The following is a 54,851-nucleotide window of genomic DNA, read 5'->3' as shown; positions in this document are numbered from 1 at the left end:
ATTGGGCTCCAGCCTTCTTAAGACCTCTGCGAAACTCCTTCGTCATCCCGGACCCTTCGACTTCGCTCAGGAGAGCCCTTTTTCCGGGATCCATTGTTCGGCAAGAGCATAAGCCGTCGATTTTGCAGCGCCGTGGACCCCGGAACAAGTCCGGGGTTGTCTGTTATCGCCAGTTTAGAAGTCGCTCGTTCCGCGCATAAGCGGGATGCCCGGGTCGGGTGGCCACCCGACCCGGGCGCGGATAGCTGGACCGTTCCGGGGTTGGGCTCGCGCCCGTCGTCATCTTGGTCGGCTATCCGCTTCGCCTTGACGCTTGGTGAGTTGCCTGGGCCACTGGTGAAAACCACGCCCGCAGACGATCACAAGCCACTGGAGGATAATGTCCGATGCATGATTCTGCTACCATTCCCGACAGCTTTATCGGCTGCGATGTCGGCAAGGCCGAGATCGTCGTGTTCGACAGCCGAAGCGGACGCACGACCAGGATCGCCAACGATCCCCAGGCGCTGGCCGACTTCGCGGGCACGCTCGAGCCGACGGGCCTGGTCGTCTGCGAAGCCACCGGCGGCTACGAGGCCGGCCTGCTGAACGCGCTGGTCGCCGCCGGCCGCCCGGTGCACCGTGCCGATGCCCGCAAGGTGAAGGCCTTCATCCGCTCGTTCGGGATCCTCGGCAAGACCGACGGCATCGACGCCCGCGCGCTCGCCGCCTACGGGCGCGAACGGCACGGCGCGCTGGCGCGCTGGCAGCCCCGCGACGAGCAGCGCGACCAGCTCGCCCTGCTGGTCTCGACCCGGCGCGAGTGCGTTCGCCAGCGCGTCGCCTGCCGCAACCGGCTACAGGCGCCCGGCACGGCACCGGTCGCGCCCCGCCTGCAGCGCATCCTCGCCACGCTCGATGCCGAGATCGCCGGCATCGACGCCGACATCGCGACCCTGATCGACGCCTGCGAACCACTGAACCGGGCCGCCACGACCCTGCGCGCCATCCCCGGCATCGGCCCCGCCACCGCCGCCCAGCTCGTCGCCCTCATGCCCGAGCTCGGCACCCTCGGACGCCGCCAGGCCGCCGCGCTCGCCGGCCTCGCGCCACATCCGAGACAGAGCGGCAGCCACGACGCCTACCGCAGGACCCGCGGTGGCAGGCCCGAGGTCAAGCAGGCCCTCTTCATGGCAGGCCTCGCCGCGGCCAGACACAACCCCACCCTCAAAAGCTTCTACAAACGACTGATCGCAAACGGCAAGAAACCGATCGTCGCCCTCGTCGCCGTCATGCGAAAACTCCTCGTCATCGCCAACGCACGCATCCGCGACACCATGGCGATGAACTGAGTTGATGACGGAGTGATTTGGTGAAGTTGGAGACTTTTGCAGAGGTCTCGCCTTCGCGGGGCCTCTGCAAAGCCCACTCGGTCACCCCGCACTTGCTCCGCGATCCACTGTTTCGTGCAGGGATAAGCCATTGATCTTGCGAGAGGGTGGACCCCGGAACAAGGCTCTCCTGAGCACAGTCGAAGGGTCCGGGGTGATGAGCGGATTTGGCGAATTCGACGACTTTCGTAGAGGTCTCGCCTGCGCGGGAGCACGACTGACAGGGCGCAGCCTTGCCATGATCGAAGGGCTCTCACCTCCTCGGGTTGCACCGTGTAGGTGCCGGCAACGCGATAAGGATCGAGGCAGCCCTGCCAACGAGGGCACGCGAACGCCGTGTGGGCGAACGCTGATCTCAGCTCTTCACGACAAGCTCCGCGTGTCGACCGTCCGCGCAGGCACCTCACCCCGGCGCGATCACCTTCGCTGCGCTTCGCCCATGCCCGAGATGCTGCCCGGACGGTAAGCGCTCGTGAGCAGCGCCCTGGCGTCGCCGGGGGAGCGGGCGTGGCCGCGGCCGTCTCGGCTGGCGTCGATGACGCGGTCGAGTAGTTCCTGGCCTTCGTGCCAGGCGCCCAGTCCCGAGGCGGCGTTGATGTGGCCGCGGGCGCTGATGTCGACATGGTGGCTGCCCCATTCGGCGGCCATGCTGTGCGCCCGTTCGGGGGTGACCCACGGATCGTCGGTCGAGGACACCACCAGCGACGGGAAGGGCAGCGGGGTTCGGGGTACGGGGGCGAAGCCGGCGAGTTCGCGCGGGGCGTCTGCGCGGTCGACGTCGGCGGGCGCGACTAGCAGCGCGCCGGCGACCGGCCAGCCATAGGGCTGCGGCGACAGGGCCGCCCACCACGCGACCGCGATGCAGCCGAGGCTGTGTGCGGCGAGGATCACCGGCGCCTGCGCCTGGCGGATCGCCTCGTCGAGCTTGGTAACCCAGGAATTGCGGTGCGGCGTGTCCCACATGCCGAGTTCGACCCGGACGGTGTCTAGACGCGATCGCTCCCATAAGGTCTGCCAGTGCGATGCACCCGACCCGCCCAGCCCGGGCACGGTGAGGATCGTCGGGGAAACGGCGTCGTGCGGCGCGAAACTACCCATGGTCACCTCCTGTCGGACGCGAGAAGCGGTTGCTTATTCGCGAGGAAGGGGCGTGTCGGACCTGCGCTCTAGGGCACGCCGATCCGGCACGCCCCCCCGTTACGGGGATATACCCACCTATCCGGGGGACAATGGCCCTGCGACGAGCGGATCACCGCTTGCGGCGGGCCGAAGCGGCAGCGATAGCAAGGCATGGCGAAGCAGCGCGCGGACCAGATTCTTGTCGATCGCGGGCTCGCCGAATCGCGGACCCGCGCGCAGGCGCTGATCATGGCGGGACTCGTATTCGCCGGCACGCGCAAGGTCGAGAAGCCGGGGCAGACGCTGGCCGAAGACGTCGAGCTCGACGTCAGGGGCCGGGACCATCCCTGGGTGTCGCGCGGCGGGATCAAGCTCGCGCATGGGTTGGCGGCGTTCGGCTGGGACGTCGCCGATGCGGTCGCGATCGACGTCGGATCATCGACCGGCGGCTTTACCGACGTGCTGATCACCGGCGGGTCGCGGCGGGTCTATGCGGTCGACAGCGGCACCAACCAGCTGGCGTGGAAGCTGCGACAGGACGAACGCGTGGTGGTGCTCGAACAGACCAGCGCGCGGATCCTGACCGCCGCGCACATCCCCGAGCCGGTCGACCTGATCGTCTGCGACGCGAGCTTCATCGGGCTGGCCAAGGTGCTGGAGCGGCCGATGACGTTCGCGCGCGACGGGGCGCGGCTGCTGGCGCTGATCAAGCCGCAATTCGAAGCGGGGCGCGAGGAGGTCGGCAAGGGCGGCGTGGTGCGCGACCCGCTGGTGCACCGGCGGGTGTGCGACGCGGTGGTGACGTGGCTGGAGGCGCAGGGCTGGCGGGTGCTGGGGGTGGTGGAAAGCCCGATCACCGGTCCCGAGGGCAATGTGGAGTTCCTGGTGGCGGGGGTATTGAGCGGGTAGGTGCCGGTCGAGGGCTCCCGAGCCTACCTCCCCCTCCGACACGCCTTCGGCGCACCACCTCCCCCTGGCGGGGGAGGAATTTGGATCCTCCATCGCTTTAGCGAGGGAGGGAGACCGCCCGCGCCAGCGGGTGGTGGAGGGGGCCTCTCCGCTGGGCACGGTCCAGGATAGTACACACCACGGTCCTTTACCTCGCCGTCGCCGCGCGCCAAGACGGGGCTTGCAACGATATCGGGGGGTGCCGTGGGAGAAATCGCGTCGAAGGGGCAGTTGCGGATGTCGTTCGCGCGCTGGGCGATGGTGACGGTGCCGTCGATCCTGCTGCTTGGCTTCCTTGCCGGGCGGGTGGTGCCGGTCGGCAACGAGAGCGACTGGTATCGGGCGCTCGCCAAGCCCGCGGCGACGCCGCCGGGCTGGGTGTTCCCGGTGGTGTGGTCGTCGCTGTACGTGATGATGGGGCTGGCACTGGCGATGATCCTGAATGCGCGCGGCGCAGGTGCGCGGGGACTGGGGATCACGCTGTTCGTCGTGCAGTTCGCGCTCAACCTGGCGTGGACCCCGCTGTTCTTCGGCGCACATCGGATCACGCTGGCGCTGCTGGTGATCGTCGCGATGACCGTGCTGACGATCGCGACAACCGTCGCATTCGCGCGGGTGCGCAAGGCGGCGGCGTGGCTGCTGGTGCCGTACATGGTGTGGATCAGCTTCGCGAGCGTGCTGACGTGGCGGATCGGGCAGCTCAATCCGCACGCCGAAACTCTTGTACCGGCTCCGCAAACAACCCAGATGTTGTGAAAGGAACCAAGATGCAGACCGAAAACCGTATGTTCGACGACATCGTGAAGATGTTCAACGGCGCTGCCGGCACCATCGCCGGCGTCGCGCGCGAGACCGATGCGTCGGCGCGCAGCCGCGCGCGCGAATGGATCGGCGGGCTCGATTTCGTCTCGCGCGACGAGTTCGAGGTGGTGAAGGCGATGGCAGTGGCCGCGCGCGAGCAGAACGATGTGCTCGAGGCGCGGATCGCGGCGCTCGAGGCCAAGCTGCCCTGACCTTTTCCACAGTTTTGTCGGGCCGATCGTGCGCCGCGCTTGCCGGCGCGGTTTTGCCTCGGCAGCGTCTTTCGTGCGATAGCGCTGCCAGGACATGACGATGCTCGACCAAGCCGACCACGACAGCGACCCCGCCGCGCCGATCGACATGCTCGAAGCCTATTATGGCGCGCATGGCTGGGATCACGAGCGTCACGACGACGAGATCGTCACCAACGTGAAGGGCAGCTGGGCAACCTACGAACTCCGCGCGCTGTGGCGCGAGGAGGATAGCGTGCTGCAATTCCTCGCCTTTCCGGACATCAAGGTGACCGACGACCGTCGCGCGCAGGTCTATGAAACGATCGGGCTGGTCAACGAGCAGCTGTGGATCGGGCATTTCGAACTGTGGTCGTCGAGCGGCGTGCTGCTGTTCCGGCATGCCGCGATGGTCGACGGCGGCGAATCGGGAACGATGTCGCTGGAGGCGACCGAGTTGCTGGTCGAATCCGCGATCGAGGAGTGCGAGCGCTTCTATCCGGTGTTCCAGTTCGTGCTGTGGGGCGGGAAGAGCCCCAAGGAGGCGCTCGCCGCGGCGTTGATCGAGACGCAGGGCGAGGCGTGAGCGCGCTCGCCGACGCGCCGATCTGGCTGGTCGGCTGCGGCAATATGGGCGGAGCGATGCTGCGGCGGTGGATCGCGGCGGGGATGGACCCAGCCCGGGTGACGGTGATCACGCGCGGGGCGGCGGATCTGCCGGCGGGCGTGCGCCACGTGCACGCGGTGCCGGAGGGCGCGCGACCGGGCATCGTCGTGCTGGCGGTCAAGCCGCAGCAGCTCGACATCGTGGCGCCTTTGCTGGCGGGCGTGGGGCCGGCGTTGCTGGTATCGATCCTGGCCGGGGTGGAGGTTGCCGCCCTGCGCGCCCGCATTCCTGCTGCAACGATCGTGCGGGCGATGCCGAACCTTCCGGTCGCGATCGGCAAGGGGGTGACGGCGCTGTTCGCCGACGCGATCGAGACGGAGGCGCGTGCGGTGGTCGAGGCGCTGACGGTGCCGCTCGGGCTGGTCGAGTGGATCGATGACGAGGCGCAGTTCGACGCGGTGACCGCGCTGGCGGGGTGCGGGCCGGGGTTCGTGTTCCGCTTCGCCGATGCGCTGGCGCAGGCGGGGGCGGCGCTGGGCCTGCCTGCCGACCAGGCGGCGCGGCTGGCGATCGCCACGCTCGAAGGGTCCGCGATCATGGCAAGCGGGTCCCCGGAGGCACCCGCGGTGCTGGCGGATCGGGTGGCGAGCCCGGGCGGATCGACGCGCGAGGGGCTGAACGTGCTCGATCGTGACGAGGCGCTGGTGAGGCTGCTGACCGAGACGCTGGCGGCATCGGCGCGGCGGAATGCCGAGATGGCGGCGGCGGCTCGGTAACGTCCGGTAGGGCAGGTCGCTCCGGCACACCGACTTGCCCGCATGGGCGTTTTGCGCTATGGCCGTCCTCACGTTTCTTGCGAGACGCAGATGACACGCGCTTGCGGGCGCACGCTGGCCGGCGAGGTTTCGCCCGCCGGCGCTTTTGCGTTTGGCGGTTTTTGGTCTGGGGAAGCATCATGTTCGACAGCCTGAGCGACCGTCTTGGCGGCGTGTTCGACCGCCTCCGCGGTCGTGGCGCGCTGACCGAGGCCGATGTTCGCGGCGCGATGCGCGAGGTGCGGGTCGCGTTGCTGGAGGCGGACGTCGCGCTGCCGGTGGCGCGCGATGTGGTCGACCGGATTACCGAACAGGCGGTCGGTCAGAACGTGCTGCGGTCGGTCACGCCGGGGCAGCAGGTCGTCAAGATCGTCAACGATGCGCTCGTCGAGATGCTCGGATCGGAAGCCGTCGAGCTCGACCTGAACGTCGCGCCGCCGGCGATCATCATGATGGTCGGCCTGCAGGGATCGGGCAAGACCACGACGACAGCCAAGATCGCCAAGCGGCTGTCGGGCGGGCAGGGCGGACGCGAGCGCAAGAAGGTGCTGATGGCGTCGCTCGACGTCAATCGCCCGAACGCGCAGGAGCAGCTGGCGACGCTCGGCACCCAGATCGAGGTTGCAACGCTGCCGATCGTCGCCGGTCAGCAGCCGGTCGATATCGCGCGTCGGGCGATGCAGGCGGCGAAGCTCCAGGGCTTCGACGTGCTGATGCTCGATACCGCGGGCCGGCTGCACGTCGATCAAGCGCTGATGGACGAGATGCGCTCGGTCGCCGACGTGGCGCAGCCCGCCGAGATCCTGCTCGTCGTCGATTCGCTGACCGGGCAGGACGCGGTCAACGTCGCGCAGAACTTCTCCGATCAGGTGCCGCTGACCGGCGTCGTGCTGACCCGGATGGACGGCGATGCGCGCGGCGGTGCGGCGCTGTCGATGCGCGCGGTCACGGGCAAACCGATCAAGTTCGCAGGGACCGGCGAGAAGCTGGATGCGCTCGAGGCATTTCATCCGGGCCGGGTTGCCGGGCGTATCCTCGGCATGGGCGACGTCGTCAGCCTGGTCGAGCGCGCCGCGGAATCGATCCAGCAGGAAGACGCCGAGCGGATGGCCAGTCGGATGGCCAAGGGCCAGTTCGACATGAACGACCTGCGCGCGCAGCTGGGTCAGATGGCGCGTATGGGCGGGCTCGGTGCGCTCGCGGGGATGATCCCGGGCATGAAGAAGGCGCAGGCGGCGATGGCCTCGGCGCCCGGCAGCGACAAGATGCTCGTCCACATGGACGCGATGATCGGATCGATGACGCTGAAGGAGCGCGCCAAGCCCGAGCTGATCAACGCCAAGCGCAAGATCCGCATTGCCAAGGGATCCGGCACTACGGTGCAGGAGGTCAACAAGCTGCTGAAGATGCACCTCGAAATGTCGACCGCCATGAAGAAGATCAAGAAGATGGGCGGGCTGAAGGGCATGATGGCGATGCTGGGCAAGGGCGGCATGGGCGGCGGCATGGCCGGGCTCGGCAACGCGCTCGGCGGCCAGCAGCTCGGCGACATGATGGGCAAGGCGGGCGGTGGCCTGCCGGGATTGCCCGGCCTTGGCGGCGGCGATGCGGGCGGGATGCCCAAGCTGCCGCCCGGCTTCGACAAGTTTCTCACCAAGAAATAACGACCAACTCGAAAACGAAGGAAGATACCAATGGCAATCAGCATTCGCCTGTCGCGTGGCGGCTCCAAGAAGCGTCCTTATTACCGCATCGTCGTCGCCGACGCGCGCAGCCCGCGCGACGGCCGCTTCATCGAGAAGATCGGCAACTACAATCCGCTGCTCGCCAAGGACAACGAGCAGCGCGTGGTGCTGGACGCGGATCGCGCCAAGCATTGGCTGAGCGTCGGCGCGCAGCCGACCGATCGCGTCGCTCGCTTCCTGGATGCGGCGGGCGTCCGTGAGCGCGCCGCGCGCGAGAACCCCAACAAGGGCAAGCCCGGCGAGAAGGCGACCGAGCGCGCAGAAGAGCGTGCCGAGAAGCTGAAGGCGCAGCAGGAGGCCGAGGCCGCTGCCGCTGCGGCGCCTGCTCCCGAGCCGGTGGCCGAGGAAGCTCCTGCCGCCGAGGAAGCCCCTGCCGCCGAGGAAGCTGCGGCGACCGAGGAAGCGGCGCCGGCCGCCGACGAGGCGACGACCACCGAAGAAACCGCTGCCTGATCACGCAGCGTAACTGGGCTATGGTGCGTTCCTCTGCCCAAGGAGAACCGCATCATGGCCTACGATCCCGATCCGAGAACCGCACCCGATGACGACGCCACCAACCAGGGTGTCTCGACCCAGGAACCCGCCGAAGGCGGCGACGACACCCCCGGCCGCAACGAAGGTTCGCCCGAGGGGTGATGCCACGGTCACGATGGCGGTGGTGATCGGGGCGCACGGCATCGCGGGCGAGGTTCGGCTGAAGGTCTATGCGACCGACATCGCGCCGTTCGCCCGCTTCAACGACGGCGCGCTGACGGTGAAGTCGCTCCGCGCCGGCAGCAACGGCACGATCGCGCGATTCGTCGAAGTCGCCGATCGCACTGCGGCCGAGGCGCTGCGCGGGACCGAACTGACGGTGCCCCGCAGCGCGCTGCCGCCGCTGGGGGAAGGCGAGTATTATCATGCCGACTTGCTCGGCCTAGCGGTTCGATCGTCGACCGGCGAGGCGCTGGGTAAGGTCGTCGCGATCGACGATTTCGGTGCCGGCGATGTCATCGAGGTCGAGCGGCCCGACGGCAAGCGCTTCATGGTGCCGATGCGGATCGAGGCGGTGCCCGAATGGGACGACGAGCGGCTGATCGTTTCCGCCGATTTCGTAGAGTAGGGGGTAGCTGCGTCGCGTTCAGCGGAGAGGCCCCCTCCACCACGGCCGTCGGCCGCCGACCCCCTCCCCGCCAATGCGAGGGAGGGATTCTACTCCTCCCCCGCCAAGGCAGGTCTATCGCATATGAATTGTGGCCTTGTTACACTGCTCCGTCACCCCGGACTTGTTCCGGGGTCCACCCTTCGCACGTTCATAGGCCGCTGATTTGCGGTACCGTAGACCCCGGAACAAGTCCGGGGTGACGAAGAATTTGGGGTTGCGACCGCGAAATGCTGTCCGGCTGGGCGACCATTTTCCATATGCGATCGCCCTGCCCGGCAGGGGGAGGTGGCAGCGGTGACGGAGGGGGAGGTAACTCCCGGGAGCCCTCGATCAGACCACGTTCAACCCAACATCCACGTTGTTGCGCGTGGCGTTCGAATACGGGCAAACTTCGTGCGCCGCGGCGACGAGGCGCTCGGCATCGGCCTTGTCGACGCCCGGCATGTCGATCGTCAGGTCGGCGGTGATCCCGTAGCCGCCCTCGGCGCGGGGGCCGAAGCCGATCGCCGCGGTTACCGTCGCGTCCTTGGGGACCGAAACGCCGACCTTGCCCGACACCGCCTTCATCGCGCCGAGGAAGCAGGCCGAATAGCCTGCCGCAAACAGCTTTTCGGGATTGGCGCCAACCCCGCCCGGGCCGCCCATCTCCTTCGGCACGACCAGCTTGACGTCGACCGAGCCGTCGTCGGAGCGGGCGGCGCCGTCGCGGCCCCCGGTGGCGGTGGCGCTGGTCTTGTAGATGACGGTAACGGACATGGACGATCTCCTTCGCGGGCTATGTGCGGGCGAGGGTGCGCGAGGACAACCCCCCGGTCACCGCCGCAACGGGCGGCGCTCGGCGAGCAGGTTGCGGATCGTCGTCGCCGCGACCCCGGCCTCGCCCATCGCGTGGCTGATCTGGTCGAGGCCCTTCACCACGTCGCCCGCGGCAAACAGGCCGGGGATGGTGGTGCGCTGGTGATCGTCGACCTCGAGGCAGCCATCGTCGGTCGCGCGCGCGCCGGCCGCGACCGCGAGCTCGGACCGGATCACCGAGCCGAGCGCGGGATAGACGCTGTCGAAGGTCATACGCCCAGATGCGGTATCGACGACGAAACGGTCGTGCTCGATCGTATAGCGGCCGCAGGGCCCGTCGACCCGCGCGATGCCCGCATCGTCTAGCGCCGCGGCACAGGCTGGCTCGAGCTCGTGGCGCGCGGTGGGAGCGATCAGGGTCACGTCGCGGGTGTAGCCACGCAGGAAGATTGCCTCGCGCATGCCGTGATCGCCGGTGCCGATCACCCCGACCCGCTTGTCGGTGACCTCGTAGCCGTCGCAGATCGGACAGTAGCGGAGCAGCCCGCGCTCCAGCGCCTCGTCGTGTAGCTCACGCGGCATCTCCGGGCGGTTGTTGACCACGCCGGTGGCGAGAAGCACGGTGCGCGCAGGGTGGCGGCCCGTAGCGGTCACCACCTCGAAATCGTCGCCGTCGCGGTCGATCGATTCGACCGCGGTGCGTTCGCGGACCGCGCCATAGGATTCGGCCTGGGCGAGCATGCGCGCGAGCAGGTCGGTGCCGCGGATCCCCTCGGGATAGCCGGCATGGTTGTGGGTGCACGGGATCAGCGCGGCGCGGCTGGCGCCGCTGTCGAACAGCCGGATCCTGAGATGGAACCGCGCCAGGTAGATCGCCGCGGTCAGCCCCGCAGGACCGGCGCCGATGATGATGCAGTCGTCCCCCCGATCGGCCCCCGTCTTGTCCATCGCGTTCGTTCCCCTTGTCAGCGCCGCTCCATGCGAGGATGAGCGCGCGATGTCCTTCGCCGCCACGATCCTGACGCTCTACCCCGAGATGTTCCCGGGGCCGCTCGGCATATCGCTGGCTGGCCGTGCACTCAACGAGGGGCGGTGGCGTTGCGATCCCGTGCAGATCCGCGATTATGCGACCGACAGGCATCGATCGGTCGACGACACACCGGCGGGCGGTGGCGCCGGAATGGTGCTGCGCGCGGACGTCGTCGCAGCGGCGATCGACGCGGTGGCCGTCCGATCGGGCGGGGAAGCACGCCCGCTGCTGGCGATGACCCCGCGGGGACGGCCGCTGACCCAGCAGCGCGTCCGGGCACTGGCCCAGGGGCCGGGGGTGGTGATCCTGTGCGGCCGTTTCGAAGGCTTCGACGAACGCCTATTCGAGGGCCGCGCGATCGAGGAGGTGTCGATCGGCGACTATGTGCTGTCGGGCGGCGAGATGGGCGCGCTCGTCCTGCTCGACGCTTGCATCCGGCTGCTTCCCGGGGTAATGGGCGCGCCTTCCAGCGGTGACGAGGAGAGCTTCGAAAGCGGTCTCCTCGAATATCCGCATTATACCCGACCTGCTGAATGGGAAGGGCGCACGATCCCCGAAGTGCTGCGATCGGGGGATCATGCGAGGATCGCCGCGTGGCGTAAAGCCAGGGCGGAGACCGATACACGGCTAAGGCGGCCGGACCTTTGGGAGCGCCATGAGGGCGCTCGGGTCGGGTCGCCCTCTGGCGCGCAGCGAATGAAGGACGAATGAGATGAACCTCATCCAGACGCTCGAAGCAGAGCAGATTGCCAAGTTCCACGAAACCAAGTCGATCCCCGATTTCCGCCCCGGTGATACGCTGAAGGTCGGCGTTAAGGTGGTCGAAGGCGACCGTACCCGCGTCCAGAACTACGAAGGCGTGTGCATCGCCCGCGCCAATCGCGGGATGGGCAGCAGCTTCACCGTCCGCAAGATGAGCTTCGGCGAGGGCGTCGAGCGCGTTTTCCCGCTCTATTCGCCCAACGTCGATTCGATCGAAGTCGTCCGCAAGGGCGCGGTGCGGCGCGCGAAGCTCTATTACCTGCGCGGCCGGACCGGCAAGTCGGCCCGTATCGCCGAGCGCCGTGACACCCGCCCCGCAAAGGGCACCGCCGCCGCGGAGTGATCCTGCGGGGCCTGCTCTAGGGAAGGGCGTCGCGGCTTTGGCTGCGGCGCCCTTTTTTGTCTCGGAGGGCGCGCGTGCAACTTGTGTCCCGGCGAAGGCGGGAACCCAGTACTGGGCTCCCGCCTTCGCGGGAGCACGATGGGGCTGGAGGTGATCGCCTCGATATCGCGCGAAATCGTACCCCGGCGAAGGCCGGGGCCCAGATACGCAAGTGGTAGTGATCGATCACCACCGCTGCGCGACTGGGCCCCGGCCTTCGCCGGGGTAGAAGAATACCGATCAGCGATCGTCGGTAGCGACGCTCCCGCGCGTCTTATTGGTCCAGGAAGCTCCGCATTTTGCGGCTGCGGCTCGGGTGCTTCAGCTTGCGGAGCGCCTTCGCTTCGATCTGGCGGATGCGTTCGCGGGTCACCGAGAATTGCTGGCCGACTTCCTCCAGCGTGTGATCGGTGTTCATGCCGATCCCGAACCGCATCCGCAGCACGCGTTCTTCGCGCGGGGTGAGCGAAGCCAGGACGCGGGTCACCGTTTCCTTCAGGTTGGCCTGGATCGCGGCATCGACCGGGATCACCGCGTTCTTGTCCTCGATGAAATCGCCGAGATGCGAATCCTCCTCGTCGCCGATCGGCGTTTCGAGGCTGATCGGCTCCTTGGCGATCTTCATCACCTTGCGCACCTTCTCGAGCGGCATGCTCAAGCGTTCCGCCATCTCCTCGGGCGTCGGCTCGCGGCCCTGCTCGTGGAGGAACTGGCGGCTGGTGCGGACCAGCTTGTTGATCGTTTCGATCATGTGGACCGGGATGCGGATGGTCCGCGCCTGGTCCGCAATCGAGCGGGTAATGGCCTGACGGATCCACCAGGTCGCATAGGTGCTGAACTTGTAACCGCGGCGATATTCGAACTTGTCGACCGCCTTCATCAGCCCGATATTGCCTTCCTGGATCAGATCCAGGAACTGCAGCCCGCGGTTGGTGTATTTCTTCGCGATCGAGATCACGAGGCGCAGATTGGCCTCGACCATCTCCTTCTTGGCGATGCGCGCCTCACGCTCCGCCTTCTGGACCATGTTGACGATGCGGCGGAACTCGCCGAGCGCCATGCCGGTCTGCTGCGAGATCTCGGCGATCTCGGTGCGGATGCGGTCGACCGCGTCGCCTTCGTTGGTGACGAAGGCGGTCCATTTCTTGTCGAGCTTGCCGACCGTCGCGAGGAAATTCTCGTCGAGCTCGTGCCCGACATAGCGGTCGAGGAAGTCCTTGCGGCTGACCTTGTGGCGCTCGGCCAGGCGCAGCATCTGCCCGCCCAGCGCGGTGAGGCGCCGGTTGAAGGCATAGAGCTGGTCGACGAGATACTCGATCTTCGCCTGATGGAACTGGACGCTCTCGACCTCGGCGGTGAGTTCCTCGCGCAGCTTCTGATATTTGCGCTCGTCGGCCGCCGACAGCTCGCCGCCCGCGCTCATCGCCTCGAGGCGGGCGATCTGGACCTTCGAGAACTTCTTGTAGAGCGCGGTGATGCTCGCGAAGCGCTCGAGCGCCATCGGCTTCAGCTGCTCCTCCATCTGCGCAAGGCTGAGGGTGTTGTCCTCCTCCTCGTCGTCGGACGGGCGCGGCGTGCGGCGCTCGGTCAGCTCGTCGTCCTCGTCCTCGGCCACGGGGGCTTCCTCGGGCTCGGCTTCTTCCTTGAAGGAGGCGCCGGCGGTCTTCTCGCTGATTTCGCCGGTGTCTTCCTCGGCGTTCTCGACCTGCTCGGCCGACGGGCCCTTGGACAGCATCGCGTCGAGATCGAGGATCTCGCGCAGCTGCATGGTGCCTTCATTGAGCGCGGTCGACCAGTCGATGATCGCATTGAAGGTGATCGGGCTCTCGCACAGCCCGAGGATCATCGTGTCGCGGCCGGCCTCGATCCGCTTGGCGATCGCGATCTCGCCCTCGCGGCTGAGCAGCTCCACCGCGCCCATCTCGCGCAGGTACATGCGGACCGGATCGTCGGTACGATCGACGGTCTCCTTCTTCTTCTCGACCGCAGGCGCGTTGTCGGCCTCGGCGTCGACGGTCTCGACCTCATCGTCGTCGGCGCGCTCCTCCGGCTCGCCGTCCTCGCCGGCTTCCTCGTTCTCAACGATGTTGACGCCCATCTCGTTCAGCGCGGACATCACGTCCTCGAGCTGATCGGAGGTCATCTGATCCTGGGGCAGCGCCTCGTTGAGCTGATCATAGGTGATGTAGCCGCGCTTCTTGGCGCGCGCGAACACCTTCTTGATCGACGCATCGTTCAAGTCGATCAGCGGGGCATCGCCCGTTTCGGGTGGCTCCGTCGTGTCAGCCGCCATAGTCGCCTTCGCCATCAATTGCCCTCGGGTCCGTATGATCGGGCGTCTTCGTTCGACTGCACCAGATTTGCAAGCCGATCCTCCAACGCCTGTTTCTCTCTCACCAACGCCACCTGCCGTCCAAACGCCTCGTCCGTGAAATCCGCCTGCATCGCGCTGGTCGCGGTGGCGAGCGCCAGGTCGACCTCGGGACGCGCCACCAGGATGGCGATCGCCTCGTCCAGATCGGCGCGGGCGCGGGCTGAATCACCGGCTTCGGCAGTGAACGTATAGGGCATCGTATCGGCTCTCAGCAGATCGCTTGCGATCGCGTCGAAGCCGGATTTGGCCAATATGGTGATGAGCCGGCCGCTATCAAGCGCCTGATCTTCAAGCGCAAGATCGACGACCGCTTCGAACAGCCGGCCGAGCGCGCCGTCGACGAGCTTGAGGCTGCCGAGGATCTCCATGTGGCGGGCGATCTCGGCCGGGTGCCTGATGAGCCCGGCGAGCACCGCCTTGGCGAGAACGCGGTCGATCCCCGCTGCGTGGAAGGCGCGAACGTCGGCGGTGATCGGCGCGTGCGGCGGCTTCCAGGGACCGGTGCGCTTCTCGAACGGCACGAAGGGGCGGCGCTGGACCGCGAAGAGCGCGTCGAAACGGCGGCGGAACTCGGCCTGATATTCGCTGCGCACGGAGGAATCAGCAATGCCGCCGGCGAGTTCGAGCAGGCGTTGCTTGAGCCCGGCGCGGCGTTCCGGCGTGTCGAGCGGTTCGGCGGCGAGCTCGGTCTTCCACAGCCGCTCGACCAGCGGTTCCGGGGCCAGAAGCAGCTTCTCCATCGCCGTCGCACCGCCCTTGCGGACGAGATCGTCGGGGTCCTGCCCCTCGGGCAGCGTTACGAAGGACAGGCTGCGGCCCGGCGCCAGCATCGGCAGCGCACGGTGGGCGGCCCGCAGCGCGGCCTTCTGCCCCGCGGCGTCGCCGTCGAAGCACAGCGTCGGGACGTCGACCATCCGCCACAGCCGCTCGAGCTGCGGCTCGGTCAACGCGGTGCCGAGCGGGGCGACCGCCTCCGCGATGCCGGCCTGGGCGAGCGCGATGACGTCCATATAGCCTTCGACCACCAGTACCCGCGCGGTCTTGCGCACCGCCGCGGCGGCGCGATCGAGATTGTAGAGCGTGCGGCCCTTGTCGAAGAGCGGGGTGTCGGGGGAGTTGAGGTATTTGGGCTCACCGCTGTCGAGGATTCGGCCGCCGAACGCGATCGTCCGCCCGCGCGCATCGCGGATCGGGATCATCAGCCGGCCGCGGAACCGGTCGTACGGGTCCTTGCCCTCGACCGCGATCAGCATGCCCGATTCGACCAGCATCGGATCGCCGTATGCGGCGAGCGCGGTCTTGAGCTTGCCGCGGCTGTCGGGCGCGAAGCCGATCCCGAACGCGCGCGCGGTCTCTGGCGCGATCCCGCGGCGATCCAGCAGCGCCCGAGCCTCGCCGCCACCGACCCCGCCGAGCTGCTCGACGAACCAGGTCGCGGCGTCTGTCATCAGGTCGTGCAGCCCGCGTGCCCGTTCGGCCTTCGCGGCGGACTGGCGGTCTATCGCGGGCATCTCGAGCCCGGCGGCCTGGGCGAGCTCCTTCACCGCATCCATAAACGGCAACCCGCGCTGATCGGTCATCCAGCGGATCGCGTCGCCATGCGCGGAGCAGCCGAAGCAATGGTAGAAGCCCTTGTCGTCGTTGACGTAGAAGGAGGGCGTCTTCTCCTGATGGAACGGGCAACAGCCCTTGTACTCGCGCCCGGCCTTGGTGAGCTTGGTCGTCTTGCCGATGAGGGTGGATAGCGCGGTGCGGGCGCGGAGCTCGTCGAGGAATTGAGGGGTGAGGGTCATGTTGCTCGGGTCAGGTCACCCACCGAGTCCCCCTCCCGCTCGCGAGTTTCAGGTGAACGATGCCCCGCATCGTTCAGGTCAGGCTGGGAGCCTGACCGACTTGAAACTGGGTTAGGGGAGGGCTTGTCCAGCAGAACGCGCTCGATCTCCGCCACCACGCCCTCGATGTTCCCCAGTACGTCATTATTCCAGAATCGAATCACGCGGTATCCTTGTGCCTCCATATAGCGCGTGCGGGCGGCGTCGTCGTCCGCCGATGTGGCGTGCTGGCCGCCGTCGACTTCGATGACCAGCTTCGCACCGCGCGAGGCGAAATCGCCGATGAAGGGGCCGATCGGGAACTGGCGGTTGAACCGTGTACCGGCGACCTGGCGGGCGCTCAGACAGGACCAGAGCTTGCGTTCGGCGTCGGTCGAGGCGGCGCGCAATTCGCGGGAGCGGGCAGTGGGTCGGGTGTAGCCTTTGTCCAACATGCCCTCCCCCAACCCCTCCCGCGAGCGGGAGGGTAGTTTATGTGCCCCGCCCGTGAGTTTACCGCCTCAAGCCAACGCCGCCTTCACCAGCCCGCTCGCCTTGCTCATGTCGAGCGTCTGCGCGTGACGCGCCTTCAGCTCCGCCATCACCCGGCCCATGTCCTTCATGCCGCTCGCGCCGAGCTCCGCCTTGATCGCCTCGATCGCCGCGGTCGTTTCCGCCTCGGACATCTGGGCGGGGAGGAAGCGTTCGATTACTGCGACCTCGGCCTTTTCGGCGTCGGCGAGTTCCTGGCGCCCGCCCTTTTCGAACATCTCGATCGATTCGCGCCGCTGCTTCACCATCTTCTGGAGCACCTCGATGACGAGCGAATCATCGTCTTCGGGCGCCTTGCCGGTGCGCGCCTCGATGTCGCGATTCTTCACAGCGGCCTGGATCAGGCTCACGGCGTTCCGGGTCTCCTTGTCGCCGGCCTTCATGGCGGCGATCTGGGCGGCTTTGATGTCGTCTCGAATCATGGGTGAATCTCTTATCAGATTGACGGCGCCGTGGGGCGGCCTTAGCGGGCGACGCTTAGCGACATCGTTGCCCTAACCCAAGGAGTGCCCGCCTTACCATGGCCGACGCCAAACCTACGCTTGCGCCCGACGGAGCGACCGGAGTCCTCGTCCTCGCGACCGGCGAAACGGTGTGGGGCCACGGCTTCGGTGCCGAGGGCAGCGCGGTGGGCGAGGTTTGCTTCCACACCGCGATGACCGGCTATCAGGAGATCATGACCGATCCGTCCTTCGCCGGGCAGATCATCACCTTCACCTTCCCGCATATCGGCAATGTCGGCGCCAATCCCGACGACGTCGAGGCGGACGCGCCGCATGCGCTCGGCATGATCGTGCGCGAACGCGTCACCGCGCCGTCCAATTTCCGCGCGGTCGAGCGGCTCGACGGCTGGATGAAGCGGCACGCGCGGATCGGGCTGGCGGGCATCGACACGCGCGCGCTGACCCGGCGGATCCGCGCGGGCGGAGCGCCAAACGGCGTGATCGCGCATGCCGCGGACGGCGCGTTCGACATCGATGCGCTGCTGGCGATGGCGCGCGCGTGGCCCGGGCTTGAGGGGATGGACCTGGCGAAGGAGGTGTCGGCGGCGACGCACTATGGCTGGGAAGGCGGGGTCTGGCGGCTGGGGTTCGGTTACGGATCCGAGTCTCCCTCACATGATATGGGAGCGGGTGAGAAGCCCCATGTCGTCGCGATCGATTACGGCTCCAAGCACAACATCTTCCGCAACCTGGCCAGGGCCGGCGCCAAGGTCTCGGTGGTGCCAGCCACCGCGACCTTCGACGAGGTGATGGCGCTGCGGCCCGACGGCATCTTCCTGTCCAACGGCCCCGGCGATCCGGCGGCGACCGCCGAATACGCCGCGCCGGTGATCCGCCAGCTGCTCGATACCGGCAAGCCGCTGTTCGGCATCTGCCTCGGCCACCAGCTGCTCGGGCTGACGGTAGGCGCGACCACAACCAAGATGTTTCAGGGCCACCGCGGCGCCAACCACCCGGTCAAGCGGCTCAGCGACGGCGCGGTCGAGATAACCAGCATGAATCACGGCTTCGCGGTCGAGCGGGACTCGCTACCCGCCAACGTACTCGAGACGCACGTGTCTCTGTTCGACGGCTCGAACGCGGGGCTGGAGTTGACCGACAAACCTGCGTTCAGCGTGCAATATCATCCCGAGGCATCGCCGGGGCCGCAGGATAGCTTGTACCTGTTCGAGCGGTTCGTGGGAATGCTGGAATCGCAGCGTTGACCGTTATCCCTGCCATGGATCGATTAGTTCGAGCCCCAGGCCGGCGAAATGCTTGGTGTTGCGGGTCGCCAGCGCGAACCCGCGCGAGATCGCGGTGGCTGCGATTTGCGTATCGGCCGTTCCTGGGTTCCGCCCTGCGCGTTCCTGCCGCGCAAGGATCGCACCGTAGAGACGCGACGCGGCCAGATCAAAATCGAGCGTTCGATCCTGATAAAGGTCGATCAGCGCTTCGTAACCCGCGAGAAACGCGTCTTTCCGCTTACCGTCTGGCAGCAAATACACGCCGGACAGAAGCTCGCCGATCACCACCGTCGACAGCCAGAGCCGCTCGGCATGTGCCAGCTGCCAAGCGCGTACGGCCGGATCGGGTTGCTGCCGGGTCAGTTCGCTCCAGACGTTCGTGTCAACCAGGATCATTCGAGATCGGGAATGCGGGCGCGGGTGCGCGCCGGGATCGGCAGGTCGATCCCGGGCCGGCTCATGTCGTAGAGCAGCTCACCGATCGACTTCCGCGCCGCCATCGGTTCGGGCCTGACCAGCGCGATCAACGCGCGGCGCGCCTCATCCTCGAGCGACCGGCCGTTCTTGGCGGCCCGCTCGCGCAGCTCCTGCTTCACGTCGTCGGGCAGATTGCGCACCGTCACACTGGCCATCGCCGTCTCCTCGCGATTGCAATGCTATCAATGTATTCAACGAGTGCAACCTAGCCAATGCCCAAACGCACCGACATCTCCTCCATCCTCGTCATTGGCGCAGGGCCGATTGTGATCGGGCAGGCGTGCGAGTTCGATTATTCGGGCACGCAGGCGATCAAGGCGTTGAAGGAGGAGGGCTATCGGATCGTCCTCGTCAATTCGAACCCGGCGACGATCATGACCGATCCCGAGCTCGCCGACGCTACCTATGTCGAGCCGATCACGCCCGAGATCGTCGCCAAGATCATCGAGAAGGAGCGCCCCGATGCGGTGCTGCCGACGATGGGCGGGCAGACCGCGCTCAACACCGCGCTCGCGCTGTTCCGCGACGGCACGCTCGACCGGTTCGGGGTGACGATGATCGGCGCGGATGCGGACGCGATCGACATGGCCGAGGACCGGCTGAAGTTCCGCGACGCGATGGACCGGATCGGGCTGGAGAGCGCGCGCTCGGCGATCGCCCATACCGAGGGCGAGGCGCTGGAGGGGCTCGCCAAGGTCGGGCTGCCTGCGATCATCCGGCCGAGCTTCACGATGGGCGGCAGCGGCGGCGGCATCGCCTATAACCGTGAGGAGTTTCTGGGGATCGTCCGTGGCGGGCTCGATCTGTCGCCGACCACCGAGGTGCTGATCGAGGAATCGCTGCTCGGCTGGAAGGAATACGAGATGGAGGTCGTGCGCGATCGCGCCGACAACGCCATCATCATCTGTTCTATCGAGAACGTCGATCCGATGGGGGTCCATACCGGGGACTCCATCACCGTTGCGCCGGCGTTGACGCTGACCGACAAGGAATACCAGATCATGCGCAACGCGAGCATCGCGGTGCTGCGCGAGATCGGGGTGGAAACCGGCGGCTCCAACGTTCAGTTCGCGGTCAATCCTAAGGACGGCCGCCTCGTCGTCATCGAGATGAACCCGCGGGTGTCGCGATCGTCGGCGCTGGCGTCGAAGGCGACCGGCTTCCCGATCGCGAAGGTCGCGGCGAAGCTGGCGGTCGGCTATACGCTCGACGAGATTACCAACGACATCACCGGCGCGACGCCGGCGTCGTTCGAACCGACGATCGACTATGTCGTCACCAAGATCCCCCGGTTCGCGTTCGAGAAGTTCAAGGGTGCGGAGGCGGTGCTCGGGACCGCGATGAAGTCGGTCGGCGAGGTCATGGCGATCGGCCGCAACATCCACGAGAGCCTGCAAAAGGCGCTGCGCGGCCTCGAGACCGGGCTCAGCGGCTTCAACATCGTCGATCGGCTCGCGGGCGCACCGCGCGCAGAAATCGAGGCGGCGCTGGCGGTCGCATCGCCCGACCGGTTGCTGGTCGCGGCGCAGGCATTGCGCGAGGGCTTCACGGTCGCCGAGGTCAACGCGATCGCCAAATACGACCCGTGGTTCCTCGAACGCATTGCCGAGATCGTCGCGGCGGAGGCCGAGGTAATGAAGGACGGGCTGCCGATCGAGGCAGCTGGGATGCGTCGGCTGAAGTCGATGGGGTTCAGCGACAAGCGGCTCGCCTGGCTAGCGCTGCAATCCGCCAATCTTCGCGGGATGAGCCGCGGCATCGCGCGCGGATCGGGGCTGATCCACGAGGCGGTGAAGGCGATGACCGGCGGCGTTACCGAGGACGAGGTGCGCGCGCACCGGGTCAAGCTCGGCGTGCGCCCGGTGTACAAGCGGATCGACACCTGCGCGGCAGAGTTCGACGCCAAGACGCCGTATATGTACTCGACCTACGAGGCGCCGTCGTTCGGCACGCCCGAATGCGAATCACAGCCGACCGGGCGCCGCAAGATCGTGATCCTCGGCGGCGGACCGAACCGGATCGGGCAGGGGATCGAGTTCGACTATTGCTGCTGCCACGCCTGCTTCGCCTTGGGTGACGCCGGGTTCGAGACGATCATGATCAACTGCAACCCCGAGACGGTGTCGACCGACTACGACACGTCCGACCGGTTGTATTTCGAGCCGCTGACCGCTGAGGACGTGCTCGAGATCCTGCATGTCGAGCAGCAGAATGGCGAGCTGGTCGGGGTGATCGTCCAGTTCGGCGGGCAGACCCCGCTGAACCTCGCGCGGGCGCTGGAGACCGCGGGCATCCCGATCCTCGGCACCTCGCCCGACGCGATCGACCTTGCCGAGGATCGCGAACGGTTCGCGGCGCTGATCAACAAGCTCGGCCTGCGCCAGCCCGCGAACGGCCTCGCCCGCAGCCGCGACGAGGCGGTCGCCGCGGCGGAGCGGATCGGCTATCCGGTGCTGATGCGGCCGAGCTACGTGCTCGGCGGGCGGGCGATGGAGATCGTCGACGGCCTCGCCCAGCTCGACGATTATATCCAGACCGCGGTGCAGGTGTCAGGCGAATCGCCGGTGCTGATCGACCAGTATCTGCGCGACGCGATCGAGGTCGATGTCGACGCGATCTGCGACGGCACCGACGTGGTGGTCGCGGGGGTGCTCCAGCATATCGAGGAGGCCGGCGTCCATTCGGGCGACAGCGCCTGTTCGATCCCGCCCTACAGCCTGTCGGCAGAGATCATCGCCGAGATCGAACGCCAGACCGTTGCGCTCGCGCATGCGCTGTCGGTGAAGGGGCTGATGAACATCCAATTCGCGGTGAAGGACGGGCTGGTCTACCTCATCGAGGTCAACCCGCGCGCCAGCCGCACCGTGCCGTTCGTCGCCAAGGCGATCGGCGCCCCGATCGCCAAGATCGCGGCGCGGGTGATGGCGGGCGAACAGCTCCGCGACCTGCCCGCGATCGACCGTCACATCGATTATTTTGCGGTGAAGGAGGCGGTGTTCCCGTTCTCGCGCTTCCCCGGCGTCGATCCGGTGCTCAGCCCGGAGATGAAGTCGACCGGCGAAGTGATGGGGATCGATCCCGATTTCACGACTGCCTTTGCCAAGTCGCAGCTCGGCGCGGGCACGGTGCTGCCGCGCGCGGGAACGGTGTTCGTCAGCGTAAAGGACGGCGACAAGGCCGGAATCGTGCCTGCGATTCGCGCACTGGTCGACAGCGGCTTCGCGATCGTCGCGACCGGCGGTACCGCGGATTACCTCGACCGCGCCGGCCTGCCGGTCGAGCGCGTCAACAAGGTCGCGCAGGGGCGGCCGCACATCGTCGACCGCATCCTCGACGGCGGTATCCATTTGATCTTCAATACGACCGAGGGCTGGCAGAGCCTGAAGGACTCCGCGCCGATCCGAGGATCCGCGCTGTCGCGCAAGATCCCCTACTTCACCACAGCGCCCGCCTCGCTCGAAGCCGCACGCGCGATCGCGGCCGGCGGCACGGCAAACCTTGAAGTACGGCCCTTGCAGTCCTATTATTCGCAATCGCACAAGTGACCTGATCGACACGATCGATCGGACGTGCGGGCGGCCCCGGCCAGGGGTGCGCTTCTACAGGGATAGGTGGGATACACGATGGCGACCGTCGAGAAGATGCCGATGCTGCAGGAGGGATACGAGACCCTCAGCGCGGACCTCAAGCGGCTGAAGGCCGAACGGCCCACGATCGTCGACGCGATCGAGGAAGCGCGCGCTCACGGCGATCTGTCGGAAAACGCCGAATATCACGCCGCCAAGGAGCGTCAGGGCCAGATCGAGGCATCGATCGCGGACATCGAGGACAAGCTGAGCCGCGCGCAGATCATCGACCCGAAGGACCTGTCGGGCGACAAGATCGTGTTCGGTGCCACCGTGACGCTGAAGGACGAGGACGAGAAGCCCGTCACCTACCAGATCGTCGGTCAGACCGAGGCGAACGCCAAGACGGGTCGCATCTCGTACAACTCGCCGTTGGGTCGGGCGCTGATCGGCCGCAAGGTGGACGAGGAGATCGAGGTGACGGTGCCGTCGGGTGACCGGTATTACGTGGTCGAGAAGATCGCTTTTATCTGAGTTTAGGGCGGGCCGCGCTTAGGCCGGTCTGCTTCAAGAGCAGATTAGTTCACGCGGAGACGCGGAGGCTGTTGTAGCTGACGCGCGTGGGTTTTTATCATGCCGGCGTCCCTGGCGTGCACGCTACGCCGAGCTAGTCACCTTTACCCTTCCGGCGCTCCGCGTCTCCGCGCGAACACCTCTCGCGCTTCTTTCGATTTAGCTGGCTCGGTTCTCCTGCGAAAGCAGGAGCCCAGGGTGATGAAGGCTGCCGCGTGTGACTCTGGGTTCCTGCGTTCGCAGGAACACATGCTGGTGCAGAGGGTTCCTGCGTTCGCAGGAACCCATGCTGGTGCAGAATAATTGAAACCGTTCTAAGTTTCAGGCTCACCCAGCCGGCGGCACCAAATTAGGCTCGAGCAGCCGGTGCAGATGCACGACCACGAACTTCATCTCCGCATCGTCGACGGTGCGCTGCGCAGCCGCGCGCCAGGCTTTCTCGGCGCTGGCATAGTCGGCAAAGATCCCGACCACTTCGCAGGACGCAGGATCGGCGAAGTCCAGCGTGCGCGGGTCGGAGACCCGGCCGCCGAAGACGAGGTGGAGTTTGCTCATCCACCCCGTCTACCGGATTGCTGCTTTGCGGTGAAGCCTTAAGCTTTGCTCGACGCGCTCTTTGCCGCCGCGGCGCCCGCGGTCGACAGTGCCTTGGTGACACCCTCGAGCAGCGTCTTGACCTGATCCTTGGCGCCGTCCTTGGTCAGCCCGAGGTTCGCGAACTCTTCCTGCCCGGCGGTACGTGCGGCTTGGGTCGCGGCACGGACGCGCTCGCCGAGATGCTTGCCGACCGGGGCGAGAAGTTCCTTCTCCTTGTCCGACCGGGGCAGCAGCGCGCCGGCAAGCGCGCCGAGCGCCAAGCCACCGGCAAGGATGCCGAGCGGGCTGGCGTCGATCGTCTGCGAGGCGGTGTCGACGGTGCGGCCATAGGCGCGCTCGGCGGCGTCGATGGTCTGGTCGAGCTTGCCGTGGCTTGCTGTGTCGGCGGATTTGGTGTCGGTCATGTCATGGTCCTTTGCGGAAGGGGAGCGGGCTCCGCCTTGGTCTGTCGTTTTACTTTTCTGCCGCCGCGGAACAGATCGGCGATCCGATGACGAGCGAGGTAGAGGCCGGCAACGGCAGTGAGGCCGGCGACCGCGCCGGGGTTGCGGCGCGCACCGTCGACCCCGGCCGCCGCCGCGACGCTGCCCTTGTCGGCGACTTCGCGCATCGCGCGGCGGGCGAGGCGGCGTGGGTTCAGCCGGGCCTGCAACAGCGCGAGCGTCGACGACAACCGCTCGCGGGCGACGACCGCATCGAGCTCGGCCCGGGCAAGGCGCGTCGCGGGTTCGGTCATGACGAAACCCCCGAGGCGGGCGCGAGCTTGCCCTTGCCGATCACCGCGAGGATGACCGCAAGAACCAGCACGACGCCGACCACGATCGCCGTGGCGAAGCCCGGCCCGACCAGAGTGGCGATCGACAGGATCAGCCCGACCAGCAGCGCGATCAACGCCGCCAGCGCCAGGACGCCGGCGGCAGCGAAGAAGACCGCGGCGTTCTTGTAGGCGGAGGTGCGCTCGCCGAGCCGCGCCTTGTAGAGCGCGATCTCGGCGCTCGCGAGCGACCGGGTGTCGTCGACCAGCCGCGACATCAGCGTCGCGACATTGTCGTCCTGCACGTCGCCCTCGATCACGCGGATCAGCCCTCGTTCGCCGGCCGGTTACCGGTCGAGCCGTCGAGGCCCGACTGCGCAACCCGCGCAAGCACGAAGCCCAGCGCGGCGGCGATCCCGATCGCGACCCCCGGGCTCTGCCGAACATAACCGCGGGCGTCCTCGAGCAGATCGTCGACGTCCTTGTTCTTGATCGATGCAGAGAAGTTGTCGACTATCCCCGCGGCCTGCCGCGCGTAATCGCCGTATTGTGCGCCTAGCTTCTCGTCGACCTGGCCGGCCGCGTCGGTCAGCATCGTCGAGAATTGGTCGAGCGCGCCGCCGGCTTTCTGCTTGCCGGTATCGGCGAAAGCGCGGATCTTGTCGGTAGCCTGGCCGGCGTAGTTGCTCGCGCCGTCCTTGATCAGCTGCCGCGGATCCGACGATTTCTGCTCGCCGGGCGTGTTGCCGCTGCCGGTCGCGGCCCCTACGCCTGCGTCGCCGTGCTCGAACGACCCGGTCGCGGCGAGCGTGCCGCCTTCGAGATCGGTGTCGTTGGCGGTCGGTGTGGCATCGATATCAGCCATGATCAGCCCTTTCGCTTGTGTCGGTCCTTCAACCCCGCGGGCGGATGACCGTTCCATCCGCCGCGACGATTGCCGCGGCGGCGTCGGCGCGATAGAGGCGCGCGCGTCCCTAAGGATCTAGGAGCATCGTTACGTGACCGCAATCATCGACATCCATGGCCGCCAGATCCTCGACAGCCGCGGCAATCCCACCGTCGAAGTCGACGTCCTGCTGGAAGACGGCAGCTTCGGTCGCGCGGCGGTGCCGTCGGGTGCGTCGACCGGCGCGCACGAGGCGGTCGAGAAGCGCGACGGCGACAAATCACGCTGGGGTGGCAAGGGCGTCGACCAGGCGATCGAGGCAGTGAACGGGGAGATCGTCGATGCGCTGATGGGGCTGGATGCCGAGGACCAGGCCGATCTCGACACGGTGATGATCGAACTCGACGGCACCGAGAACAAGGGCCGGCTGGGCGCGAACGCGATCCTGGGCGTCAGCCTCGCCGCTGCCAAGGCCGCGGCGGAGGCGCGGGGAATGCCGCTCTACAAATATGTCGGCGGGGTCTCGGCACACGTGCTGCCGGTGCCGATGATGAACATCATCAACGGCGGCGAACATGCCGACAACCCGATCGATTTTCAGGAATTCATGATCGTGCCGGTCGGCGCCGCCAACATCGTCGAGGCGGTGCGCTGTGGCTCCGAGATCTTCCACACGCTGAAGAAGGCACTGCACGACAAGGGACTGGCGACCGGGGTGGGCGACGAGGGTGGCTTCGCGCCCAACATCGCGTCGACCGACGAGGCGCTCGGCTTCATCATGCAGAGCATCGAGAAGGCGGGCTATACTCCGGGCGACGACGTGATGCTGGCGCTCGATTGCGCCGCGACCGAATTCTACAAGCACGGCCGCTACGACATCTCGGGCGAGGGCAAGGTGCTGGAAAGCGGCGCGATGGCCGAATATCTCGCCGACCTCACCCGCCGCTATCCGATCTTCTCGATCGAGGACGGCATGAGCGAGGACGATTGGGAGGGTTGGAAGACGCTGACCGACCTGATCGGCGACAAGGTCCAGCTGGTCGGCGACGATCTGTTCGTCACCAACCCCAAGCGGTTGAAGCGCGGGATCGAGGGCGGGATCGCCAATTCGCTGCTGGTGAAGGTCAACCAGATCGGCACGCTGACCGAGACGCTGGAGGCGGTGAACATGGCCCAGCGCGCGCGCTACACTGCGGTGATGAGCCACCGTTCGGGCGAGACCGAGGATGCGACGATCGCCGACCTCGCGGTCGCGACTAATTGCGGGCAGATCAAGACCGGGTCGCTGGCGCGCAGCGATCGGCTCGCCAAGTACAACCAGCTGATCCGCATCGAGGAAGAACTGGGCGACTCAGCGCGCTATGCGGGCCGCGACGTGCTGATCGGGGCTTGATCGCGGAATCGAGAAGGCAGATGGTGCGCTCCGTGAAGACATCGGCATTCCGCAGAACCATGAAGCGCGCGGCGCTGCCCGCGATCGGCTTCACGTTGATGGCGTTCTTCGGCGCCTATGCGGTGCTGGGGCCGAACGGCATCCTCGCTTATGGCGATTACAAGCGGCAGCTCGCCAAGCGCGAAAAGCACTATGCGGCGCTCGACCAGCAGCGCGTGGTGTTGCGTAACCGGGTGGCATTGCTGGACCCGGATCATGCAAATCCGGACATGGTGGACGAGATGGTCCGCAAGGAACTGAACGTCGCGCATCCGGACGAGGTCATCGTTCCGCTGAAGTAGGTGGGCGGGAGCCGAGCGGGAGTTCCAGCTCCTCCCTCGCTTCAGCGGGGGAGGGGGGCCGCCCGGCGGTGGAGGGGGCCTCGCCACAGGAGAAGTCCCGAGGTATCTCCCCCTCCGTCATTGCTTCGCACTGACACCCCCCCCCATGGCGGGGGAGGAATCGCAGGACTATTCTTGCATCCTCACTGACCCAAGAAGGTCAGCAGGTCCTTCGTGAAGCGATCGCTTTCGGTGATCGTGAGCCCGTGCGGCGCACCGTCATATTCGACGAGCTGCGCGCTGGCGATGCCCTTCGCGGCCTGGCGGCCGGTGGCGTCGATCGGCACGGTCTTGTCGGCGGTGCCGTGGACGATCAGGGTCGGCACGCGGAATGCCGGCAGGTCGCCGCGGAAATCGGTGTGGCCGAACGAGTTGGCGCATTCCAGGATCGGCTTGAGGCCACCCTGCATCGCCAGCCGCCACGCCCAGTCCACGGTCTTTTCGCTAACCGGGCTGGAGATAAAGCCGACGCCGAGGAATTGCTGCAGGAAGCTGTGGAAGAAGCCCGGCCGATCCTTCTTGATCCCCGCGCCGATCGAGGCGAGCTGGTCTTCGAGAACGCCGTGCGGGTTGTCCGAGGTCTTGAGCATGTACGGCACCACCGATGCGATCAGCCCCGCGGCGATCACGCCCTGGCCACCGTGGCGGCTCATGTAGCGCGCGACTTCGCCGCCGCCCATCGAGAAACCGACCAGCGTCGCATCGTTGTCGGCACCGGTCTCCTTCATCACATCGGCGAGATCGTCGGTCAGCGTGTCGTAGTCGTAGCCGCTCCAGGGCTGCCCCGACCGCCCGAAGCCGCGCCGGTCATAGGCAATCGCGCGGAACCCCGCCTCCGCCAGCGCCATCGCCTGCGCATCCCAGCTGTCGGCCGACAGCGGCCATCCGTGGATCAGGATCACGGGCCGTCCCGAGCCCCAATCCTTCACATAGAGGTCGGTGCCGTCGCGCGTCTTGACGTAGGGCATGCAAGTCTCCGGTAACGAGGTGCCTCGGTAACGGTGCAGCCGCGCGACCGTTCCGTTCAGTTCAGATGTTGCGCGGGCTGGGCGTCCTCGGCCTCGGCGGGCGCGGGGTTGCGGATCGCGGGGCGCAGGCGGGCGAGGCTGCACAGGCCGGCGATCAGCGCGAGGCCCACCGCGACCAGCGCCGGCACGCGTCCGGCGCCGACTCCCGCGGCGAGCAGCCCGGCGACGAGCGTCGCGCCGGTGGTCTGGCCGACGAGCCGCACCGTCGACACCAGCCCGCCCGCCGCGGCGGCACGCTCGCGCGGGGCGGAGCCGATTATCAGCCGCGCATTGGGCGGCAGAAACAGCCCGAAGCCCGACCCGCACAGCGCCATCCGCCACGCGATGTCGAAATAGCTCGGATCGGCAGGCATGGTCGCGATCAGCAGCAGTGCCGCGATCGATATTGCCATGCCGATGCCGCCGAGCAGCCCGGCGGGATAGCGATCCGACAGCCAGCCCGCGAACGGCGCAACGATCATGTTGGTCAGCGGCCAGGGCGCGATCGCGGCGCCGACCTCGGCCGCGGTGAAGCCATAGGTATGGGTCAGCCGGAACGGGGTGGACAGCAGCAGCGTCATCGATGCGGTGAAGGCGGTGAAGGCGCCGATCGCGGACAGCACGACGACGGGGCGGGCGAGCAGGTCGATCGGCAGGATCGGCTTGGCCTCGCCGCGTTCCCGCCGCACGAAGAACCAGCCGATCGCGGCGCCGGTCAGGACGATCGCCGCGGACACCACGGGACTGTCGCCGTGCACCGCGCTCTCCGCGCCGCCGATGACGAGCCCGAACATCGAGGCGCAGAGCACCGCACCGAACACGTCGAACCCGCCCTTGGCGACCGGCGTCTCCGGCAGCGCGCGGCCGAGGAACAGGCTGATCGCGGCGAACGGCACCGCGCTCGCGAACACCCACGGCCAGGGCGCGATCGCGAGCACCAGCCCGCCGATCGTCGGCGCGAGCGCGGCGGAACTCGACACCACGACCGAGTTGATGCCGAGCCCGCGGCCGAGCTGCTTGGCGGGATAGACCGACCGGATCAGCGCACTCGACACGCTCAGCGCGGCCGCCGCGCCGAGCGCCTGCGCCGCGCGCACGATCAGCAGGAACGGCAGGCTTTTCGCGAAGAAGCAGAGGATCGTCGCGACGGTGAAGATCAGCTGGCCGTACTGGTACATCCGCTTCAATCCGATGCGGTCGCCGAGTCCTGCAAAGGGCAGCAGCGCCATCGCCAGGATCAGCTGGTAGACCGTCACCACCGACACCACGGCGCTGCTGTCGACGTGCAGGTCGCGCGCGATCGTCGGCAGTGCCACCGTCGCGACGCCACCGTCGATGATCGTCAGCGCGGTGCCCGCCGACAGGGCGGCCACGGCGATATAACGGCGGGGGAGGGGAAGCCCGTCGGTCATCCATTGCCCTTCGTTCGCGGGCCCGGCAGAAGGGCAGCATCCCTTCTCTGCCGGAGCAGCCGATGTTATTGAAGACGTTGTTCGCGACAACGATGCTTGTCGCCGCTCCGATCCTCGCGCAGAGCGCCCCGGTGCAGGACGATCCCTATCTGTGGCTCGAGGACAAGGACGGCGCCAAGGCGCTGGCCTGGGTCGAGGCCGAGAACGCGAAGACCCTGCCGCGGCTGGAGAACGACCCGCGCTATGCGACGTTCCACGCCGAGGCGCTGGCGATCGCGTCGGCCAAGGACCGCATTCCGATGCCCGACCAGCGGTTCGGCAGGGTCTATAATTTCTGGCGCGACGCCGATCATCCGCACGGGCTGTGGCGCTGGACGACGATCGCCGGCTATGCCGCGGCCTCGCCCGACTGGACGGTCGCGCTCGATCTCGACGCACTCGGCAAGGCCGAAGGCAAGGAATGGGTATGGAAGGGCGCGACCTGCCTCCAGCCCGAGCAACGGCTATGTTTGGTTGAGCTGTCGGAGGGCGGCGAGGACGCGGTGACAGTTCGCGAGTTCGATCTCGCGACAGGCCGCTTCGTCGATAACGGCTTCGTGCTGCCGACATCGAAGCAGGACGCGACCTGGATCGACAAGGACACGCTGCTGGTGTCGCGCGATTGGGGCGCGGGGACGACCACCCGGTCGGGCTATGCCTTCGTGCTGAAACAGCTGAAGCGCGGCCAGCCGCTCGCGCAGGCGACCGAGGTCTTCCGCGGCGATGCGGGCGACCAGCTGGCGACCACCGCGAACGTGCTGACCGACGGCAAGGACAACCGGCTGGTGGTGATCACCCGCCGCAAGACCTTCTTCGGCGGGGACAGCCTGGTCTGGACCCCGCGCGGCATCACCAAGCTCGACATCCCGCAGCGGACGTTCGCGACGGGATTGGTCGACGGGCAGGTGATCTTCACGACCAGCGAGCCGTGGGGCGCGGTGCCGACCGGCGCGATCGCGTCGGCGCCGCTCGCCGCGGTCGCGAGCGGCCGCTTCACCCCCGAGGTCATCCTGGCGCCCGGCCCGCGGCAATCGATCGAGCAGACCAGCGACACCAGGAACCGGTTGGTGGTGGTGGTCAACGACAATGTCCGCGGTCGTGCGATGGTGTTCGCGCGCCGCACTAGTGGCTGGACCTCGACCCCGGTGGCGCTTCCCGACAACGCCTCGGTGGGGGTGGCGGACGTCAGCGATCGCAGCGATCTCGGCTTCCTGACGGTCACCGGGTTCCTCGACCCGACCTCGTTGTGGTCGCTCGACGCCACGACCGCGGCGACCAAGCGGGTGCGCACGCTGCCGGCACGGTTCGACGCGAGCGGGCTGGTCGTCGAACAGTTCCAGGCACCCTCGACCGACGGCACCGAAGTGCCCTATTTCGTTGTACACAAGCGCGGCATCGTGCTCGACGGCAGCACCCCGACGATCATGACGGCCTATGGCGGATTCGAAATCTCGATGACGCCGAGCTATTCGGGATCGATCGGCAAGCTGTGGCTGGAGCGCGGCGGCGCCTATGTCCTCGCCAACATCCGCGGCGGCGGCGAGTTCGGGCCCAAGTGGCACGATGCCGGCCGCAAGACCAAGCGGCAGGTGATCTACGACGATTTCGCCGGCGTCGCCAAGGACCTGTTCGCGCGCAAGCTGACCAGCCCGCAGAAGCTCGGCATCTATGGCGGCTCGAACGGCGGCCTGTTGATGGGGGTCGAGTTCAACCAGCATCCCGAGCTGTGGAAGGCGGTAACCATCCAGGTGCCGCTGCTCGACATGATCCGTTACGAGGACATCGCCGCCGGCGCCTCCTGGGTCGACGAATATGGCTCTGTGAAGAACCCAGACGAACGGGCGTTCCTGCAGACGATCTCGCCCTACCAAAACCTGAAGCGCGGCGTCGCCTATCCCGAGCCCTATATCTGGACGACCACCAAGGACGATCGCGTCGGACCGCAGCACGCGCGCAAGTTCGCGGCGCGGATGAAGGAATATGGGCTGCCTTACCTGTTCTACGAGGACACCGCGGGCGGGCATTCCGGCGACGCTGACATTGCGCAAGGCGCCCGATTGCAGGCGTTGCAAATGACCTATTTCGCGCAGAAACTGATGGGGCCGGCCGGTTGAGGCCGGCGGTGCATGAATGATCTTGCTGCGATGCAGCATAATCGGGTATGGCCATGAGCATGAAGCAGCCCAGCGACGACGATCAGGCACCCGCCGGCCCGGTGCCGACGATGTTCGAGGCAATCGTGCGCCTGATCACGGTGTCCGCGACCTACAACCGCGGATCGGTAACCATAGCGCCGCACATCCTCTACACCAGGCACGGCGAGATGTACGTCGACGCGGTCACGGTGGAGCGCGATGGCAAGCCGCCGCGCGAGGTCAAGATCGGCACCTTCAAGCTCGACGGGCTGAAGGACGTGCGGCTGGCGGGCAAGAGCTTCGTGCCGAACGCGTTGTTCGAGCCGGCGGACGAGAAATATGCGGGCAATTCGCTGATGGCGGTCGAGACTCGCTGAACGGGTGGCGTCGGCCGCCGATTAGGCGCTGGCACCGATCCGTTCTACTGCAGCCCATGAGCGACGATCCCGACTCCCCCCGTGTCCTGTCGACGATCGAGCGCGCCTATCAACTGGCGCGCGAGGGGCCGTGCACCTCGCTCGACGACATCCGCCGCCAGCTCGACCGCGAACGCTACGCCTCCGTCGGCGCGCATCTCAGCGGGCCGACGCTGCGCCGTCAATTGCGGCAACTCTGCCAGGAACGGATGCGCGCCGCGAAGGAGTAGTTTCGCGCACTCCGTGCTCCTGCGTGCGCAGGAGCACGGAAGCGTGTCTTCAAAAGCTTACCGGCAACGGACCTGGCTGTTGTTCTGGTCCACCGCGCGCCCGGCGAGACCGCCGACCGCTGCGCCCAGCAGCGTGCCGACGGTGCGCGAGCGGCCGCCGTCGATGACGTTGCCGAGGATCCCGCCGCCCGCCGCGCCGACGATCAGCCCTGTCGTGCCGTCGCTGCGCTTGCAATAATAGCGTCCGTCGGATCCGCTATAGACGCGGTCGTCGGTGCTCAGCACCCGCTCCTGGTAGTTGGGGCCGACGCGATAATAACGCGACGGATCGTAATTGCCCTCGTCGCGGTCGTCGGGTGCCGAATCGTAGCCGCGGTCGTCGTAGCGCGGATCGGGCGCGCGTCGGTACGGCCCCGAATTGCCGCCACGGCTGCGCAGCGACTGATACCGATCGAATTCCTGCCGGAACACGCGCATCTCGTTGTCGAGACGCGCCTGCGCGGCGGCGAAGCGCGCATCGTCCTGCGCGGTCTGCGCGACGACGGGGGCAGCGGTGGCAAGCGTCGCGATGGCGACGCCGGCGGTAAGAATTTTGGTGAGCATGTGGTCGCTCCTGAGCTGGTCCTGGGATAGGATGCGCGCCGTCTACAATGACGAAACGATATCGTTCCTGAACGTCCTTGCGCGCATCACCCCAGCGTGACGAAGCTATCCATCACCCGCTTGCGGCCGGCATTCTCGAATTCGATCTCGAGCTTGTTGCCCTCGATTTCCGCGATCTCGCCATAGCCGAACTTCTGGTGAAACACGCGGAGGCCGACCTTCACGTCGTCGCGGCCCTTGTTGCCGATGCTGACCGCGCTGGCGCGGCTTTCGACGACGCGTGAGGGCGTCGTCGAGAAGCCGCTGCCGCCGCCCGCCGCACGTTGCCAGCCGGGGCCACGACCCGTGCCGCGCGCGACGTCGGCGAAGGGATCGGCGCGCTCGCTCCAGTTCGCCTGCCACAGGCTCGCGCCACCCGACATCGTCGTCTCGGTCTCGGTATGCTCCGACGGCAGTTCGCCGACGAAGCGGCTCGGGATGCTGGAATTCCACTGACCATAGATGCGGCGGTTGGCGGCGTGGATGATCACGGCACGCCGCCGCGCGCGGGTGATCGCGACGTACGCGAGACGGCGTTCCTCCTCCAGGCTGCGGGTGCCGCCTTCGTCAAGCGCACGCTGCGACGGGAACAGGCCCTCTTCCCAGCCGACCAGGAACACGGTGTGGTATTCCAGACCTTTGGCGGCGTGGATGGTCATGATGGTGACCTTGGGATCGTCGCGCCCACCTTCATTGTCCATCACCAGCGAGACATGTTCGAGGAAGGCGCCGAGCGACTCATACTCCTCCATCGCGCGGACGAGTTCGGACAGGTTTTCCAGCCGGCCCGCGGCCTCGGTCGATTTCTCCGCCTGGTACATCGCGGTGTAGCCGCTTTCGTCGAGCAGCTGGCGGGCGAGTTCGGCATGCGGCAGGTCGCGCGCCATGTCGCGCCAGCGCGCGATGTCGCCGACGAGGTTGCCGAGGCTGCGGCGGGCCTGGGCGGTGAGTTCGTCAGTGTCGAGGATGCGTGCCGCCGCGGTCATCAGTGGCACCCCGGTGGCGCGCGAGAGCTGGTGGACCTTCGCGACCGCCTTGTCGCCCAATCCGCGCTTGGGCACGTTGACGATCCGTTCGAAGGCGAGATCGTCCGACGGCTGGTTGACGACGCGCAGATAGGCGAGTGCATCGCGGATCTCGGCGCGTTCGTAGAAGCGGAAGCCGCCGACGATCTTGTACGGCATGCCGATCGCGATGAAGCGGTCCTCGAACTCGCGGGTCTGGTGCTGGGCACGGACGAGGATCGCGACGTCGTCGAGGCTCTTGCCCGCGCGCTGGCACGATTCGATCTCGTCGCCGACCCGGCGGGCTTCTTCCGGGCCGTCCCAGACGCCGATCACCTTCACCTTCTCCCCGGCGTCGAGCTCGGTCCACAGCGTCTTGCCGAGGCGGCCGCTGTTCTGCGCGATCACCCCCGATGCGGCACCGAGGATATGCGGGGTCGATCGGTAATTCTGCTCGAGCCGGATCACCGTCGCGCCGGGGAAGTCCTTCTCGAACTTCAGGATGTTTTCGACCTGCGCACCGCGCCAGCTGTAGATCGACTGGTCGTCGTCGCCGACGCAGGCGATGTTGCGGTGTTCCTGCGCGAGCAGGCGGAGCCACAAATACTGGACGCTGTTGGTGTCCTGATATTCGTCGACCATGATGTAGCGAAAGCGCTGCTGATAGGTCGTCAGCACGTCGCAATGCGTCTTCAGGATCACCAGCATGTGGAGCAGCAGATCGCCGAAGTCGCAGGCGTTGAGCGCCTTCAGCCGCTCCTGATAGGCCTGGTACAGCTCGCCGCCGCGGCCGTTGGCGTAGCGCTCGCTTTCGCCCGCATCAATGTCGGCGGGGGTCAGACCCTTGTTCTTCCAGTCGTCGATCAATCCGGCCAGGCTGCGCGCGGGCCAGCGCTTCTCGTCGAGATCGGCAACGACGATCAGCTGCTTCAGCACCCGGAGTTGGTCGTCGGTGTCGAGGATCGTGAAGTTGGACTGCAATCCCACCAGCTCGGCATGGCGGCGCAGCATCTTGGCGCCGATCGCGTGGAAGGTGCCGAGCCACGGCATGCCCTCAACCGCATCGCCGACCAGTCGGCCGACACGCTCGCGCATCTCGCGCGCGGCCTTGTTGGTGAACGTGACCGACAGGATCTCGGACGGATACGCCTTGCGGGTCCAGAGCAGGTGCGCGAGCCGCGCGGTGAGCGCCGCGGTCTTGCCGGTGCCGGCACCCGCCAGCATCAGTACCGGCCCCTCGGTGGTCAGCACCGCCTCGCGCTGCGGCGCATTGAGGCCGCGCAGATAGGGCGGATCGTCGGGAAGGGGGGCGAGCTGCGTCACCGTCGAACAGGTAGGGAACGCGGGCGCCGGGAGCAAGCGCGATGGACTTGCATGCGCATCATCTTCGTGGGAACAAAGCGTGAAGGGCGGGCTGCCCGACAAGGGGAGAGGGTCGATGAGTGCGACGGGACGATGCCGGTGCGGTGCGATCAGCTATGTGGCCGAGGGCGAGCCGCTCCACCACGCGATGTGCCACTGCACCGATTGCCGGCGAAGTGCCGGCGCGCCGATGGTCGGCTGGATCGCGTACCCGCACGATCGGGTCACGATCACCGGCACGCCGACGACCTACAATTCGTCGGGCACCGCGGTGCGGCAGTTCTGCGCGACCTGCGGAACCGGCCTGTTCTACGTCAACGAACAGGTCCTGCCGGGACTCATCGACATTCAGTCGGCGACGCTGGACGAGCCCGACCGCTATCCGCCGGGTGCACATATCCAGACCGCGGATGCGCTGGCCTGGGAAGCCGACCTCGCGACCTTGCCGCGGTTCGAGCACTATCCTCCCGGGTGATGCTTGCTGATCCTGCGGTCGCAGGAGCACGCTGATGATCGACATCGTACGGCGCTAATCCAACACGTCACGCCATTGTCATCAAACTGTCACCGAACTCGACCACTCCGCAAACCATCATGGCATCAACAGCTCTTGCCGGCGGCGAGTCGGTTTCGCACGTCCGTGGTCCCCGGCTCGATGCCGCGTTGCATCCGGCGGGCCGCTGGGTTTTCGCCGCGGTCCTGCTCGGCGGGCTCGTCTATGCAGGGATCAGCATCGTCGCCGATACCAGTCAGGTCGGCGAGAGGATGGCGACGGGGGTGTTTGCTTTCCTCGGGCTGGCGCTGGTGATCGCGCTGGCGTTCGAATTCGTGAACGGCTTCCACGACACCGCCAACGCCGTCGCGACGGTCATCTACACGCATTCGATGCCGGCCCCGCTCGCGGTGGTGTGGTCGGGGGCGTGGAATTTCCTTGGGGTGATGTTTTCGAGCGGGGCGGTCGCCTATTCGATCATCACGTTGCTGCCGGTCGATCTGATCCTGCACGTCGGGTCCGCGGGCGGGTTCGCGATGATCTTCGCGCTTCTGCTGGCGGCGGTGATCTGGAACCTCGCGACCTGGTATGTCGGGTTGCCGAACTCGTCGAGCCATGCGCTGATCGGGTCGATCCTCGGCGTCGGGCTCGCCAACCAGCTGTTGTCGCAGGCGCCGGGCGGGACCTCCGGGGTCGCGTGGGGACAGGCGGAGAAGGTGCTGACCGGGCTCATGATCGCGCCGGTGATCGGTTTCGTGGGGGCGCTGGTGCTGCTCTTCACGATGAAGCGGATCCTGCCCAATCCCGCGCTGTACCGCGAGCCTGCTGGCAATGCCCCGCCGCCGACCGGCATCCGTGCGCTGCTGATTGGGACCTGCACCGCGGTAAGCTTCGCGCATGGCGGCAACGACGGGCAGAAGGGCATGGGGCTGATCATGCTCATCCTGATCGGTTGCGCGCCGACCGCCTATGCCCTGAACCGTACCGTGCCCGAGAGCGCGACGCCGGCCTTCGTCCAGACTGCCAATGCGGCGTCGACGGCCTATGCCGCGCATGGTGCGCGGGCACCGTCGGTCGAGCAGGCGCGGGCAACGGTCACGCGGGCGTTGCAGACGAAGGCGGTCGACGATCCACGCGTCTATGGGGGAATCTCGGCGTTGTCGGCGGACTTGTCGGCGCGGATCGGCGGCTATGGCTCGCTCGGCAAGGTGCCCGCGGCAGCGACGCCCAACCTGCGCAACGACATGTATCTGGTGCTCGACACCACCAAACTGGTGATCGCGGACAAAGCCGCCCAGGCGCGCTTCACCGCGCCCGAACTGGCGACGTTGAAGAGCTATAACGGCCAGCTGGAACAGGGCACGCGCTACATCCCGTTGTGGGTGAAGGTGACCGTCGCGCTGGCGCTGGGGCTCGGGACGATGATCGGCTGGAAACGGATCGTGGTCACGGTCGGGGAGCGGATCGGCAAGACCCACCTGACCTACGGCATGGGCGCGTCGGCCGAGGTAATGGCGGCGATGACGATCCTGCTGGCGGAGCGGTTCGGCTTGCCGGTGTCGACGACGCACATCCTGTCGTCGGGCGTGGCGGGTGCGTCGGTCGCCAACGGCGCGGGGCTGCAGCGGCGGACGATCCTGTCGATGGGACTCGCCTGGGTGATGACGCTGCCTGCGGCGATGCTGCTGGCGGGTACGCTCTATTGGCTGCTGCTGACCGGGGTTCGGCTGGCAGGTCTGTAACCAGGACGTTCGCAAACGAGGGTATCGCCCGGGGCGGCGATGCGCCAAGGCAGGGTATGGACCAGATCACATCTACAGTGGATCGCGCGATCGAACTTGCGCAATCGGGGCAGGTGTTCTCGGTCAACGAGATCCGCCAGCGCCTGCGCCGCGAAGGGCATGATGCGGTTCACCAGAATTTGCACGGGCCGGCGATCAACCGGCAGCTGATCGACCTGATCCGAGCGGCGACGACCGGGGTTCCGCAGTCGCGGTAGGTTTGGTGTTTCGGTTGCGCAGCGTGGTGAAGGGAGGGGCGTTGTCTTTGCGTCGTTCCGACCTCGCAGCACCTCTGCCAAACTCCTTTTCATCACGGACCCTTCGACCTCGCTCAGGAGAGCCTTGTTCCGGGATCCAACGCTTCGCAGGAGCGCAAGCCGTTGATTTTGCGGCACCGTAGGCGCCAGAATGACGAGGAGGTGCGGGATGAAATCCCCTACTTCGCGGCGCCGACGATCGCGGTGACGAGCGTCGGGTAGGTGACCGTGGCCGTCGTGCGATTGAACAGGCCGAAGCCGTGGTTGCCGGTTGCACCGTTGTCCCAATAGAACGGCACCATGCCGTGCATGTAAGCCGAGCGGGTGATGTAGCGGTTCCAGGCGGTGCGGTAGCTGCCCGACGGATCGAGATCGGTCTTAGCGATGGCGCCATATTCGCCCAGGATCACCGGCACGCCCTTGTCGACGAACGTCGTCTTCACCTTCTGGAACTGCGCGTCGACATAGGATTCGTTCGCCCAGGTCTCCGTTACCGTGGGGTCGGTCGCGCCGGCGCCCCATTGCCAGACCTTGCTGTTTTCGTTGAGCGCGAAGTTATACGGGTCGTAGTAGTGGACCTCCATCATCATCTCGTTGGTGGCGGTATCGATCGGCATCGCGGCGTTACAGCCGATGGTGTGGTCGATGTTGGTGTTGTAGCCCTGGACGATCAGCACGCGGGTGGCGTTCTTGCCGCCGGTCGCGCGCACCGCATCGACAAATTTCTGGTTGAAGCCTTTCTGGACGGTGCAGTTCTCGGCCGTCGGCGCGCTGTAGACGTTGGTCACCAGGATCTCGTTCGTGCCCGCGAACAGCAGATGCTCGTCGTAATCCTTGAACTTGGTCGCGATCTGTTTCCAGAAAGTGGTCAGCCGCGCATTGGCCATGGCCTGGTCGGCGAAGGTCGGCTGGAGCCAGCCGCCGTCCCAATGAACGTTGATCACCACGTACAGCCCGGCCTTGCGGGCATAGTCGACGACCTCAGCGACGCGGTTCATCCAGGCGCTGCCGATGGTGTCGCTGCCATTGGCATATTGGTTCCACGCCACCGGGATGCGCACGCTCTTGAAGCCCTGCGCCGCGACCGCGGTCATCAGTGCCTGGGTGACGACCGGATTGCCCCAGGCGGTTTCCTGCGACGTGGCGACCGGCTTAGTCCCGCCGCCGATCGCCTCCAGCGAGTTGCCGAGGTTCCAGCCGGGTGACATCTGCAATGCGATGTTCGCCGCGGTAGGCGTCGGACTCGGCGCGGGGGCGGGCGGCGGGCTTGGGGTGGGAGTGGTCGCGACCGGCGGTGGCGTGGTGCCCCCGCTGCCGCTGCCGCCGCCGCCATCACCGCACGCGGTAAGGATGAGCATCGTCGCGGTGGAGGCGCAGAGCCTCGACAGGAACGTCCGGCCAAGTGTTGCTGGTCTCACCATGAGGCTCTCCTGTCATCGCCCCGACGTTAGATCGCCGTGGCAATGTTCAAATATGATGGGGCCATGCATATATGCTATATATCAGGCTCGCAACGACGTTACAGGATGATCAAGCAAATGACCGATCGACGGTCAGCTCAGCCGATCGATCGCCTCGCGATCGAGCGAGCCTGGGATGATCATCACCGGTACGCCCAGCACGCCCGCGTCGGTGCCCGCGAAATGGCTGACGAGATCGCCCGGTGCCCCGGTGGCGGCGGCACCGAGCACCAGCGCAGCGATGTCGCGGTTGCCGGCGATGATCTCGCGGATGATCTTCGGGGCGTCGCCCTGGCGCACCGTGATCGCCGGACGGAGCCCCGACTCCTCGATCAGCGTTCCCGCGGCCGCGGAGACGATGCCCTCCGCGTGCAGCCTGGCTTCCTCCTCGATCGTCGCCTGAACGCCGCCGAAGGCAATGAACTCCTGCGGCGGGATGACGGTGAGGATCTCGACTCCACCCCCGGTCTTCACCGCCCGGCGCGCGGCGAAGCGCAGTGCGATCTCGGCTTCGGGGGTTTCGTCCACGACGACCAGATAGATGCGCATGATCGTCCGCTCCCGTTCGACTTTCCGTCCATGAGTGGCCCCGGACCTCGCATTCCGCAAGGGCGACCGACGCCCGCGGGGTTGACCCTGCATTGTCATGGCGCGAAGAGCGTCTCGCTCCCCAGGCAAGAGGATTTGCATGTCGATCGAGATCAAGATGCCCGCGCTTTCCCCGACGATGGAGGAAGGCACGCTGGCCAAGTGGCTCGTGAAGGAAGGCGATAGCGTCGCGTCTGGCGACATCATGGCCGAGATCGAGACCGACAAGGCGACGATGGAGTTCGAGGCGGTCGACGAGGGCGTGATCGGCAGGATCCTGATCGCCGAAGGCACCGACAATGTGAAGGTCGGCGCGGTGATCGCGATCCTGGTCGAGGACGGCGAAAGCGTCGACGACGTCGACACGACCGCCAAGCAGGAAGCGCCGGCGCTCGCCGAGCCCCAGCCGAAGCCCGATTTCGATCCCACCGATCCGAACAAGACCGGCAGCGAGGCGGCACCCGCCGAGCGCACGATGGCGCAGGCCGAAGATCATGGCCGCCCGCCAGAGGTCGCGAGGGCCCCGCAAGGTGACGATGCGAAAAGCGACGCAGCGCCCGCGAGCGGTGAGCGCGTGAAGGCGAGCCCGCTGGCGCGACGGATCGCCGCCGACAAGGGCGTCGATCTCGCCGGGATCAAGGGCTCGGGCCCCAATGGCCGGATCGTGAAGGCCGATGTCGAGGGCGCGAAGGCCGGGACCGCCGCGTCGGCCGCGACCGCCACGGCTGCACCAGCAGAAAGCGCCGCGGCGCCCGCCTCCGCCGCAAAGCCCGCGACGGTGCCGGATATTCCGCACGAGGCGGCGAAGCTCAGCAACATGCGCAAGACGATCGCGCGGCGGCTCACCGAATCGAAGCAGACGGTGCCGCACATCTATCTCACGGTCGATATCCGGCTCGATGCGCTGCTCAAGCTTCGCGCCGAGCTGAACGCCAGCCTGGACGCGCGAAAGGTCAAGCTGTCGGTCAACGACATGCTGGTGAAGGCGCTGGGCGTCGCGCTGATCGCGGTGCCGAAGTGCAACGTCATGTTCACGCCGAACGAGCTGATCAGCTTCAGCCGCGCCGACATCTCGGTCGCGGTGTCGACGCCGGCCGGACTGATCACGCCGATCGTCGTCGGCGCGGACACCAAGTCGCTGTCGGCGATCTCGACCGAGATGAAGGATCTCGCCGCCCGCGCGCGCGACAACAAGCTGAAGCCCGAGGAATTTCAAGGCGGCACCGCGTCGATCAGCAACATGGGCATGTTCGGGATCAAGCAGTTCGAGGCGGTGATCAACCCGCCGCAGGGCATGATCATGGCGATCGGCGCGGGCGAGAAGCGGCCCTATGTCATCGACGATGCGCTCGGCGTAGCGACGGTGATGTCGGCGACCGGCAGCTTCGATCATCGCGCGATCGACGGCGCCGACGGGGCCGAGCTGATGAAGACCTTCAAGGATCTGGTCGAGCGGCCGCTCGGCATGTTGGCGTAACGACGCCGTGCGCTTGCTGGGCGAGACGTTGTACCTGTTGGCGGGGCTGATCGTGGCCGGCCTGATGGTCGGGGTCGCGTCCTGGGCCTATCCGCTCGGCCGCGACGTGTTCTGGTGGTGCGGGGCGGCGGCGATGGCGACGACGCTGGTGTTCGGGATCGGTCGCTTACGCCGTGCGCGCGGCCATGACCGGGGGCGGTTTTGACCGCCTTGCCGACAGCCTCGCCGGTCATTCGGGTCACCGCGATGCCAGCGGACGCCAACCCGTACGGCGACATCTTTGGCGGCTGGCTGATGGGGCATATGGATCTGGCCGCGGGATCGGTCGCGTCGCGGCATGCGCAGGGAAGAGCGGTTACGATCACGGTCGAGGGGATGAAGTTCCACCGGCCGGTGGTCGTCGGCGACGAAGTGTCGGTCTATGCGACGTTGGTCGCGACGGGCACGACGTCGATGACGATCGACGTCGAGGCGTGGCGCCGCAGCCGGCATGCGGACGAGGCGTACAAGGTGACCCAGGCACGCTTCGTCTTCGTGGCGATCGGCGAGGACCGCCAACCGCGCAAGGTGCGCGCGATGGCCGTGCCGGATTGATGATGGACAAGCGCCACGGCGCGCCGAACAGACGAGGAAATCCAAGTGGCTGACCAATTCGACCTGATCGTGCTCGGTTCCGGACCGGGCGGCTATGTCGCTGCGATCCGCGCGTCGCAGCTCGGGCTGAAGACTGCGATCGTCGAGCGCGAGCGGCTCGGGGGGATCTGCCTCAACTGGGGATGCATCCCGACCAAGGCGCTGCTGCGCACGTCGGAGATCTACCATTACATGACCAACGCGTCGGCCTACGGGCTGAAGGCGGACAATGTCGGGTTCGACCTGGGCAAGATCGTCGAGCGCAGCCGCAAGGTCGCCGGGCAGCTGAATGCCGGCGTGAAGGGGTTGATGAAGAAGCACAAGGTGACCGTGGTCGAGGGCGTCGGCGCGCTGACCGGCAAGGGCCAGCTGACCGTGACGCAGGGCGACAGGAAGACCGAGCTCGTTGGCAAGCACATCATGATCGCGACCGGCGCGCGCGCGCGCGACCTGCCGTTCGCCAAGGCCGACGGCAAGCGGATCTGGACTTATCGCCATGCAATGGTGCCGACCGAGATGCCGACCAAGCTGCTGGTGATCGGATCGGGCGCGATCGGCGTGGAATTCGCGAGCTTCTACCACGACATGGGCGCCGACGTGACGATCGTCGAGATGCTGCCGCGCATTCTGCCGGTAGAGGACGAGGAGGTGTCCGCATTCATGGACAAGGCGCTGACCAAGCAGGGGATCAAGCTGCTGACCGGCGCGGCGATCGAGAAGCTCGATAACGGCGCCCAGGCGGTGACCGCGTCGATCAAGGCGAAGGACGGCAGCGTCTCCACCGAGGAGTACAGCCACGTCATCGTCGCGATCGGGATCGTCCCCAATACCGAGGAGATCGGGATCGAGGCGCTCGGTGTCGAGACCGAACGCGGGCGCATCAAGGTGGACGGTTACGGCCGCACCAATGTCGAGGGCGTGTACGCGATCGGCGACGTCACCGGCGCGCCGTGGCTGGCGCACAAGGCGAGCCACGAGGGCGTCGTGTGCGTCGAGAAGATCGCGGGCGAGAACCCGCATCCGTTCGAGACCTGGAACATCCCGGGCTGCACCTATTCGCGCCCGCAGGTCGCGTCGGTGGGGTTGACCGAGGCCAAGGCGCGCGAGGCCGGGCACGAGCTGAAGGTCGGTAAATTCCCCTTCATCGGCAACGGCAAGGCGATCGCGCTCGGGGAGGCGGAGGGGTTCGTCAAGACGGTCTTCGATGCGAAGACCGGTGAACTGCTCGGCGCCCACATGGTCGGCGCTGAGGTGACCGAGCTGATTCAGGGCTATGTCGTCGCGCGCCAGCTGGAATCGACCGAGGCGGAACTGATGGAAACGATCTTCGCGCATCCGACGCTTAGCGAGATGATGCACGAGAGCGTGCTCGGGGCGTACAGGCGGGCGATCCACTTCTAGGGGGCACTGGGTCTCCGCCGCCGCGGGCACCGCGAACGTCAGTCATAGCAGGTAACATCCGCCGCGAAGCCCCGCGGCACGCGACGCGCGGGGTTACGCCGCCTCGCTGAACTGCAGGCTCGCCAGACGCGCGTAGAGGCCGCTGCGTGCGATCAGGCTAGCGTGGGTGCCTTCCTCGACGATGCGGCCTTCGTCCATGACGATGATCCGGCTGGCGGCGCGGACTGTCGCGAGGCGATGGGCGATGACGAGCGTGGTGCGGGTCGTCATCAGCCGTTCGAGCGCTTGCTGGACGAGGCGTTCGCTTTCGGCGTCGAGCGCGCTGGTCGCTTCGTCGAGCAGGAGGATGGGGGAATCGCGCAGCAGGGCGCGGGCAATGGTGATGCGCTGGCGCTGGCCACCCGAAAGCCTTGCGCCGCCTTCGCCCAGGAACGTGTCGAGCCCTTCCGGCAGGCGGCGGAGGAAATCGCTGGCGTTGGCGGTGTCGGCAGCGGCCCAGAGCTCGTCGTCGCTTGCTGCCCAATTGCCGTAGCGAAGATTGTCGCGCGCGGAGGCGCCGAAGATCACGGTCTCCTGCGGCACCATCGCGATGCGGGCGCGTACCTCGGCCGGATCGACATCGCGGAGATCGATGCCCTCGATCATCACGCGGCCGCCATCGGGATCATAGAAACGCTCGGCCAATTGGAAGAGCGTCGACTTGCCCGCGCCCGATGGACCGACCACCGCCACCGTCTCGCCGGGCGCGATGGCCAGCGTGAAATCCTTCAGCGCCGCGATCTCGGGGCGGGTGGGGTAGTGGAAGACGACATGATCGAACGCGATCGCGCCGCGCGCCGGGATCGGTAACGATGCGGGTTGCGCGGGGGCGGCGATCTCGGGCGTTTCCTCGAGCAGTTCGGCAAGGCGGCTGGCGGCGCCGGCGCCGCGGAGCAGGTCGCCATAGACTTCGGTCAGTGCGCCGAACGCACCCGCGACGATCCCGCCGGTGAGGACGAAGGCGGCGATCGCGCCGCCGCTGATCCGGCCAGCGGCAACGTCCACCGCGCCCTCCCACAGCACCAGCGTGATCGACCCAAAGATCAGCGCGATCATGATCGCGGTCATGATCGCCCGCAGCAGGATGCGGCGGCGCGCGGCGGCAAAGGTCGCGTCGACCGCGGCGGCGAAGCGGGCGGCCTCGCGATCCTCCTGGCCGAACGCCTGGACGATCTTCATCGCGCCGAGTGTCTCGGTCGCGATCGAGCCGACGTCGGCCACCCGGTCCTGCGATGTCCGAGACAGGTTGCGCAGGCGCCGCCCGAGCAACGTGATAGGCAGGATGATCAACGGGATCCCGAGCAGCAGCATGCCCGCCAGCTTGGGCGAGATCGCGAACAGGTAGATCATGCCGCCGATGCCGGTAAAACAGTTGCGCAGCGCTACGGATACGGTGGTGCCGACGACTTGTTCGATCAGCGCGGTGTCCGAGGTCAGCCGCGAGGCGATCTCCGACGGGCGGTTCTCTTCGAAGAAACGAGGAGCGAGGCGGAGCAGGTGGCGCTGGACCCGGCCGCGGATGTCCGCGACGACGCGCTCGCCGAGCCACGACACGAAGTAGAAGCGGATCGCGGTGGCGACCGCGAGCACCGCGACGATCATCAGCAGATAGTGGAACGACGTCGCCACCGTGCCGCCCGCGCCCGGCCCGAAGCCGCGGTCGATCACCCGCTTGAAGCCGTACGGTATCGCGATCGTCGCCGCCGACGTGGTGAGCAACGCCAGCAGCGCGAAGGTCAGCTGGCGCGGGTAACGAGTGACGCTGTCCCAGACGAGCCGGAGATCGCCGAGGCGACGGCGGCTCGGTGGGCTGGGTGCGGTGCTGTCGGCCATAGGCATGTGCGCGTAGCAGTGTGCAGGGTCGCGCTCAACGGCAACCACCGCGGCGATGGGACGTTAGCTTTGTTGCACCGCAAAAGCAGCGGTTGCCACACTGCCGCTTTACGTTACGAGTTCCGCTACCAATTCTGCGCTATGGGATACCGCATGCTCTACGACGCTTATGAGATGCAACGATCGATGCTCGCGAACGCTAGTGCGATGGCGACGTTCGGCGCTGAAATGCTCCACAACCCGGCAAACCCGTTCGCCTATATCGGCGGCGGATCGGTGGTCGCTTCGGCGCTGGAGGTGTTCGCACATGCGGCGGCGCCGCGCGGCAAGCCCGCGTTCGGGCTGGACAGCACGATGGTCGATGGCCGCGAGATTACGGTGCGTGAGGAGATCGTGCTGAAGAAGCCGTTCGGGCAGCTGAAGCGCTTCGTCCGCGACGGCATTGAGGTATCGCCCAAGCTGTTGATCGTCGCGCCGATGTCGGGCCATTTCGCCACGCTGCTGCGCGGGACGGTCGAGCGGATGCTGCCGTTCGCGGACGTCTACATCACCGACTGGCGCGACGCGCGGCAGGTGCCGCTCGGCGAGGGCCGGTTCGACCTCGACGATTATGTCGATTACCTGATCGAGTTCATGACCGTGATCGGCCCCAATGCGGATCATGGCGGCGCGCACATGCTCGCGGTCTGCCAGCCGTCGGTGCCCTGCTATGCCGCGGTGGCGCTGATGAGCGCGGACAAGCATCCGTGCCTGCCCAAGACGCTGACGATGATGGGCGGCCCGATCGACACCCGCGAGGCGCCGACCTCGGTCAACACGCTGGCGACCGAGCGGCCGCATAGCTGGTTCTCGCAGAACGTGATCGCGACGGTGCCGATGTCGTATCCGGGGGCGGGACGGAAGGTGTATCCGGGCTTCCTGCAGCTCGCCGGGTTCATGTCGATGAACCTCGGCAATCACATGATCAGCCATTGGGAGATGTTCAAGCATCTGGTCCAGGGCGATGGCGAGAGCGCGGATGCGACCAAGGATTTCTACGAGGAATACCGCTCGGTCTGCGACATGACCGCGGAATTCTACCTCCAGACGATCGACGTCGTGTTCCAGAGCCATGCTCTGCCCCGCGGGCTGATGATGCATCGCGGACGCAAGGTGGACCCAGCGGCGATCACCGATGTGGCGATCCTGGCGATCGAGGGCGAGCGGGACGATATCTCGGGACTGGGCCAGACCAGGGCGGCGCTGAAGATCGCGACCGGGCTGGCGGACGAGAAGAAGCGCTACCTGATGGCGGAGGGTGCCGGGCATTACGGCATCTTCAATGGATCCAAATGGCGCAACATCATCGCGCTGGTGGTGGAAGAGTGGATCACTCAGCACGGGTGACGTGGGGGGACGGGACCTTCGGTCCCCGTGCTCGTCACCCCGGACTCGATCGGGGTCTCGCCTGACTTCTAATCGACAAGTTCCCCGACTTAGCGGGACCCCGGATCAGGTCCGGGGTGACGATCGGGTGGTCGATTGCTGATGGCCATGCCGTGTTCCTGCGGACGCAGGAACCCAGGGTTATGAACGACAGCGTCTAGTGCTCTGGGCTCGTGTGTTCACAGGAGCACGGCTTGAGGGAGCCCGGGATCGCAGCCAACCCCGGGCGCACCGGATCAGGCGAGCGAGCCGACCACCTCGTGGGTGCCGCTTTCACTCGAATCGATCTTGCCGCCGAACAGCATCTTGACGCGGCCGGATAGCGAAACGTCGCTTTCCCAGATTTCCGCGGAGTCGATGTCGAAGCGGAGCAGCAGGAGGTTGGGATCGGCGCGGCCGCCCGGAAACCACGACTCCACATGGTTGTTCCATAGCGTGTCGATCTGCGCGGGATCGTTGTCGGGCTCGAGCGCTCCGTGGAGGCAGGCGAACACATCGTGGCCCTTGGACACGAACTGCACCATCGCATCGCCGCCGTTCGCCGCGCGGTTGTCCTTGCCGACGAAGAAGAACAGCGCGTTGGGCTGATCCTCGTCGATCTGCGCGGTCAACGGCTCGCTGTGTTCGTGCGTGCCGGTCAGCCCGACCATCACGAACGGGCTCGATTTCAGCGAGGCCAGGAAGGTCTCGGCTACGCTCTGATGGTCGGCCACGGCTGTTCTCCTGGTGATTTGGTTCGGGTGGAGAACGATGTCGGGCGGGGTTGGTTGCGGTCGATCGACTAGGGGTTCTTACCAGGTTGTGGCGTAGCTCGGCGACCCGCATGGCGGTGGGGGCAGCAATGTCGCTGCCGCATCAACGGAGTAGAGGATGGCACTTGCAAGCCTGTGCTCGACACTGGGCATGGTGTTCGCCTTTGCGATCTTGATCATCAAGAATGTCGAGGTGGCGCGGTCCGAATAGGGCACGCGGGAGGAGCTCTGCCCGCCAGCCGAGCTCCGAACGGCCCATACAAGTTGGGCCTCGATCGCTGCCACGATCAAGGCCCATATCTCGGGAGCGTGTGGCTTCCGACACTTGCCGCCATCAGAAAGCGCCGATCGGCGCCAAAATCAAGATTAGAGAACCTCGAACAACCCCGCCGCGCCCATGCCGCCGCCGACGCACATCGTGACGACGACATATTTCGCACCGCGACGCTTGCCTTCGATCAGCGCGTGCCCGGTCATCCGCGCGCCGGACATGCCGTAAGGGTGGCCGATGGAGATAGCGCCGCCGTTGACGTTGAGCAGCTCGTCGGGAATGCCGAGCTTGTCACGGCAATAGAGCACCTGCACCGCGAACGCCTCATTGAGCTCCCAGAGGCCGATATCGTCCATCTTCAGGTTGAAGCGTTCGAGCAGCTTGGGAATGGCGAAGACCGGGCCGATGCCCATCTCGTCGGGCTTGGTGCCCGCGACCGCCATGCCGACATAGCGGCCGAGCGGGGTCAGGCCGCGTTGCGAGGCGAGTGCTTCTTCCATCAGCACCGATGCCGAGGCGCCGTCCGACAGCTGGCTGGCATTGCCCGCGGTGATCGTGGCTTCGGGGCCCAGCACGGGCTTGAGGCCCTTCAGCCCTTCGAGCGTGGTGTCGGCGCGATTACCTTCGTCCTTGGCAAGGGTGGTCTCCTTGTGGGTGACCTCCTTGGTTTCCTTGTCGACGATCGCCATCGTCGCGGTCACCGGCACGATCTCGTCGTCGAACTTGCCCGCGGCCTGTGCGGCGGCAGTGCGCATCTGCGACCGATAGCCATATTCGTCCATCGCATCGCGCGAGATGCCGTAGCGCTGCGCGACGATCTCCGCGGTCTGGAGCATCGGCATGTAGATGTCGTTGTGCATCGCCAGCAGCTCGGGGTCGGGGGCGACGCGCATTTGCGGGGTCTGGACGAGGCTGATGCTCTCGACCCCGCCGCCGATCGTCACGTCCATGTTGTCGACGACGATCTGCTTGGCGGCGGTGGCGATCGCCATCAGGCCCGATGCGCACTGGCGATCGAGCGACATGCCCGACACCGTCGTGGGCAAGCCGGCACGCAGGCTGGCGTTGCGCGCGATGTTGCCGGCCTGATGCCCCTGTTGGAGCGCGGCGCCGAACACCACGTCCTGCACCTCGTCGCCGGCGATGCCGGCGCGCTCGACAGCGGCCTTGATCGCGTGGCCGGCCAGCGTCGGTGAGGGCAGGTTGTTGAAGGCGCCGCGATAGGCACGACCGATCGGGGTGCGGGCGGTGGAGACGATGACGGCTGAGCGCATCTCAAATGGTCCTTACTTCTCCCCTCCCGCTTGCGGGAGGGGCTGGGGGAGGGCTTGTCGAGAGGGAGGTAGGCCTCAACAGGCCCTCCCCTAATCCTCCCGCAAGCGGGAGGCGGATTTACAAGAAAATCTGGCTGATCCATTCGGCGATCAGCGCGGGCTTTTCCTGACCTTCGATCTCGATCGTGAACTCGTTGGTCTGCTGCCACTGGCCGGGGCGCTTCTCGTCGAATTCGAGGAGCTTGAAATGGCCGCGAACCTTGCTGCCCGAGCGGACCGGGGTGAGAAAGCGGACTTTGTTGCCGCCATAGTTGACGCCCATCTTGACGCCCTCCAGCTTGGGCGCATCGACGACTTTGGAGGACAGCAGCGGCATCAGCGACAGCGTCAGGAATCCATGCGCGATGGTGCCGCCGAACGGGGTCATCTTGGCGGCCTCAGGATCGACATGAATGAACTGATGATCGCCCGTCGCATCGGCAAACTTGTCGATCATTGCCTGGGTGACCTCGACCCAGTCGGAGACCGTCTCGGTGCCGATCCGTTCCTTCATTTGTTCGACGGTGATCGTCGTCACACCATTCCCCTTCAGCAGCATTCGGCGCTAGACGCGCACCCGGCGCCGTCGCGCGCACTTAATAGGCCGGGCGCCCCGCGTCCTGCAAGCCTCACCCGACCGGAAGCTGGAAAATGACGACTGCCGTAACGTCCTCACCCCGTGAAATCATGGCTGAGCTGTACCGCGCGCCCGAACCGGATGTTCTAAAGCCGCTTCTGGACCATGCATCGATGTCGTCCGACTCGCGCGGGCGGGTACTCGGTCATGCCGCGGGGCTGCTCGCCGATCTGCGCGCGGCGCAGGGCAGGGGCTGGGTCAACCAATTCCTCCAGGAATATCGGCTAAATTCGTCGGAAGGCGTAGCGCTGCTGTCGCTCGCCGAGGCGTTCCTGCGCGTGCCCGATCCCGAGACCGCGGATCTGCTGATCGCGGACAAGCTCGGCGATGCGGACTGGCGTGCGCATGCCGGCAAATCGAATTCGAAGCTCGTCAATTCGGCGACCTGGGGGTTGGTAGTCGGCCGGGTGCTGGTCGGCGAGGGCGAGCATGGCCCACTGCGACGACTGATCTCGCGTGCCGGCGAGCCGTTCGTGCGGCAGGCCGTGGGCGCGGCGATGAAGATGATGGGTGAGATCTTCGTGATGGGCCGCACCATCGACGAGGCGATGCGGCGGATGCGCAAGCCCGAGCATCGCGGCTTCACCGCGAGCTTCGACATGCTGGGAGAGGCGGCGCGGACGCACGAGGACGCGGAACGTTACTTCAAGTCCTATGTCGATGCGGTCGATGCGGTCGGCAGCGATCCCGCGGCGGGGCATTCGATCTCGGTCAAGCTGTCGGCATTGCACCCGCGCTACGAACTGGCGCGCGAGGCGGAGTGCGTGCCGGCGCTGACCGCGATGCTGGAGGCGCTGGCGGTGCAGGCCGCAGCGAAGAACATCGCGCTGACCGTCGACGCGGAGGAGTCCGAGCGGCTCGAGATGAGCCTAGACATCATCGGCACGGTCGCGGCGCTGCCGTCGCTGAAAGGCTGGGACGGGTTCGGCATGGCGGTGCAGGCTTACGGCAAGCGCGCGCGACCGGTGGTCGCGTGGGCGGACACGCTCGGCCGGGTGATGAACGTGCGGCTGGTGAAGGGCGCCTATTGGGACAGCGAGATCAAGCGCACCCAGGTGGAGGGGCTGGCGGACTATCCACTGTTCACGCGCAAGGCGGCAACCGACGTGTCTTACCTGGCGGTGGCGAAGGACATGCTGGCGGCGACCAACATCCGCCCCGCCTTTGCGAGCCACAATGCACTGACGGTCGCGACGATCGTGGAATGGGCGGGCAATTCGCGCGACTTCGAATTTCAGCGGCTGCACGGCATGGGCGACGGACTTTACGAACGGCTGGTGCGCGATCACGCCTACAAGTGCCGGATCTATGCGCCGGTCGGCGGGCATCGCGACCTGCTCGCCTATCTGGTGCGGCGCCTACTGGAGAACGGCGCCAATTCGAGCTTCGTGCACCAGCTGGCGGATGCGCGGCTGAGCGAGGACGAGATCCTGGCGGACCCAGTGGCGAAGATCGCCTCGGTCGGGGGCACGCGGCATCCAAACATCCCGCTGCCGGTCGATCTGTTCGCGCCCGGGCACCGCAATTCGCAGGGACTCGATCTCAGCGACCGGGCGATCTTGGCGCGAGCCCGAGCGGTGGTGAAGGCGCCGGTGGGTGCGGATAATAGCGGCCAGTCGAGCGACGTGGGCGCCGCGATCGGACGGGCGCAGGCGGCGTTCCCTGCCTGGCGCAGCACGCCGGTCCCGGAGCGGGCGGCTTGCCTGGATCGGCTCGCCGACCTGCTCGAGGCGGAGCGCGACGAGTTGATGGCGATCTGCGTGCAGGAAGCGCGCAAGAGCATCGCCGACGCGATCGGCGAGGTGCGTGAGGCCGCCGATTTCTGCCGCTATTACGCCGGCGAGGCGCGGCGCAACCTGCGATCGATCGAGCTGCCCGGGCCGACCGGCGAGCGCAATACGCTGCATCTGGAAGGGCGGGGCGTGTGGGCAACGATCGCGCCGTGGAATTTCCCGCTCGCGATCTTCCTCGGGCAGACGGTGGCGGCGCTGGTGACGGGGAACACCGTGGTCGCCAAACCCGCACCACAGACGCCGCTGATCGCGACGCGGGCGGTCGCGCTGGCGCACCGGGCGGGTATTCCGGTCGACGCGCTGGTGCTGGTGACCGGCGGACCCGAGGTGGGCGCGGCGCTGACCACGGATCGCCGCATCATGGGCGTGGCATTCACCGGATCGACCGCAACCGCGCGGCGGATCGCGCGCTCACTGCTTGAGGACGACACCCGCCCGATCGTACCGCTGATCGCCGAAACCGGCGGGATCAACGCGATGATCGTCGATTCGACCGCGCTGCCGGAACAGGTGGTGGCGGACGTGATCACCTCGTCGTTCCGGTCGGCGGGGCAGCGTTGTTCGGCGCTGCGGCTGCTGCTGGTGCAGGAGGACATCGCCGAGCCGCTGCTGCGGATGCTGAGCGGGGCGATGGAGACGCTGCGGATCGGCGATCCCGGCGATCCGGCGACCGATGTCGGGCCGGTGATCGACCAGGGTGCCTATGACCGGCTGATGGGTTACCGCGACAGCGCGCGCGGTTCGTGGATCAAGACGCTCGACGTGCCAGCCGATGGCCTGTTCGTGCCGCCGACGCTGATCCGGCTCGACGACATCGAGGCGCTGCGGGAGGAATGGTTCGGCCCGATCCTCCACGTCGCGACCTGGGAAGGGGGCAAGCTCAGCGAGACGATCGAGCGGGTCAACGCCAAGGGCTATGGGCTGACGATGGGGCTACACAGCCGCATCGCCCGGGCGGCGGAAGTTGCGGAAGCCGAGGCGGCGGTGGGCAATCTCTACGTCAATCGCGCGATGATCGGCGCGGTAGTGGGCTCGCAGCCATTCGGGGGGGAGGGGCTATCGGGCACCGGACCGAAGGCGGGCGGGCCGCATTATCTGTACCGCTTCTGCACCGAGCGGGCAGTGTCGGTCGATACGACGAGCGCGGGGGGGAATGCGTCACTGCTGTCGTTGGACGAGGGCGGGATCTGACGGATGGCTAATGCGTTCCGACGTCGGCGCGAAGGCACAGCGAGCTCGCCCTGTTTTCGTGCCCCCGCGTAGGCGGGGATCCAGGATCATGTAGCGCAACCGTCGGTGGTTCTGCTTGGTCCTGGGCTCCCGCCTTCGCGGGAGCACAAGGAGGGGAGCATCGGCCTGAGCCGCAGGTGCGTTATTTGCTGCGTTCGACCTGTTCGAAGTCGAGCTCGACCGGGGTCGCACGGCCGAAGATCGAGACCGATACCTTGACCTTGGCCTTGTCGAAATCGAGTTCCTCGACGGTGCCGTTGAAGCTCGCGAACGGGCCGTCGAGCACCTTCACCGCATCGCCGATCTCGTAGTCGACCTTGATCTGCGTCTTGGGCGCGGCGGCGGCCTCTTCCTTCGAATTGAGCATCCGCGCGGCTTCGGATTCGCTGATCGCCTGGGGCTTGCCCATCGAGCCGAGGAAGCCGGACACCTTCGGCGTGTTCTTGACCAGATGATAGACGTCGTCGTTCATGTTGAGCTTGGCGAGCACGTAGCCCGGCATGAACTTGCGCTCGACCGCAATCTTCTTGCCCCGACGGGCCTCGGTGATCGTCTCGGTCGGGACTTCGATCTGCTCGACGAGCTGATCGAGACCCATACGGGTCGCCTCCGCCATGATCGAATCGCGAACCTTGCCCTCGAAACCCGAATAGGCGTGAATGATGTACCAGCGCGCCATTGCGTGCGACCCTTATTGCGCGAGCTTGAGGAGCTGGCCGACGACCGCGTTGAAGAACGAGTCTACCGCCAGGAAGAACAGGGCCAGCACCGTCGTCATGATGACGACCATAACCCCGGTCATGATCGTCTCGCGACGCGACGGCCAGACCACCTTGGCGGTCTCGGCCCGGACTTGCCGGATGAACTCGATCGGTGTCGTTTTCGCCACGTTCCCTCGAAACCCGCTAGAATGAAAAACAAGCGATCCGCCGGCAAGCCATGGCTCTTTCGCCCCTTCCCTGGTCAGGGAAGCGGCGGTCGCCAATCCTCGCTATCGGATGGGCAGCGCAAATAGCTGCGTGCGGGGCTGAACGCAAGAGCGCCGGCGCCAGTGGATCAGTGGCCGTAGGTCTTGATGCCGCGGCGGCGCAGCTTCTCGCGCTTGCGGCGGCGAAGCTTGATGATGGTGACGGGGATGCCGATCAGCAGCAGCACGCCGACAAGGGCGTACGCGATGGTCAAGCGCGTGAAATCGTCCATGCTGAGGTCACTAACGAATTAAGCCGCTGTGATCCAGCCGCGCTTGTCGTGGAATCGATCGGGTAAAATGCTGGCAGGAGTGGGGGGACTCGAACCCACGGCCCTCGGTTTTGGAGACCGATGCTCTACCAACTGAGCTACACTCCTCCAGCGACGCTCCCCCTAACCGCGGTTTCCGGGTGGGGCAACCCGTCTGGACGGGAAATCGGCCGCGGGCGAGGGGGAAAGAGTCACAAGAGTCGCACCACGTACGCGCGCGTCGGTGGCAAGAGAGGATGCCGGGGGATTGTGGATCCGGATGATGCAGACGATGAGAAACAGCGCTGCCGGCCGTCGCTTGCCCCGTCCAACATTGCAAGCGTGCGATGCCCGGAGGATTGACCACGGCCGAAGTGCTGCGTATAGGCCCGCGGCGTCCGCAGGCTTTGGTCTCGCGGTCAAGCTTGAACATTGCTGGATGCATACGAGGGCCGGGGTGGTCGAACATGACCCCTACGTCCCTTTTTGTATTCCCGAGCGTCATGGCTCCAGCAAAGTAACCACATGACTAGGTGAAGAGATTCATGCCGACGATCAACCAGCTGGTCCGCAAGGGCCGCGATCCGCAGAAGGCCAAGTCCAAGGTCCCTGCGATGGAGCAGAACCCGCAAAAGCGCGGCGTCTGCACCCGCGTCTACACGACAACCCCGAAGAAGCCGAACTCGGCGCTGCGCAAGGTGGCCAAGGTCCGCCTGACCAATCAGCGCGAGGTCATCAGCTACATCCCGGGCGAAGGCCACAATCTCCAGGAGCACTCGGTGGTCCTGATCCGTGGCGGTCGTGTGCGCGATCTTCCCGGCGTTCGCTATCACGTCCTGCGCGGCGTGCTCGATACGCAGGGTGTGAAGGACCGGCGTCAGTCGCGTTCCAAGTACGGCGCCAAGCGTCCGAAGTGATCATGCCGGGGGCATGATCATCCTCGAAAGGTCGCATGAGGCGACCTTGTCGCGGATCCAGGCTCCGGACCCCAGACCCAGTAAGCCCCGGACGTGTTCCGGAACCGGCTGAAGCAGATAAGGAATTCGAAATGGCACGTCGTCGCCGCCCAGAAAAGCGCATCATCCTCCCGGATCCGAAATACGGTGATGAGGTTCTCTCCAAGTTCATGAATTCGGTCATGCTCGACGGCAAGAAGTCCGTCG

The 54,851-nt window shown here is 66.6% G+C and carries 58 protein-coding genes and 1 tRNA gene (1 of these 59 running past the window's edge); 31 read left to right on the top strand and 28 right to left on the bottom strand.

Going from position 1 to position 54,851, the window contains the following annotated elements; all coding sequences use genetic code 11:
• Positions 1-386: 386 nt before the first annotated feature.
• On the top strand, positions 387-1,331 hold the full coding sequence (locus tag ACT009_RS05955; protein ID WP_445193022.1) for an IS110 family transposase: 945 nt from the start codon (positions 387-389) through the stop codon (positions 1,329-1,331).
• Positions 1,332-1,787: 456 nt separating this feature from the next.
• Here ACT009_RS05955 and ACT009_RS05950 read toward each other — a convergent pair whose 3' ends face one another.
• A complete protein-coding gene (locus ACT009_RS05950; RefSeq protein WP_445193423.1) occupies positions 1,788-2,468 on the bottom strand; it encodes an RBBP9/YdeN family alpha/beta hydrolase in 681 nt (226 codons plus the stop codon).
• A 192-nt stretch (positions 2,469-2,660) separates the two neighbouring features.
• On the opposite strand from ACT009_RS05950, the gene ACT009_RS05945 reads away from it, so the two are divergent.
• The 9 genes from ACT009_RS05945 (at position 2,661) to rimM (ending at position 8,737) form a co-directional block, all read left to right on the top strand.
• Positions 2,661-3,398: a TlyA family RNA methyltransferase gene (locus ACT009_RS05945; RefSeq protein WP_445193422.1), complete on the top strand. Its 738-nt coding sequence runs from the start codon at positions 2,661-2,663 to the stop codon at positions 3,396-3,398.
• 243 nt (positions 3,399-3,641) lie between these two features.
• Positions 3,642-4,193: a TspO/MBR family protein gene (locus tag ACT009_RS05940; RefSeq protein WP_445193421.1), complete on the top strand. Its 552-nt coding sequence runs from the start codon at positions 3,642-3,644 to the stop codon at positions 4,191-4,193.
• Between the two features lie 11 nt (positions 4,194-4,204).
• Positions 4,205-4,450 (top strand): accessory factor UbiK family protein, encoded by a 246-nt coding sequence (locus ACT009_RS05935; protein ID WP_375420981.1) that lies wholly within the window; start codon positions 4,205-4,207, stop codon positions 4,448-4,450.
• Positions 4,451-4,544: 94 nt separating this feature from the next.
• Positions 4,545-5,054: a YbjN domain-containing protein gene (locus tag ACT009_RS05930; protein WP_445193420.1), complete on the top strand. Its 510-nt coding sequence runs from the start codon at positions 4,545-4,547 to the stop codon at positions 5,052-5,054.
• A complete protein-coding gene (gene proC, locus ACT009_RS05925) occupies positions 5,051-5,851 on the top strand; it encodes a pyrroline-5-carboxylate reductase (protein ID WP_445193419.1) in 801 nt (266 codons plus the stop codon). Before ACT009_RS05930 ends, proC begins: the two co-directional genes overlap by 4 nt.
• A 179-nt stretch (positions 5,852-6,030) precedes the next feature.
• A complete protein-coding gene (gene ffh / locus ACT009_RS05920) occupies positions 6,031-7,554 on the top strand; it encodes a signal recognition particle protein (protein ID WP_445193418.1) in 1,524 nt (507 codons plus the stop codon).
• Positions 7,555-7,584: 30 nt separating this feature from the next.
• On the top strand, positions 7,585-8,088 hold the full coding sequence (gene rpsP, locus ACT009_RS05915; protein ID WP_445193417.1) for a 30S ribosomal protein S16: 504 nt from the start codon (positions 7,585-7,587) through the stop codon (positions 8,086-8,088).
• A gap of 54 nt (positions 8,089-8,142) precedes the next feature.
• Positions 8,143-8,271 carry a hypothetical protein gene (locus ACT009_RS05910; protein WP_445193416.1) on the top strand — a complete coding sequence of 43 codons (129 nt, stop codon included), beginning with the start codon at positions 8,143-8,145 and terminating at the stop codon, positions 8,269-8,271.
• Between the two features lie 13 nt (positions 8,272-8,284).
• Positions 8,285-8,737: a ribosome maturation factor RimM gene (gene rimM, locus ACT009_RS05905; RefSeq protein ID WP_445193415.1), complete on the top strand. Its 453-nt coding sequence runs from the start codon at positions 8,285-8,287 to the stop codon at positions 8,735-8,737.
• A gap of 372 nt (positions 8,738-9,109) precedes the next feature.
• Here the strand turns inward: rimM and ACT009_RS05900 are convergent, their stop codons facing one another.
• Complete coding sequence (locus tag ACT009_RS05900) at positions 9,110-9,535, bottom strand: organic hydroperoxide resistance protein (protein ID WP_445193414.1); 426 nt, start codon at positions 9,533-9,535, stop codon at positions 9,110-9,112.
• 57 nt (positions 9,536-9,592) lie between these two features.
• Positions 9,593-10,522 carry an NAD(P)/FAD-dependent oxidoreductase gene (locus tag ACT009_RS05895; protein WP_445193413.1) on the bottom strand — a complete coding sequence of 310 codons (930 nt, stop codon included), beginning with the start codon at positions 10,520-10,522 and terminating at the stop codon, positions 9,593-9,595.
• A gap of 49 nt (positions 10,523-10,571) precedes the next feature.
• Here ACT009_RS05895 and trmD point away from each other — a divergent pair, with 49 nt between their 5' ends.
• Together trmD and rplS are read left to right on the top strand one after the other, a co-directional pair.
• Positions 10,572-11,315 (top strand): tRNA (guanosine(37)-N1)-methyltransferase TrmD, encoded by a 744-nt coding sequence (gene trmD, locus ACT009_RS05890; protein ID WP_445193412.1) that lies wholly within the window; start codon positions 10,572-10,574, stop codon positions 11,313-11,315.
• 1 nt (position 11,316) lies between these two features.
• Positions 11,317-11,709 (top strand): 50S ribosomal protein L19, encoded by a 393-nt coding sequence (gene rplS, locus ACT009_RS05885; protein WP_375421833.1) that lies wholly within the window; start codon positions 11,317-11,319, stop codon positions 11,707-11,709.
• A gap of 313 nt (positions 11,710-12,022) precedes the next feature.
• Here the strand turns inward: rplS and rpoD are convergent, their stop codons facing one another.
• The 4 genes from rpoD to ACT009_RS05865 form a co-directional block, all read right to left on the bottom strand.
• Positions 12,023-14,056: an RNA polymerase sigma factor RpoD gene (gene rpoD / locus ACT009_RS05880; RefSeq protein WP_445193411.1), complete on the bottom strand. Its 2,034-nt coding sequence runs from the start codon at positions 14,054-14,056 to the stop codon at positions 12,023-12,025.
• A complete protein-coding gene (gene dnaG / locus ACT009_RS05875; RefSeq protein WP_445193410.1) occupies positions 14,056-15,915 on the bottom strand; it encodes a DNA primase in 1,860 nt (619 codons plus the stop codon). The genes rpoD and dnaG overlap by 1 nt, the downstream gene beginning before the upstream one ends.
• Complete coding sequence (locus ACT009_RS05870; RefSeq protein WP_445193409.1) at positions 15,912-16,388, bottom strand: endonuclease domain-containing protein; 477 nt, start codon at positions 16,386-16,388, stop codon at positions 15,912-15,914. The genes dnaG and ACT009_RS05870 overlap by 4 nt, the downstream gene beginning before the upstream one ends.
• Before the next feature lie 66 nt (positions 16,389-16,454).
• Positions 16,455-16,907, bottom strand: a complete 453-nt coding sequence (locus tag ACT009_RS05865; protein ID WP_445193408.1) for a GatB/YqeY domain-containing protein — start codon at positions 16,905-16,907, stop codon at positions 16,455-16,457.
• A gap of 98 nt (positions 16,908-17,005) precedes the next feature.
• Between ACT009_RS05865 and carA the strand changes: the two genes are divergently transcribed.
• Positions 17,006-18,193: a glutamine-hydrolyzing carbamoyl-phosphate synthase small subunit gene (gene carA, locus ACT009_RS05860; RefSeq protein WP_445193407.1), complete on the top strand. Its 1,188-nt coding sequence runs from the start codon at positions 17,006-17,008 to the stop codon at positions 18,191-18,193.
• A 3-nt stretch (positions 18,194-18,196) separates the two neighbouring features.
• Here the strand turns inward: carA and ACT009_RS05855 are convergent, their stop codons facing one another.
• Together ACT009_RS05855 and ACT009_RS05850 are read right to left on the bottom strand one after the other, a co-directional pair.
• Complete coding sequence (locus tag ACT009_RS05855) at positions 18,197-18,610, bottom strand: type II toxin-antitoxin system VapC family toxin (RefSeq protein ID WP_445193406.1); 414 nt, start codon at positions 18,608-18,610, stop codon at positions 18,197-18,199.
• Positions 18,607-18,846 (bottom strand): FitA-like ribbon-helix-helix domain-containing protein, encoded by a 240-nt coding sequence (locus ACT009_RS05850; protein ID WP_445193405.1) that lies wholly within the window; start codon positions 18,844-18,846, stop codon positions 18,607-18,609. Before ACT009_RS05850 ends, ACT009_RS05855 begins: the two co-directional genes overlap by 4 nt.
• Before the next feature lie 57 nt (positions 18,847-18,903).
• On the opposite strand from ACT009_RS05850, the gene carB reads away from it, so the two are divergent.
• Positions 18,904-22,236, top strand: a complete 3,333-nt coding sequence (carB, locus tag ACT009_RS05845; RefSeq protein ID WP_445193404.1) for a carbamoyl-phosphate synthase large subunit — start codon at positions 18,904-18,906, stop codon at positions 22,234-22,236.
• A gap of 78 nt (positions 22,237-22,314) precedes the next feature.
• A complete protein-coding gene (gene greA, locus ACT009_RS05840) occupies positions 22,315-22,791 on the top strand; it encodes a transcription elongation factor GreA (RefSeq protein WP_375421842.1) in 477 nt (158 codons plus the stop codon).
• A 366-nt stretch (positions 22,792-23,157) separates the two neighbouring features.
• Here the strand turns inward: greA and ACT009_RS05835 are convergent, their stop codons facing one another.
• From ACT009_RS05835 to ACT009_RS05815, 5 genes are read right to left on the bottom strand one after another with little or no spacing between them, the layout of a single operon-like run.
• Positions 23,158-23,385, bottom strand: a complete 228-nt coding sequence (locus tag ACT009_RS05835) for a DUF4170 domain-containing protein (protein WP_445193403.1) — start codon at positions 23,383-23,385, stop codon at positions 23,158-23,160.
• Positions 23,386-23,423: 38 nt separating this feature from the next.
• Positions 23,424-23,831 (bottom strand): hypothetical protein, encoded by a 408-nt coding sequence (locus ACT009_RS05830; RefSeq protein WP_445193402.1) that lies wholly within the window; start codon positions 23,829-23,831, stop codon positions 23,424-23,426.
• Positions 23,828-24,163 carry a DUF3618 domain-containing protein gene (locus ACT009_RS05825; protein WP_445193401.1) on the bottom strand — a complete coding sequence of 112 codons (336 nt, stop codon included), beginning with the start codon at positions 24,161-24,163 and terminating at the stop codon, positions 23,828-23,830. The genes ACT009_RS05830 and ACT009_RS05825 overlap by 4 nt, the downstream gene beginning before the upstream one ends.
• Positions 24,160-24,501 (bottom strand): phage holin family protein, encoded by a 342-nt coding sequence (locus ACT009_RS05820; RefSeq protein WP_445193400.1) that lies wholly within the window; start codon positions 24,499-24,501, stop codon positions 24,160-24,162. Before ACT009_RS05820 ends, ACT009_RS05825 begins: the two co-directional genes overlap by 4 nt.
• Before the next feature lie 5 nt (positions 24,502-24,506).
• Positions 24,507-25,046 (bottom strand): hypothetical protein, encoded by a 540-nt coding sequence (locus ACT009_RS05815; RefSeq protein ID WP_445193399.1) that lies wholly within the window; start codon positions 25,044-25,046, stop codon positions 24,507-24,509.
• Positions 25,047-25,179: 133 nt separating this feature from the next.
• Between ACT009_RS05815 and eno the strand changes: the two genes are divergently transcribed.
• Together eno and ACT009_RS05805 are read left to right on the top strand one after the other, a co-directional pair.
• Entirely contained in the window at positions 25,180-26,460 is a 1,281-nt protein-coding gene (eno, locus tag ACT009_RS05810) for a phosphopyruvate hydratase (RefSeq protein ID WP_445193398.1), read from the top strand.
• A 20-nt stretch (positions 26,461-26,480) separates the two neighbouring features.
• A complete protein-coding gene (locus ACT009_RS05805) occupies positions 26,481-26,801 on the top strand; it encodes an FtsB family cell division protein (protein ID WP_445193397.1) in 321 nt (106 codons plus the stop codon).
• A 182-nt stretch (positions 26,802-26,983) separates the two neighbouring features.
• Here the strand turns inward: ACT009_RS05805 and ACT009_RS05800 are convergent, their stop codons facing one another.
• Both ACT009_RS05800 and ACT009_RS05795 read right to left on the bottom strand, forming a co-directional pair.
• The gene (locus ACT009_RS05800) at positions 26,984-27,808 is read right to left on the bottom strand and encodes an alpha/beta fold hydrolase (protein ID WP_445193396.1); all 825 of its coding nucleotides are present in this window, start codon (positions 27,806-27,808) and stop codon (positions 26,984-26,986) included.
• Positions 27,809-27,864: 56 nt separating this feature from the next.
• A complete protein-coding gene (locus ACT009_RS05795; protein WP_445193395.1) occupies positions 27,865-29,259 on the bottom strand; it encodes an MFS transporter in 1,395 nt (464 codons plus the stop codon).
• Positions 29,260-29,321: 62 nt separating this feature from the next.
• Here ACT009_RS05795 and ACT009_RS05790 point away from each other — a divergent pair, with 62 nt between their 5' ends.
• The 3 genes from ACT009_RS05790 to ACT009_RS05780 are packed head-to-tail and all read left to right on the top strand — an operon-like array spanning position 29,322 to position 32,079.
• Positions 29,322-31,412, top strand: a complete 2,091-nt coding sequence (locus ACT009_RS05790) for a prolyl oligopeptidase family serine peptidase (RefSeq protein WP_445193394.1) — start codon at positions 29,322-29,324, stop codon at positions 31,410-31,412.
• A 59-nt stretch (positions 31,413-31,471) separates the two neighbouring features.
• Positions 31,472-31,810: a hypothetical protein gene (locus tag ACT009_RS05785; RefSeq protein ID WP_445193393.1), complete on the top strand. Its 339-nt coding sequence runs from the start codon at positions 31,472-31,474 to the stop codon at positions 31,808-31,810.
• Between the two features lie 56 nt (positions 31,811-31,866).
• Positions 31,867-32,079 carry a hypothetical protein gene (locus tag ACT009_RS05780; protein ID WP_445193392.1) on the top strand — a complete coding sequence of 71 codons (213 nt, stop codon included), beginning with the start codon at positions 31,867-31,869 and terminating at the stop codon, positions 32,077-32,079.
• Positions 32,080-32,136: 57 nt separating this feature from the next.
• Here the strand turns inward: ACT009_RS05780 and ACT009_RS05775 are convergent, their stop codons facing one another.
• Both ACT009_RS05775 and ACT009_RS05770 read right to left on the bottom strand, forming a co-directional pair.
• On the bottom strand, positions 32,137-32,682 hold the full coding sequence (locus ACT009_RS05775) for a glycine zipper 2TM domain-containing protein (protein WP_445193391.1): 546 nt from the start codon (positions 32,680-32,682) through the stop codon (positions 32,137-32,139).
• Positions 32,683-32,768: 86 nt separating this feature from the next.
• A complete protein-coding gene (locus tag ACT009_RS05770) occupies positions 32,769-35,048 on the bottom strand; it encodes an ATP-dependent helicase (RefSeq protein ID WP_445193390.1) in 2,280 nt (759 codons plus the stop codon).
• Positions 35,049-35,163: 115 nt separating this feature from the next.
• Here ACT009_RS05770 and ACT009_RS05765 point away from each other — a divergent pair, with 115 nt between their 5' ends.
• The 3 genes from ACT009_RS05765 (at position 35,164) to ACT009_RS05755 (ending at position 37,579) form a co-directional block, all read left to right on the top strand.
• Positions 35,164-35,562 (top strand): GFA family protein, encoded by a 399-nt coding sequence (locus tag ACT009_RS05765; RefSeq protein WP_445193389.1) that lies wholly within the window; start codon positions 35,164-35,166, stop codon positions 35,560-35,562.
• 119 nt (positions 35,563-35,681) lie between these two features.
• Positions 35,682-37,322, top strand: coding sequence for an inorganic phosphate transporter (locus ACT009_RS05760; RefSeq protein WP_445193388.1), 1,641 nt, complete (start codon positions 35,682-35,684; stop codon positions 37,320-37,322).
• A 77-nt stretch (positions 37,323-37,399) separates the two neighbouring features.
• Entirely contained in the window at positions 37,400-37,579 is a 180-nt protein-coding gene (locus ACT009_RS05755; RefSeq protein WP_445193387.1) for a hypothetical protein, read from the top strand.
• A gap of 218 nt (positions 37,580-37,797) precedes the next feature.
• On the opposite strand, the gene ACT009_RS05750 is transcribed toward ACT009_RS05755, so the two are convergent.
• Together ACT009_RS05750 and ACT009_RS05745 are read right to left on the bottom strand one after the other, a co-directional pair.
• Positions 37,798-39,039 (bottom strand): glycoside hydrolase family 5 protein, encoded by a 1,242-nt coding sequence (locus ACT009_RS05750; RefSeq protein ID WP_445193386.1) that lies wholly within the window; start codon positions 39,037-39,039, stop codon positions 37,798-37,800.
• Between the two features lie 132 nt (positions 39,040-39,171).
• A complete protein-coding gene (locus ACT009_RS05745; protein WP_445193385.1) occupies positions 39,172-39,627 on the bottom strand; it encodes a universal stress protein in 456 nt (151 codons plus the stop codon).
• A gap of 139 nt (positions 39,628-39,766) precedes the next feature.
• On the opposite strand from ACT009_RS05745, the gene ACT009_RS05740 reads away from it, so the two are divergent.
• The 4 genes from ACT009_RS05740 to lpdA are packed head-to-tail and all read left to right on the top strand — an operon-like array spanning position 39,767 to position 43,177.
• Positions 39,767-41,143, top strand: coding sequence for a pyruvate dehydrogenase complex dihydrolipoamide acetyltransferase (locus ACT009_RS05740; RefSeq protein WP_445193384.1), 1,377 nt, complete (start codon positions 39,767-39,769; stop codon positions 41,141-41,143).
• 7 nt (positions 41,144-41,150) lie between these two features.
• Complete coding sequence (locus ACT009_RS05735) at positions 41,151-41,348, top strand: hypothetical protein (RefSeq protein ID WP_445193383.1); 198 nt, start codon at positions 41,151-41,153, stop codon at positions 41,346-41,348.
• Between the two features lie 41 nt (positions 41,349-41,389).
• Positions 41,390-41,737: an acyl-CoA thioesterase gene (locus ACT009_RS05730; protein ID WP_445193382.1), complete on the top strand. Its 348-nt coding sequence runs from the start codon at positions 41,390-41,392 to the stop codon at positions 41,735-41,737.
• A 45-nt stretch (positions 41,738-41,782) separates the two neighbouring features.
• A complete protein-coding gene (lpdA, locus tag ACT009_RS05725; protein ID WP_445193381.1) occupies positions 41,783-43,177 on the top strand; it encodes a dihydrolipoyl dehydrogenase in 1,395 nt (464 codons plus the stop codon).
• A 93-nt stretch (positions 43,178-43,270) separates the two neighbouring features.
• Here the strand turns inward: lpdA and ACT009_RS05720 are convergent, their stop codons facing one another.
• Complete coding sequence (locus ACT009_RS05720; protein ID WP_445193380.1) at positions 43,271-45,049, bottom strand: ABC transporter transmembrane domain-containing protein; 1,779 nt, start codon at positions 45,047-45,049, stop codon at positions 43,271-43,273.
• A gap of 153 nt (positions 45,050-45,202) precedes the next feature.
• Between ACT009_RS05720 and ACT009_RS05715 the strand changes: the two genes are divergently transcribed.
• On the top strand, positions 45,203-46,435 hold the full coding sequence (locus tag ACT009_RS05715) for a polyhydroxyalkanoate depolymerase (RefSeq protein WP_445193379.1): 1,233 nt from the start codon (positions 45,203-45,205) through the stop codon (positions 46,433-46,435).
• A gap of 275 nt (positions 46,436-46,710) precedes the next feature.
• Here ACT009_RS05715 and ACT009_RS05710 read toward each other — a convergent pair whose 3' ends face one another.
• The 3 genes from ACT009_RS05710 to ACT009_RS05700 all read right to left on the bottom strand — a co-directional run bounded on the left by ACT009_RS05710 (position 46,711) and on the right by ACT009_RS05700 (position 49,324).
• Complete coding sequence (locus ACT009_RS05710; protein WP_445193378.1) at positions 46,711-47,187, bottom strand: pyridoxamine 5'-phosphate oxidase family protein; 477 nt, start codon at positions 47,185-47,187, stop codon at positions 46,711-46,713.
• A 405-nt stretch (positions 47,188-47,592) separates the two neighbouring features.
• Positions 47,593-48,771 carry an acetyl-CoA C-acyltransferase gene (locus ACT009_RS05705; protein ID WP_445193377.1) on the bottom strand — a complete coding sequence of 393 codons (1,179 nt, stop codon included), beginning with the start codon at positions 48,769-48,771 and terminating at the stop codon, positions 47,593-47,595.
• Between the two features lie 118 nt (positions 48,772-48,889).
• The gene (locus ACT009_RS05700; RefSeq protein WP_445194028.1) at positions 48,890-49,324 is read right to left on the bottom strand and encodes a MaoC family dehydratase; all 435 of its coding nucleotides are present in this window, start codon (positions 49,322-49,324) and stop codon (positions 48,890-48,892) included.
• 173 nt (positions 49,325-49,497) lie between these two features.
• Between ACT009_RS05700 and ACT009_RS05695 the strand changes: the two genes are divergently transcribed.
• Positions 49,498-52,431 (top strand): L-glutamate gamma-semialdehyde dehydrogenase, encoded by a 2,934-nt coding sequence (locus ACT009_RS05695; protein WP_445193376.1) that lies wholly within the window; start codon positions 49,498-49,500, stop codon positions 52,429-52,431.
• 181 nt (positions 52,432-52,612) lie between these two features.
• Here the strand turns inward: ACT009_RS05695 and nusG are convergent, their stop codons facing one another.
• The 4 genes from nusG to ACT009_RS05675 all read right to left on the bottom strand — a co-directional run bounded on the left by nusG (position 52,613) and on the right by ACT009_RS05675 (position 53,817).
• On the bottom strand, positions 52,613-53,149 hold the full coding sequence (gene nusG, locus ACT009_RS05690; RefSeq protein WP_445193375.1) for a transcription termination/antitermination protein NusG: 537 nt from the start codon (positions 53,147-53,149) through the stop codon (positions 52,613-52,615).
• Between the two features lie 12 nt (positions 53,150-53,161).
• A complete protein-coding gene (gene secE / locus ACT009_RS05685) occupies positions 53,162-53,359 on the bottom strand; it encodes a preprotein translocase subunit SecE (RefSeq protein ID WP_375422282.1) in 198 nt (65 codons plus the stop codon).
• Positions 53,360-53,526: 167 nt separating this feature from the next.
• Positions 53,527-53,670 carry a hypothetical protein gene (locus tag ACT009_RS05680; protein WP_445193374.1) on the bottom strand — a complete coding sequence of 48 codons (144 nt, stop codon included), beginning with the start codon at positions 53,668-53,670 and terminating at the stop codon, positions 53,527-53,529.
• A 71-nt stretch (positions 53,671-53,741) separates the two neighbouring features.
• Positions 53,742-53,817: transfer RNA gene (locus tag ACT009_RS05675), tRNA-Trp, on the bottom strand.
• A 416-nt stretch (positions 53,818-54,233) separates the two neighbouring features.
• Between ACT009_RS05675 and rpsL the strand changes: the two genes are divergently transcribed.
• Together rpsL and rpsG are read left to right on the top strand one after the other, a co-directional pair.
• Positions 54,234-54,605 (top strand): 30S ribosomal protein S12, encoded by a 372-nt coding sequence (gene rpsL, locus ACT009_RS05670; RefSeq protein ID WP_019516007.1) that lies wholly within the window; start codon positions 54,234-54,236, stop codon positions 54,603-54,605.
• A gap of 131 nt (positions 54,606-54,736) precedes the next feature.
• Positions 54,737-54,851, top strand: the 5' end (the start) of a protein-coding gene (rpsG, locus tag ACT009_RS05665) for a 30S ribosomal protein S7 (RefSeq protein WP_445193373.1). The gene runs 356 nt beyond the window's last position; the window shows 115 of its 471 coding nt (coding positions 1-115); it begins with the start codon at positions 54,737-54,739; the stop codon falls past the right edge of the window.

The organism is Sphingomonas sp. Tas61C01, assembly GCF_052567495.1.
Note: the sequence above shows the minus strand (reverse complement) of the source record. Positions and strands in the feature narration are given on the sequence as shown.

Bases quoted from the DNA above. Each gene is read 5' to 3' on its own strand.
- ACT009_RS05955 (WP_445193022.1), top strand. From the start codon at position 387: ATGCATGATTCTGCTACCATTCCCGACAGCTTTATCGGCTGCGATGTC.
- ACT009_RS05950 (WP_445193423.1), bottom strand. From the start codon at position 2,468: ATGGGTAGTTTCGCGCCGCACGACGCCGTTTCCCCGACGATCCTCACC.
- ACT009_RS05945 (WP_445193422.1), top strand. From the start codon at position 2,661: ATGGCGAAGCAGCGCGCGGACCAGATTCTTGTCGATCGCGGGCTCGCC.
- ACT009_RS05935 (WP_375420981.1), top strand. From the start codon at position 4,205: ATGCAGACCGAAAACCGTATGTTCGACGACATCGTGAAGATGTTCAAC.
- ACT009_RS05930 (WP_445193420.1), top strand. From the start codon at position 4,545: ATGACGATGCTCGACCAAGCCGACCACGACAGCGACCCCGCCGCGCCG.
- ffh (WP_445193418.1), top strand. From the start codon at position 6,031: ATGTTCGACAGCCTGAGCGACCGTCTTGGCGGCGTGTTCGACCGCCTC.
- rpsP (WP_445193417.1), top strand. From the start codon at position 7,585: ATGGCAATCAGCATTCGCCTGTCGCGTGGCGGCTCCAAGAAGCGTCCT.
- ACT009_RS05910 (WP_445193416.1), top strand. From the start codon at position 8,143: ATGGCCTACGATCCCGATCCGAGAACCGCACCCGATGACGACGCCACC.
- rimM (WP_445193415.1), top strand. From the start codon at position 8,285: ATGGCGGTGGTGATCGGGGCGCACGGCATCGCGGGCGAGGTTCGGCTG.
- ACT009_RS05900 (WP_445193414.1), bottom strand. From the start codon at position 9,535: ATGTCCGTTACCGTCATCTACAAGACCAGCGCCACCGCCACCGGGGGC.
- ACT009_RS05895 (WP_445193413.1), bottom strand. From the start codon at position 10,522: ATGGACAAGACGGGGGCCGATCGGGGGGACGACTGCATCATCATCGGC.
- trmD (WP_445193412.1), top strand. From the start codon at position 10,572: ATGTCCTTCGCCGCCACGATCCTGACGCTCTACCCCGAGATGTTCCCG.
- rplS (WP_375421833.1), top strand. From the start codon at position 11,317: ATGAACCTCATCCAGACGCTCGAAGCAGAGCAGATTGCCAAGTTCCAC.
- rpoD (WP_445193411.1), bottom strand. From the start codon at position 14,056: ATGGCGAAGGCGACTATGGCGGCTGACACGACGGAGCCACCCGAAACG.
- dnaG (WP_445193410.1), bottom strand. From the start codon at position 15,915: ATGACCCTCACCCCTCAATTCCTCGACGAGCTCCGCGCCCGCACCGCG.
- ACT009_RS05870 (WP_445193409.1), bottom strand. From the start codon at position 16,388: ATGTTGGACAAAGGCTACACCCGACCCACTGCCCGCTCCCGCGAATTG.
- ACT009_RS05865 (WP_445193408.1), bottom strand. From the start codon at position 16,907: ATGATTCGAGACGACATCAAAGCCGCCCAGATCGCCGCCATGAAGGCC.
- carA (WP_445193407.1), top strand. From the start codon at position 17,006: ATGGCCGACGCCAAACCTACGCTTGCGCCCGACGGAGCGACCGGAGTC.
- ACT009_RS05855 (WP_445193406.1), bottom strand. From the start codon at position 18,610: ATGATCCTGGTTGACACGAACGTCTGGAGCGAACTGACCCGGCAGCAA.
- ACT009_RS05850 (WP_445193405.1), bottom strand. From the start codon at position 18,846: ATGGCCAGTGTGACGGTGCGCAATCTGCCCGACGACGTGAAGCAGGAG.
- carB (WP_445193404.1), top strand. From the start codon at position 18,904: ATGCCCAAACGCACCGACATCTCCTCCATCCTCGTCATTGGCGCAGGG.
- greA (WP_375421842.1), top strand. From the start codon at position 22,315: ATGGCGACCGTCGAGAAGATGCCGATGCTGCAGGAGGGATACGAGACC.
- ACT009_RS05835 (WP_445193403.1), bottom strand. From the start codon at position 23,385: ATGAGCAAACTCCACCTCGTCTTCGGCGGCCGGGTCTCCGACCCGCGC.
- ACT009_RS05830 (WP_445193402.1), bottom strand. From the start codon at position 23,831: ATGACCGACACCAAATCCGCCGACACAGCAAGCCACGGCAAGCTCGAC.
- ACT009_RS05825 (WP_445193401.1), bottom strand. From the start codon at position 24,163: ATGACCGAACCCGCGACGCGCCTTGCCCGGGCCGAGCTCGATGCGGTC.
- ACT009_RS05815 (WP_445193399.1), bottom strand. From the start codon at position 25,046: ATGGCTGATATCGATGCCACACCGACCGCCAACGACACCGATCTCGAA.
- ACT009_RS05805 (WP_445193397.1), top strand. From the start codon at position 26,481: ATGGTGCGCTCCGTGAAGACATCGGCATTCCGCAGAACCATGAAGCGC.
- ACT009_RS05800 (WP_445193396.1), bottom strand. From the start codon at position 27,808: ATGCCCTACGTCAAGACGCGCGACGGCACCGACCTCTATGTGAAGGAT.
- ACT009_RS05795 (WP_445193395.1), bottom strand. From the start codon at position 29,259: ATGACCGACGGGCTTCCCCTCCCCCGCCGTTATATCGCCGTGGCCGCC.
- ACT009_RS05790 (WP_445193394.1), top strand. From the start codon at position 29,322: ATGTTATTGAAGACGTTGTTCGCGACAACGATGCTTGTCGCCGCTCCG.
- ACT009_RS05785 (WP_445193393.1), top strand. From the start codon at position 31,472: ATGAAGCAGCCCAGCGACGACGATCAGGCACCCGCCGGCCCGGTGCCG.
- ACT009_RS05780 (WP_445193392.1), top strand. From the start codon at position 31,867: ATGAGCGACGATCCCGACTCCCCCCGTGTCCTGTCGACGATCGAGCGC.
- ACT009_RS05775 (WP_445193391.1), bottom strand. From the start codon at position 32,682: ATGCTCACCAAAATTCTTACCGCCGGCGTCGCCATCGCGACGCTTGCC.
- ACT009_RS05765 (WP_445193389.1), top strand. From the start codon at position 35,164: ATGAGTGCGACGGGACGATGCCGGTGCGGTGCGATCAGCTATGTGGCC.
- ACT009_RS05760 (WP_445193388.1), top strand. From the start codon at position 35,682: ATGGCATCAACAGCTCTTGCCGGCGGCGAGTCGGTTTCGCACGTCCGT.
- ACT009_RS05750 (WP_445193386.1), bottom strand. From the start codon at position 39,039: ATGGTGAGACCAGCAACACTTGGCCGGACGTTCCTGTCGAGGCTCTGC.
- ACT009_RS05745 (WP_445193385.1), bottom strand. From the start codon at position 39,627: ATGCGCATCTATCTGGTCGTCGTGGACGAAACCCCCGAAGCCGAGATC.
- ACT009_RS05740 (WP_445193384.1), top strand. From the start codon at position 39,767: ATGTCGATCGAGATCAAGATGCCCGCGCTTTCCCCGACGATGGAGGAA.
- ACT009_RS05730 (WP_445193382.1), top strand. From the start codon at position 41,390: ATGCCAGCGGACGCCAACCCGTACGGCGACATCTTTGGCGGCTGGCTG.
- ACT009_RS05720 (WP_445193380.1), bottom strand. From the start codon at position 45,049: ATGGCCGACAGCACCGCACCCAGCCCACCGAGCCGCCGTCGCCTCGGC.
- ACT009_RS05715 (WP_445193379.1), top strand. From the start codon at position 45,203: ATGCTCTACGACGCTTATGAGATGCAACGATCGATGCTCGCGAACGCT.
- ACT009_RS05705 (WP_445193377.1), bottom strand. From the start codon at position 48,771: ATGCGCTCAGCCGTCATCGTCTCCACCGCCCGCACCCCGATCGGTCGT.
- ACT009_RS05700 (WP_445194028.1), bottom strand. From the start codon at position 49,324: ATGAAGGAACGGATCGGCACCGAGACGGTCTCCGACTGGGTCGAGGTC.
- ACT009_RS05695 (WP_445193376.1), top strand. From the start codon at position 49,498: ATGGCTGAGCTGTACCGCGCGCCCGAACCGGATGTTCTAAAGCCGCTT.
- nusG (WP_445193375.1), bottom strand. From the start codon at position 53,149: ATGGCGCGCTGGTACATCATTCACGCCTATTCGGGTTTCGAGGGCAAG.
- ACT009_RS05680 (WP_445193374.1), bottom strand. From the start codon at position 53,670: ATGGACGATTTCACGCGCTTGACCATCGCGTACGCCCTTGTCGGCGTG.
- rpsL (WP_019516007.1), top strand. From the start codon at position 54,234: ATGCCGACGATCAACCAGCTGGTCCGCAAGGGCCGCGATCCGCAGAAG.